A 57,671-nucleotide genomic window follows, 5' to 3' on the forward strand; every position below is an offset into this window, starting at 1 on the left:
AAACAAGGTACGCGTTTGGATATGGCCAACGAACTAATGGAAGATATCAAGAACTTCCAGGAGCAGAACGGCCTTGACCGCGTGGTGGTATTATGGTGCGGATCTACTGAAGTTTACTTTGAGGAGTCGCAAGTACACCAAAGCATTGAAGCCTTTGAGAACGGCCTGGCCGCTGATGACAAACTTATAGCTCCAAGTATGCTATATGCTTACGCAGCGCTTAAACTAGGTGTCCCTTTCGTGAATGGCGCTCCAAACCTTACCGTTGACATCCCGGCCTTGGTAGAGTTAGCCAGAGAGACCGAGACACCTATCGCTGGTAAAGACTTTAAGACCGGACAGACCTTGATGAAAACTATAGTTGCACCTGGATTAGCTGCTCGTGCTCTGGGTGTTAACGGATGGTTCTCTACCAACATCTTAGGTAATCGTGATGGTTATGTGCTGGATGATCCGGATAACTTTAAGACCAAGGAGGTATCTAAATTGAGCGTACTGGAAGAGATATTCAAACCAGAAGTGAACCCAGATCTTTATGGCGACATGTACCACAAAGTACGTATCAACTACTACCCTCCTCACGGCGACAGCAAAGAGAGCTGGGACAACATCGACATCTTTGGCTGGTTAGGCTACAAGATGCAGATCAAGATCAACTTCCTTTGCCGCGACTCGATCTTGGCGGCTCCGGTAGCGCTGGATCTGGCCCTGTTCATTGACCTGGCCAAACGTGCCGGCATGAGCGGCATACAAGAGTGGTTATCATTTTATCTTAAATCACCTCAAACAGCACCTGGTCTTGCGCCAGAGCACGATATCTTTAAACAGCTGACCAAGCTGCAGAACACCTTACGCCACATGATGGGTGAGGATCTGATCACACACCTGGGACTTGATTACTATCAGGACCTGGTAGATGTGATGTAAGCGGTTGCATCATATATCTCTAAAGGGGCGTTCTTTAACGCCCCTTTTTTGTTATGTACCTTCTTTACGTACTGATCTAATGTGATCTTAATTATTAAGGATACTTAACAATATCACCCTGATCATGTATTTTTACGAATGATAAGCTGACTATTTTATGAAATAGTTACGTAACATAAACGTTCAATAAGCGTTGTTATGTAACTATCTGGCGTTTTGATCATCAAGAATGTTCATTATGCTATTAGCTCTTACGTAATAATTTGATCATTAAATCGTATCTATCTTCTGTTTGATCTGAATGTGCTTTAAAAAATATATCAAGTTCTTATACATATCGCTTGCCTGTCTTTGGAGTATATCGGTACAGGCACAAAGTACAGTGATCACCGGTACGGTGACGGATGCAGCCACCCGGCAGCCCCTATCGTTCGTTACAGTAAGTTTCCAGGGCACCACTACCGGCGCCAGCACCAATGATAATGGAAAGTACAGTTTAAGCACCACCAACACGTCATTTACCAAATTGCAGGTATCTTTTGTAGGTTATCGTACTGCCGTATATACGATCACCCCTGGTAAGACCCAGCAACTGGACATCAAACTTGTGGCCGACAGTAAGCAGCTAAGCGAGGTGGTGGTGAAACGCGGAAAGAAACAACGTTACACAAATAAGGACAATCCCGCCGTTGAACTGATCCGCAAGGTGATCGCTAACAAAGAAAAGAACCGCCCGGAAGCGTATAACTATGTGGAGTACAAGGGTTACGAACGTTTAAATCTGTCATTCATTAACGTATCGCCTCAGTTCAGCGATCGTAAGTTCTTCCGTAAGTATAAGTTCCTGATCGATAACCGTGACACTACCAGTGTACCCGGCAAGAACCTGCTCCCAATCTTCCTGAACGAGAAGGTATACAATTACTACTATAGCAAGAACCCCGAGCGACGCAAGACCAAGGTACTGGGCGAAAAGGGTGTTGAATACAGTGCCGCGATCAGCAGCGATGGTATAGCAGTATATTTTAAACACTTGTACCAGGATATTGACATTTACGCCAACAGCAGCGTGATCGTCACCAACGATTTCCTGAACCCGATAGCCGACGGTGCTCCTGGTGCATACAAGTTCTTTATCACCGACACTGTGGAGGTGAATGGTGCTAAGTTGGTCGAACTGAGCTTTACCCCGCGCAACGTGCAGGATATGCTCTTTGAGGGGAACATTTACATTACCCTCGATGGCAACTATGCGGTACAAAAGGCACAACTGACGCTTAACCGCAAGATCAACCTCAACTGGGTAAAGGAGATGACCATCAACCTGGAGTTCGAGCAGAACCCCGATGGTCGTTATCATCTGAGCAAGAGCACGACCCTTGCCGATTTTGGTTTATCGAAAAAGAAAGAAGGCGGTGTATTCGGACAGCGAACGATGGTGTTCAAGGAATACAAGGTTAACGTACCTCGGCCCGACACCACTTACCAGGGCACCAGCGAGATAACCTCTGATGAAGTAAAACACCGTAGTGCCGATTTTTGGGCGAAGAACCGTTTAGATACCCTGAGCACCGCCGAAGCCAAGACCTACGACAACATCGACAGCGTTGGCCGTATGAAATCATTCAGGCGTACGGTAGATATCGCGTCGCTCCTGTTGTTCGGCTACAAATCGGTTGGTCCGTGGGATATCGGTCCGGCAAATACATTTTACAGCTTCAACCCTGTGGAAGGGTTCAGGCTAAGGGTAGGTGGACGTACCAATGTGGAGTTCAGCAAGCGAGCGTTGATAGAGACGTATGTGGCTTACGGATTCAAGGATGAGCGCTTCAAATACTTTCTGGCAGGCGCATGGTCGTTCAACAAGAATAGGCTCTATCAGTTTCCGGCACATTACATCAGGGCAAGCTTCCAGCGTGATACCCGAATCCCAGGGCAAGACCTGCAATTCGTTCGGGAGGATAACTTCCTTTTATCTTTCAAACGAGGCAACAACGATAAATATCTGTATAACGACTTTTACCGGTTCGATTGGGTGAAAGAGTTCCCTAACCGTTTCTCATACACCGTCAGCCTGCGCAGGTGGACCCAAAGCCCTGCCGGCTCGCTGTATTTCACCAACCGTGTGAACGGCATCCCTAATACGATAGAGCGCCTCACCACCAGCCAGGCTATGCTGCAGTTGCGGTACGCGCCTCATGAGGAATTCTATCAAGGTAAGATCTATCGCAAATCGTTCTGGAACAAGTATCCGGTGATCACGCTTGACTACACCGCGGGTTTAAAGAACGTACTGGGCGGCGAGAACAGCTACCATGAGTTGACGCTGAATTTCTACAAGCACTTCTTTTACAAACAGCTTGGCTTTGCCGACCTGACCGTAGAAGGAAGCAAGATATTTGGGCAGGTACCTTACCCGTTATTGGCTATCCACCGGGCTAACCAAAGCTTCTCGTTAGGGATCAACTCATACAACTTAATGAACTTCCTGGAGTTCGTGAGCGACCACTATGCTTCCGTAAATTACGACCATCACTTCAATGGCTTATTGTTTAACCGTGTACCTCTGCTGAGTAAGCTGAAGTGGCGCGAGGTGATGCAGTTCAAGACCATCTTTGGTGGCGTGACCGACCGTAACAACCCCGCTTTGCATCCATCGTTGTACGAGTTCCCTCGCTATGCCGATGGCACGCCGATCACTTATACCTTGAACGGCAAGCCTTACCTTGAGGGTAGTGTGGGTATCGAGAACATCTTCAAACTGCTCCGGGTCGACCTCGTTCGTCGCTTCACATACCTGAACAATCCTGATGTGCCTAAATGGGGGATCAGAACGCGCGTACAATTCGTTTTTTAGTTAACTTAGCGCCCTATTTCTTTTTCTATCAACATGGCACAGCAAACGTTGCGTACAAGCCTTCAATTGGGCATATATAAGGTCATTGATCCCTTTGTTAAGTTACTGATCAAAATGGGGCTTACCCCTAACGCAGTTACGCTCATTGGTTTCATCCTTAATATTGGTGTAGCAGCGATATTTATTTGGGGTGCCGAAGAAGGTGTACGTGATGATCTTTCAGAAGTGGGCTGGGCCGGTGCGCTGATCCTTTTTGCCGGATTATTTGATATGCTTGACGGCCAGGTGGCCCGCTTAGGCAACATGAAGTCGGTCTTTGGTGCGCTGTTCGATTCGGTGCTTGACCGTTACAGCGAATTGATCATGTTCTTGGGTATTTGCTATTACCTGGTGGCCAACCACTACTTCCTAAGCTCTATATTCGCTTTTGTGGCTCTCATCGGCTCCATGATGGTGAGTTATGTGCGCGCCCGTGCCGAAGGCTTAGGCGTGGAGATCAAAGGCGGACTGATGCAACGCCCTGAGCGCGTAGTGACCATCGGTGTTTGCGCGTTAGCATGCGGCATCGCTTCCAATTATATTGGTGGCGATTACAAATACTTTGTGACCGGTATCAAGTACCACGTGTTCGAGACCATGTCCATCTTTACCTTCCCTATCGCCATACTGGCGGTGCTGACCAACCTTACCGCTTTCCGCCGCTTAATGGATGCCCAAAAAGCATTGACAGCGTTAGAGAACAAAGCCTGATAATAAACATCATGACCAAAAATATTCGAACCGCTTTAGTGGCGGGCTTTGCCCTATTGACCTTTTGCGCACATGCTCAAAAGATAACTACCGACTCTTTGTATAAGCTGCCCGGTAACCCGTACCGTGTACTGCCCGAGCATGTGAGCCGGTTGTTCTACGTGCAGCGTACGCCCAACGATAACACCATCGTTTACGAATTGAAGATGGGCGATAACGGACTTCCAGATGAGGATGAGCCAGTGCATCCGTATTGGATCCGTTATCATGACAAAGGCGAAAAAGCCGAGCTGAACTTCATACAACGCAAATTTGCTTATGGCATCACCTCAAAACCACTGGGTAATGGCCGCTTTGATATCAGATTTGTGTCATACAAAAAATTCCCGCTACTCCTGATGAAGGGTACTGACGGAAAATATCATATCTTCGCAACGATATCTCAACGCCAGTTCATAGTTAACCGTATCTTTGTGAAAATTGAAGGCGGCTCGTTCTGGGTCCCCAATGTGCGTTATGTAGAGTTCAAAGGAACCGACCCGGCGACCGGCAAAGAGGTCACCGAGCGTTTCAAACCCTGATGAGTGATGAAAAAGAACTATGTTTCAAATTCGAGCGATAGTGTGCGGATGTTCAAGAGCGACCTTCTGGAAGCTTTGAGCAAAGTTCATTGGACCGTTCCGCTATACGTTTATATCCCGATCATTGGTTACCTGTGCTATCTGGCACTTACGCATAGCACGGTCAGCGTAATGGGCTTTTTTGGCTTGTTCCTGGGAGGCCTGGCATTTTGGACCTTTGCCGAGTATGTACTGCACCGCTTTGTGTTCCATTATGTACCTAAGGCTCCCTGGGCACTACGTATCCACTTTATCTTCCATGGGGTGCATCACGATTACCCAAGTGATGCTTTGCGCCTGGTGATGCCACCATCGGCCAGTATACCTATGGCCACTATCTTGTTCCTGCTCTTTAACTGGATCTTACCTCCTACTTATATCTACTCGTTCTTTCCGGGCTTTTTGGTAGGTTACCTGATCTATGATATATCGCACTATGCGATCCACCATTTCAACTTCAAAGGTGGCATGTGGAAACGCATCAAACAGCATCATATGCTGCACCACTACCAAGACCCGACCAAGGGTTATGGTGTAAGCTCACCAGTGTGGGACAAAGTGTTCGGTTCTGATTTCATTAAGAAAGCCAAATAAGTTAATGAGCGTTGCTCGCATCAAGGCTCCGGGTTTGAATTTTAAGGACCTTATCATGGTAGTACTCATCGCTGCAGCCTATGTTGCAGTGTCGTACTTTGTGGTGGGCTTCAAAAGCGATCAGCTGGTCCTGGCGGGCATCTTCATCTCTCTGTACACCATATCGAGCATTACGCGTAAGTTCGTTCTAGGATTTAGTATCTTCATCGTTTACTGGATCATCTTCGATTATATGAAGGCGTTCCCCAATTACAACTACGGGCACGTACACATTGCCGAACTATACAACCTCGAAAAGCATTTCTTTGGTATACACGAGGCCGGCCATATCCTTACCCCTAACGAATATTGGCGCATACACAGTGTTACGTTCCTTGACGTGCTGACGGGGCTCTTTTACCTTTGCTGGATCCCGGTGCCACTTGGCTTCGCTACCTATTTATTCTTCACTCGTAAAAGGGAGTTCCTGTACTTCTCGCTTACTTTTGTGGTAGTAAATCTTTTGGGGTTCGTTATATACTACACTTATCCGGCAGCACCGCCCTGGTATGTCCAGTATCATGGCTTCCAGTTCTTCAAGGCTACTCCTGGCAATACTGCAGGATTGAATAAATTTGATCAGTATTTCCACATCGACCTCTTTAGATCTATATATTCAAAAGGCTCTAATGTGTTCGCCGCCATGCCGTCGCTGCACTCCAGCTACCCACTTATCGTGGTATATTATGGTATCAAGAACCGTTTGGGATGGGCAAATCTTTTCTTTATCACTGTGACCATAGGTATTTGGTTCTCAGCAGTGTATACCAGTCACCACTACCTGCTTGATGTGCTGGCAGGTATCCTTACCGCGGCGGCCGGGATAGCGCTGTTCAATGCGCTAAGCAAGACCCGATCACTCTCTTTGGCTCTTGACAGATATCAAGCTATCATTCAATAAGTTATCAACATAGCACAACCTCTTTGTGAATAACTCATAAGTAGGCATGCGATTTGCAATTACGATATTGCACATACATTCTGCATGTTACATGAGAACGACCAAACTACTTTTATTATACTGTATAGTTTTTAGTATAGGCGCTACCGCATCTCCCCTTGACAGCTTACGTCAGCGCTTACAAGTGGTGACGGACGACGCCGAGAAAGCATCACTTTATACCCAGATCGCTGGGTGCTACCTGAACGCCGTAAGCGCACCTAACCCATATACTAAGCGCATCAACCAGGAGAATGCCATCAACTATTCAATGCTGGCAATGAAGCTATACTCTAAGCGTGATGATACTACCGGCATGGTACGTAGCTATCGTGACCTATCTATGGCTTACCGTAATCAAAACAAAAGGGCACAGTCGAAGTGGTTTATCTTACAAGCTAATACGCTGGCACGTAAACAACGTTCACCAGAGAACATGGCTGCGACCTTGAACGACCTGGCGAACGTGAAGATGGATTACAAAGATCACAACCTGGCCAAAAGAGACCTTAGAGAAGCACATCGCCTCGCATTAAAGTATAACCTTGCCGCACAAGATTCATTGATCAGATCAAGCTATTCGAGGCTGTACACCTTCATCAGGGTGGCACCAGAGGAAAATGTTTTTCAGGGTTTAGATGAGACCTTAAAAAAGGAGGAGTTAGCCAACTTGGAGAAACAGAAAAAGATGGCTGCCTTAGCCAAGATACAGGGCAAAAAGAAAGTGTTAGCTGTGGTGAATAAGAAACGCGGCGATGAGATCAGGATCAAAGCCCCTACCATTTATTGGGAGACCCCGTCGAACCGTTTGACCAACGACAGCATTAAAACAGTGACCTTGTAAGTATATTCTTAGCTGTCGAATTTGGTCAGCAACTTAAGCAACGTATCAAAGTCTTTTGGATAAGGCGCATGGATGGTCAGTTCCTGATCGTTATGCGCCTTAAATGTTACCTCAAAGGCGTGCAGCGCAAAACGTTTCATGATCGGCAATTCCTCCTGATCTTTACCTAACACATATTTACGCTTTAAGGCAGACAGGAACACCGCCTTACCTTTATACGTCTCATCCCCTGCTATCGATGCACGCTGAGTGGCTAAATGTATACGGATCTGGTGCATACGGCCGGTAACAGGCCTGCATTCCACTAACGTATAGTGTTTGAAGTACTGTATCGACTTGAACCACGTCTCGGCACGTTTACCATCTTGGCGGCTAATAGATACAGTGCCTTTACCAGTGTTCAGGATAGGCAGGTCTACGAGGAGGTCCTCGAACACATGGGTGCCTTCTATAACCGCGTGATAGACCTTTTTCACCTTACGGTGCTCGAACTGCATAGACACCGACCGGTAAGCTTCAGGCGTCTTAGCGAATATAAGCGCTCCTGAGGTCTCTTTATCCAACCGATGACATATCTGTACATCGTCCCAATAATTACGCGCCAGGCGTAGCATACTTACCTCGCTGCTGCCGTCGCCACGCTCGTCCAATGAGCTGATGAACGGTGGTTTGTTCACCACGATCACACTATCATCTTCATAAATTATCAGGTCGGCGAACTTTGGTATCTTCATAATTAATATCAGGGTACAAATATACGATCTATATAGCAAATAGCCGTGCCCGACCATATCCAATGCCTTGCAAAAGGCACTAAGCCGAACATTGTGCCGTTTAATATTGTTAAGAAGCTATAATTAGCCAAAAAGGGAGTACTATGAGCACAAGATCGACAGGACCGGTAAATTCATCAAAAAAGAAACTGATCAACAAGATCAAGGGAACCATAGACGATATATGGGGAAGCGCCGACGAAGCACTAAAGCAACTTAAAATACCCAGTGTGAAGACTGCGGCATCGGCTGATCAACCGACAGCGAACACCGAACCAGCCACTATACATAATATGGCGGTAAACAACGAGCAGAATACGACCACAAAGGGCAAAGGCCGTACGGTGGTGAAAGCCGTACAAACGGCCACCAAACGTACAGTTGCGAAGAAGGCTGCCGTTAAGGCCAAAACGTTGCGTAACGAAGGAAAACGTGGTTAACAAATAACGCCTACCTTGTGGGTAAGCGTTGTTTTATTTTTTAGAAGGCTTGGGCTATACATATTCAAATTTATAGCCTACCCCTTTAACGGTAGATACGTAGTTCTCACCCAGTTTCTCACGTAATTTACGGATGTGGACGTCAATAGTACGGTTGGTCACTACCACTGAGTCTTCCCAAATATTTTTGAGAATGACCTCACGTGTGTAAACTTTTCCCGGTTTTGACGCTAACAGGTAAAGCAGCTCGAATTCCTTTTTAGCCAGTACTACTTTGTTGCCATTTTGGTACACCAGGTAACTCTCGCGATCGATCACCAGGTCGCCTACCTCCAGTTTGTTGTCCGATATCTCTTCAGTGCCAGTATTACGACGAAGGATGGCATTGATGCGGCTCACTAACGCCCGTGGTTTGATCGGTTTGGCTATATAGTCGTCAGCCCCAACATTGAAGCCGGCTATCTCCGAATATTCTTCACTGCGTGCGGTCAGGAACACCATAAAGGTATTTTTGAACTCAGGCATGGTGCGCATAATGCGGCAGGCTTCGATCCCGTCCATCTTAGGCATCATGATATCGAGCACGATCAGGTCAGGCGATACTTTTTTGGCCTCAGCAACAGCCTCTTGTCCGTTGTGTGCCAAGTGTACTTGGTAACCTTCCTTCTTCAGGTTGTATTCTATTAACTCTAAAATATCCGGCTCGTCATCAACAATAAGGATCTTTTGTTTAGCGGGTGTGCTCATTCGGTCGAATTTTGCGATAAAGGTAATACCAAAACAAAAGCAAATAGTTAATCCCGTGTTAATAAATTGTTAAAGCTTAATATTCAATTAAAGTTTAGAAAAGGTTGTATTTAAGAATTGAGCCAGGTCATTACCCGAAACATTTTTGGCAATGATGTTACCTTGCGGATCGATGATAAAGTTAGATGGGATAGCTTCGATATGATAAAGCTTCTCCGTTGGGCCATCGAACTTTTTTAGGTCAGAGGCATGTGTCCAGGTCAGCTTATCAGTGGCTATAGCGGCTTGCCAATCTGCTTTATTATCATCCAAAGAGATACCTAATATATTCAAACCCTTGCCTTTATATTGGTTATATAACTTCACAACATTCGGGTTCTCTGCGCGGCACGGAGGGCACCATGAAGCCCAAAAATCGACCATCACATACTTACCTTTATAATCTGAAAGCTTGATCGGCTTGCCATCCAGGCTGTTGATGGTAAAGTCAGGTGCTTTGTGACCGATAGACAACGGCTTGGCCGCTTCCATTTGTTTAATGAATTGCTGAACGGCCGGGTTGGTATCAAATTTACCTTTGATCTCATCAGCGTAGGCTACCAGTTCCTTCTCATATTTTAATGGGTCTAATGACATAGCCGCGTAGAAAGCTGCTAAGGAGTTCTTGTTGGCGTTCATGAATTTGATCACTTCCTGGCTCAGGCCGCCCATCACCTCTTCAAATTTAGGACGATAGATGCTCAACAATGAATCACGACCTTTGTCGGTGGTCACCGCTTGCGACTTAGCCTGATACTCGGTCACCAATGCCGTGCTTTTAACGCCGTATTTGTTATTGAAAGTGTTGTACTCCTTGATCTTTTCCGATTCATCCGAGCCCGATATCTCGTAACTGTGCATCGGGTCTTTCAGGTCGGCCTCGAACTTGATCGTTTCACCATTCTGGGCGATCACATCAAATATGGCTCCTTCTGTGCCTTTGCCCATTTGCAGTTTGAACAGATCGGCATCAGGTGAACTGTGCTTAAACTGAAATTTGCCGTCTTGTATCTTGGCCGAATCAAGCTTGTTGATCTGCACCGTATTGTCGGCCGGGTTAGCTACACTACCTAACAGGTATACTATGTTGGTGCTACCTGCGTTCTTCACCTCCCCCTCTATGGTGAAGGCCTTATTATCTTTACATGAGTATAGGCCAAGCATTGCGCCGGCCAGGCCAACGGCCATGATCTGTTTTTTCATATTAGTTCTGTAATGCTTTGATCAGTAATTCATTGGTCTTTTGCGGATCGATCTTGCCTTTGGAGCGTTTCATGATCTCGCCCATGAACAGACCTAAAACGCCTTTTTTCCCTTTTCGGTATTCGGTCACCTTATCAGGGAACTTGGCCAGCGCCTCTTGTATGAATACATCCAACTCATTGCCATCATTACTGATCAATAAATTCTGTTCGGTAGCTACCTGTTCGGCAGTGGCGTTAACATCCTGCAGCAAAGCCGGAAATATCTTTTGCGACGCCACTGTGTTGTTCACCTTACCTTCATCGATCAGCTTGATCAACCCTGCCAATTGAGGAGGTGTAAGTGGCAAGGTATCAATGGTCAAATGGTGCTCGTTCATATATGAGCGCACGGTGCCCATCAACCAGTGAACCGCCGCTTTGTAATTGCTCGTCTGCGCGATCAGCTGTTCAAAATAGTTCACCACATCATGATCGGCAGTGATCACTGAGGCGTCATAATCTGACAGGCCCAATTTAGCCGTGTATCGTTTATGCAATTCCTCAGGCATGGCCGGCATTGAGCGGCGCACCTCGTCCAAATATTCTTTGGTAAGATGCAAAGGCTGAAGGTCAGGCTCAGGGAAGTAACGGTAATCATTAGCCATTTCCTTAGAGCGTAGTACCGATGTTTCGCCGGTATCAGCATCAAAGTTGAGCGTGTTCTGGTCGATGTGACCACCCGCCTCAATAATATTGACCTGCCTCAGGAATTCATGCTCTATAGCCCGCTGTACGTTGCGGATGGAGTTCAGGTTCTTCACCTCGCAGCGGTTGCCCAATGTGGTAGAGCCTTTAAGTCTTACTGATATGTTGGCGTCGCAGCGCATGCTGCCTTCTTCCATGTTACCATCGCAAATGCCCAAATAGCGGAGCATCTTGCGCATCTCGGTAAGGTAGGCACCTGCCTCCTCGGCGCTGTGCAGATCAGGCTCCGATACGATCTCGAGCAACGGCACACCGGCACGGTTCAGATCGATCAGCGAATGGGTGTCGTGCTGGTCGTGGATACTTTTACCGGCATCCTCTTCCATATGAATATGATGGATCGCCACCGACCGGGTAGTGCCATCTTGTAATTTGATGTTCACCTGACCGCCAATGATAATGGGCTGCTGATCTTGACTGATCTGATAGCCCTTGGGCAGATCGGCATAAAAGTAATTTTTGCGGGCAAAGCTATTATGCTGATTGATCATACCTTTACAGGCAAATCCTAATTTAACGGCATACTCTACCACTTTTTCGTTCAGATAAGGTAAAGTGCCCGGATGCCCTAACGATACCGTACTGATGTGTTCATTAGGCGCTGCGCCGAACGCGGCACTGTCTGATGCAAAGATCTTGCTTTGGGTAGCTAATTGGGCATGTACCTCTAATCCGACTACCAGCTCATACTTTTGGCTTACTTCGATATTCTGGTCTATCATCACTTTGTAAAAGATAGCTGTGCTACCCTAACTTGGCAAATATAGAGATATAGCCGACTTAACCACCTAAAAACGCTATAAAGTTTGATAGACAGCAAAATATGCCATCTGACATAGCTGCATAACTTTCAACTTGGCGTTACACCTATCTCTCAGACGTAAACCAAAATAAAATATCGTTGTTCCATAGGCATATTTTACGATACCCGCTCTGGTCTGCCCGAGTGTATCTCATCGCTACTACTAAAATGAGAACTGATACTTTGCCCAAACCCGCTTTCAAAAAAGCAGGTGCTGATGATTTTTTCAAAGAACTGAATCAAGAAGTACATCAACGTGTACTTAACAACCGCCGCATACAAGAGGTGATCAAGTTCAAGTCGGTATTCCTCGTGATCCTCTTTTTTGGCCTCTATGCCTGTATACTCAAGTTCGGCAACTATAGGCCTTACCTGTTCACGTTCTATATACTTACCGGACTGACCATGATCATGGTGTTTCTGAATGGCTTTCACGATGCCGCTCACGGTGCGGTTTTCAGTAACCGCCGCTCTAACGAGCTTTACACCTACGTATTGGAACTATTTGGCAGCAATAGCTATATATGGAAAAAACGCCACCTGCTGCTACACCATCCTTATCCCAATCTACAGCACTGGGATATCGATGTAAAGCAGAGCGACATTGTCCGCATCTTTCCGGAGAGCCCAAGGTTCAGCTACCATCGGTACCAGCATTTTTATATGTGGTTCCTTTACCTGTTCTATACCTTAAATTGGCTGCTGGTAAGGGACTTCAAGGATTTCTTCGGTACGAAGGACAACTACCTGAAACGAGTGACCAACATCCCTACCATTGAGTATATAAAACTATTTGCGGCCAAGCTCATGAATTTGACCATGATGCTTGTGTTGCCCATGATCGTGCTGCAACAACCGTGGTACATGGTACTGTTGGCATTCCTGACCATGCACTTCATGTCGAGCGGGTTTGGCGTGATGGCCTTACTAAGCACACATGCCGATGAGGATGCGGAGTTTCCCCTTCCACCGGAAAATGGCTCGATGGATATGACCTGGGCCATGTACCAGATCAGCGAGACAAAAGATTTTAGTCCGAACAGTAAATTGGCCAACTTCCTTTTCGGAGGTTTTAACCATCATGTGGCCCATCACTTGTTTCCTACGGTGGCTCACACTTACTACCCCGCCATTACCCCGATCATTCGCGAATATGCTGAAAAGTACAAGCTACCTTACCGGTCATATCCATTAAGTGAAGCGGTAAGATCACACTTCATGCTATTAAAGAAGAGCGGCAGCAATGAAAATCTGTTTACCAGCGGTGAACTGTGATCAAAGCAAAATAAACAGAAAAGGCCCCGGTACTGCGGGGCCTTTTTTATAGCTGATCGTTCGGTCAGAACTTTAAGTGCTTTACGGTAAGTCCGTTGTTGATAAGCTGCTTTAACGATTCGATACCCACTTTCAGGTGGGTCTCTACGTATTGCTCGGTCACTTTCGAATCACTTTCTGCGGTCTTCACCCCTTCCGGTATCATTGGCTGGTCAGATACCAGTAACAAAGCGCCGGTCGGGATCTTATTGGCGAAACCAGTTGTAAAGATCGTAGCCGTTTCCATATCTATTGCCATGGCCCGCAGGCTCTTTAAATATTTTTTAAACTCCTTGTCGTGCTCCCACACGCGGCGGTTTGTGGTGTAACAAGTGCCTGTCCAGTAATCGCGTGAAAAATCACGGATGGTGGTGGATATCGCTTTCTGCAAGGCGAATGATGGCAGTGCAGGCACTTCGGCGGGCATATAGTCTGTAGAGGTACCTTCGCCTCTGATGGCAGCGATAGGCAGAATCAGGTCACCCACGGCGTTCTTCTTTTTCAATCCCCCACATTTACCTAAAAATATAACGGCTTTTGGTTTGATGGCGGTAAGCAGGTCCATTACCGTAGCGGCTACCGAGCTGCCCATACCAAAATTGATGATGGTCATACCATTGGCGGTAACGCTTTGCATCGGCTTATCCAAACCCATGATCGGCTCGTTGCCGTTCCATTCTGAAAATAATTGCAGGTATTTAGAGAAGTTGGTCAGGATGATATATTCACCAAAATCTTTCAACTGACGGCCGGTATAGCGTGGCAGCCAGTTGGCTACGATCGATTCTTTGGTCTTCAATCCACTTTTAACGGGTGAGCTTACTTCTTTAACGGTCTTGGCTTGTTCTACGATGTTCGGATCTTTCTTAATTTCTATTTCTTCATTCATATCTTCCTCCTTTTTCAAGTGGTATTTAAAATCTTAGATGTGCGCAAAAGCCCCGGCTGTGCCGTTACTTTTTTAAAGCAACCTGTTTATTTTGTTGTTAACGTTAAGACCGCATTAATGTTAGGTATTGGCAAGCCTGACCCCTATGCGATAATGGTCCTGTGCTCCTGTCGGCACGAAACCTGTAGATACAACAAACCCCGGCGTTTCACCAGGGTTCGTTCTTATAAGATGTGCAAATATACAAATATTTGCTTAAATATCACTAGGCTACCTTGAGTTTCTTTAGGTCCGACTTCTCGAATTTCTCACGGGCATAGTCTAAGGTCACGTTCAAACGCTTGGCATCCTTCTTAGACGGAAACTCGAACATCGCATCGATCATGATCGCTTCACAAATGGAGCGCAGACCACGAGCACCCAGTTTGAACTCCATAGCTTTATCAACGATGAAGTCCAGCACCTCGTCATCGAACTCAAGCTTCACACCTTCGTATTCAAAAAGCTTTTTGTACTGCTTTAACAACGAATTTTTAGGCTCGGTCAAAATGTTGTGAAGTGCCTCACGGTCTAACGGATTCAGGTAGGTAAGTACCGGTAAACGACCGATCAGCTCTGGTATCAATCCAAACGATTTAAGATCCTGCGGGGTAATATACTTATATAGATTTTTAATGTCTACCTCATTATCATCACGCTTCATCTTGTAACCCACTGTTTGCGTGCGCAAACGACTTGCGATCTTTTTATCGATACCATCAAAAGCACCACCGCAAATGAACAGAATGTTGCTGGTGTTCACCGTGATCATTTTCTGATCAGGGTGCTTACGACCGCCTTGTGGTGGTACGTTCACCATGGTACCTTCCAGGATCTTTAACAATGCCTGTTGCACACCCTCGCCCGACACATCGCGTGTGATGGAAGCGTTATCGCTCTTACGCGCGATCTTATCCACCTCATCAATGTAAACGATGCCTTTTTCGGCAGCGGCCACATCATAGTCAGCGGCCTGCAATAAGCGGGTCAATATACTTTCCACATCCTCACCTACGTAACCCGCTTCGGTCAGTACGGTAGCATCAGATATACAGAATGGAACGTTAAGGATCTTGGCGATGGTCTTGGCCAGTAAGGTCTTACCGGTACCGGTCTCACCCACCATCATGATATTCGATTTCTCGATCTCTACCTCGTCCTTATCCACACGCTGGTTAAGGCGCTTGTAATGGTTGTACACCGCTACGGCCAATACCTTTTTGGCATCGTCCTGACCGATCACATACTGATCCAGATGAGATTTGATCTCGGCTGGTTTTAGCACAGTGTGCCCAGAGGAGGTGGACCTTACTTTGCGTACTTTGAGTTCTTCGGCAAGTATCTCATTGGCCTGATTGACACACTTGTCGCAAATGTGTGCATCAAGGCCGGCTATCAGCATCAGAGAGTCCTGCTTTCCGGCTCCACAAAACGAACACCTGATCTCTTTGCTGTTCTTGGTCATCTGATCGGGATTTAGTTAATATCAAAAATACTAAATACTGGTCTATTTAAAGTGTAAACCTCAAAAAGACCAGTACAGTATACAATTACCGTTTATTTATCTGTATTACGGCTCAATACTTCATCAACCATGCCAAATTCTTTGGCTTCTTCGGCGATCATCCAGTGGTCACGGTCAGATGCTTCCCAAACTTTTTCATAAGGGGTACCGCTATGCTTAGAGATGATCTCGTAAAGCTCTTTTTTAAGCTTTTGGATCTCGCGGGCAGTGATCTCGATGTCAGAGGCCTGACCTTGTGCACCACCCAGTGGCTGGTGGATCATAACACGTGAGTGTGGTAAGGCAGCACGCTTGCCATCAGCACCGGCGCAAAGTAACACAGCAGCCATTGACGCGGCCATACCTGTACAGATCGTAGCCACATCATTGGTCACAAATTGCATAGTATCATAGATACCTAAACCGGCATATACCGAACCACCTGGCGAGTTGATGTAGATCTGAATGTCACGCTTGGCATCGGCCGACTGCAAGAACAGCAGCTGCGCCTGAATGATGTTAGCGATGTTCTCATAAATGGCATCGCCTAAAAAGATGATACGATCCATCATCAAACGTGAGAACACGTCCATAGCCTGAACGTTCAACTGACGTTCTTCCAAGATATATGGGGTCATGCCAACCGGATTAGCTATGGCGGTAGGCATCATTTTGTGCTCAACGCTCGAGATAAATTTATCAACGAACAGGCTGTTGATGCGGTGGTGTTTTACCGCGTATTTGCGGAACTCGTTCTTATCGATATTCATGTTGTGTAAGATGTTTTATTAAATGTTCACTACGCATCCGGCGTAGGGCGGGTAAATATAGTTTTTAGTTGTTCATTACCAACAAGTGTGAAAAATTATTGGATCATCACCTCTCATGGCAATAAAGAGCTCACGTTTTTAACCGCGTCGTTTACAAAACCCCATCATGCTTAACTTGTTTCAGCATCCTTTTCTTAGTGTTAAAACCAGCTATAAAACAAAAGCAGCCAACTTTTGAGGAGGCTGCTTTTGTTGAAAGGGTCGTATATGGATCAGCTATTTACGCTGGCAATTTGCTGAACTCGTCAAAAGTCATCTCTTTGTTGTCAAGTGTCACCACACTCTTCAGGTGATCGAACACTTTCAGTGATTTGGCTTCTTCAAAAATGCGGTTAGCATTCTCTTTATCTTGCAGGAACTGTACCGCGTACTGACCCAATTGCTCCTCGCTGATAGGCTGTGGGCTGTACATACGGAACTGAGCATCGATACGGGCTTTAGCAAGATCCAACACATCGGTGTATTCGATCTTGATGTCGTTATCTTTAACGATCTTGTTGCCGATCAGCGTCCATTTCAGGTTCTTAGCAAAATCATCATAACCACCTGCTAATTCCTCGTCGCTCAACTTTTCGTTGGTGGCTTTTAACCAGCGCTTCAAGAACTCGTCAGGCAATTCAAAGTTCACTTTGCTCAATACATAATTGTACATTTCGCCTTGCAGTTTATTGTCGGCGTCTTGTACCATCATGTTCTCCAGTTCTTCGGTGATCTTAGCACGGAACTCCTCTTCAGTGGTCACCGTACCTTCACCTAATATCTTATCAAAGAACGCCTGATCCAGGTCAGCTTCCTCTAAACGGTTAACGTTCTTAACGGTCAGTTGGAAGTTAGACTTCAGATCAACTGCTTCAGCTTCGTCGATCTTTAACAAGCCAGCTACTTTAGCAGCGTCATTGTTAAATGCTTTCTGAATATCAAGGGTCACTACATCGCCTTTTTTAAGCCCGATCAATGAAGCTTTGATATCCGCGTCAGTGATCTGGTCTAAACGTACAGAAGCTGTATTGCTGATACCACCTTCAAAAACAGAACCATCAGGTGAAAGTTGCACTAACTCGCCATAAAGCACGTCACCATCTGCCGATACGTCAGGGTTTGTCATTTTACCATAGCTTTTGCGCAGGTTTTGAATGCGTGATGCTAACGTTTCGTCATCAACCTTGATCTTGTAGCTGGTCAGCTTATCTTGAGAGTTGATGTCAACAGTAAATTCAGGAGCGAGGCCCACTTCATAGTTGAACTCGAAGTTATCGGCAAAGTCCCAGTTGTAGATCTTGCTATCGTCAACTTGTGGCAATGGCTGACCTAACACTTCAAGCTGCTGCTCGTTAAGGTAGTTATTAAGGGTATCTGATAACAGGTTATTGATCTCATCAACCAAAATGCTTTTACCATACATGCGTTTGATGTGCGATGACGGCACCATGCCTTTACGAAAACCAGGGATCTGCGCTTTCTTGGCTTGTTCTTTAATGGCTTTATCTACTCGTGCCTGGTAATCCTCGGCGTTGATGTTGATCTTGATGACCGCGTTAAGGTTATCTTTCTTTTCCTGTGATATATTCATAATTGTATACCTTATAATAGTATTGTGCGTACCGCAAGGGCTAATGACCCGGCGGTTTTGGAGCGCAAAGGTACGTAAATATTTTTTTATTTCGTTTAGTTGATCATCAGTTGTTTATACCCCGGTCAAAGTCAGATCCCGGCTCATGCAGCAGCAATGCTGCGCAAAGGTCGGCCATTAAAAAACGCTCATCGGGTTCCATATCGTCGGCCAGGTAAACGCTCGTTTTACCCAGCAACGAAACCGCCGCCACGGCATGACCTGATGCATTGGTGACCTCGTACCCTACATGACCCACAGGAAACGATGATGGCCCGTTCTTACCCATGAGTTTGTTCACCGGCCTGATGGTGTAGTAATGGTCGGGATCAAGGGCAAAGTAACCGGCATAGTTCTTTGGGTTAAGTTCGATGGCATCATTATCAAGTAACAATTCCCACGGGCGCTCGCCACCGGGCCCAAATACCTGCACGTAATAGCTGTTCTCGGTTTGGCGGCGGTCAAGGCCCAGCGTGCGGAGGAGGTAGTCAAGGTTGATTTCCACTTTATTGCCTAACAGATAGTTCGAGGCCCGCACCTTATCAAAGGTGAGCACTTTGGCTTCCTGACCTTTGTTATTGGTCAAAATGAACCTTCGTGATGAGTTGCTTTGCTCATATAGCACTGCAGCCAACTTGTTATACTGCCCCGTAACGAACCCGCCAATATCCTCATATTGCCTTGTGGTCTTGCGCCATGAGGTTTTGACCATGGTGGTTTGAAATTCGGCAAAGCGAAGCGGCTTTTTTTGAATGACGGTTTGCATGCGGCCTTCTACCGCATAAGGCACGTTGTCGTTCCAAACAGGGTCATTAAGCGCGATCTTGTACGAACCGCAGCTGCCCATAATCAGCAGCACAGCCACCAACAAGGTAAAAGAGAGGATCTTCATAATAGTGATAAGTATGTAGTGTTGAACAAAAAGTTACGCACCGCAGCATATTTTTTGCGGTGAGTAGGCTATTGACCGCTAAACCAAAACAAGGTTTAAGTGTTAGGCTAACTAAATGATACAAATGAAAAGATTGGTAAGGGGCGCTGTTATTGCATCAGCACTGGGTTTAGTGGTCATGTGCGGATGTAAAGCACGTAAGGCTGGCAATGTGGCGGCCAACACACCGGTACCGGCCGCCAAAACAAGTACCGACTCCACCTCCACTACTCCTACCGCTAAGCTGGCTCCCTCTCCGGTACCTAACAACCGGCCTCAACCCAAACCGAACCCAATGCCGCCAGACCCTGAACGTTGATCGACCTCCGGGAACGATGAGATAGCCATCAAGCTATTCATGACCGGTCCATAATAATAACAAAGCCCCATCTTCTTTGGATGGGGCTTTGTCGTATCAATTAACATTAAAGGCTGACCGCTGATCAGTCGATGTGCTTGATGGATGATGCGCCTGATTTGTGGCTGTTGATCTCAGACGGGGCACCGCGATACTGGATCTCAGATGCACCGCTGGTATTGGTGGTTAGGCTTTGCAATACGTTGATCTTGCAATTCACGGCACCGGAGGTCTCAATTTTATAGCTTCCTACTACCAGATCGGTAGCGAATAATTTACCCGCCCCAGAAACCTTGACCTCGTGTGAAGCGGCCTGACCTTTAAGGTTCAACTCAGTAGCGCCGCTGGCTTTGGTCTTCAGCTTGGCTGCGTTGATGTCCATATCTACTTTACTTGCTCCAGAAAATTCGAGCGTAAGGTCTTTCACGTTGATCTTGCTGTTGGAATTCAATTCAACAGCGCCCGAACTTTTGACCTCCTTTAGGTTACGTACGCTTAGATCTATCACTACCGGGGCACGGTTGCATAGGTCCTTGCGGGTAAAGATGCGCAACTTGCTTCCGCTCACTTCGGTGCGGATGTATTTCATGAGGTTATCATCGGCAGTGACATTGAGGTTGCCAGTGCTGTCCTGTTTCAGGTTAACTGTGAACCCGCCTGAGATGTCTATTTTTTCGAAATTGCCGATCTGGCGTTTCTCGATGGTCTTATTACCTGAACCTTTAACACAACCGATATGGCATGATGATAAAGTGGTTGTTGCTAAGCTTGCGGCTATGACGAATGAGAGTATGATGCGAGTTTTCATGATTATAAATGCTATATGTAACTGTGACCACAGATCAGGTGATGAAGTTACACTAAAAATAGAAAAAGGTGTATCGACCTTACACCTTTTTGTGATCGCCTAAATTACAGGTGCTTGGACGATGGAAACGCAACGGAAAAGGCTTTTATTAATTACCGCTTGCATATTTAGTTGAGGCGGCGCCCATCAACATTTTGTGCCGTGTTAAGTAGTTAAAGCATCTTTTTAGTATTTTGCCCTTCCATACTACCACGGCGCATATGACCACCACTTACAGGCCATTTGGCTCATCTATATTCTTTGCATTTTTGATCGTTATTCTGAGCACCTCTTGCGGCAATTCGCCGCAAAGCAGCACCAAAGCCAGCGCTCCGCCTAAAAAGAAAGTATCGTTCAAGAACATTGAAGGCATCGCTTATACAGAGGTGCGCCGTCAGTACGACGATAGCCTCGGCTTTAATCAATATGGTTACCGTTTAGAACCAGAATGGCAGATCACGTTCTTGCCTAAAGACTCGATCCGAATATTTAGCCTGGTACTGCAAAAGTTCATTACCGAATCGGTCAAGATCGACCATGATTCGGTAGCTAACATTGCCCACTCGTGGATCAGGGTGAAGCAAATGTCGCGCGATAGCTTGTTGTTCCAGGTGCTGTATGTGAAGGACATGAAGATAGATGATGGTAAGGGTCAGATCTTTATGAAACTCTACAGCAATGACCTGATCAAGAACAAGCTGCATACCACTGCGGCCGAACTGCAAAAAGCACCACGGCGGGATAGCCTCTTCATCAAAAGGAAGGCCGACTCGAGCAGGATCGACCCGACCAAGGCGTTCGCCGCTTATCACCCTGCGGTGCTTTCACCCAAAACACCACAGGTACAGGTGACCAAAAAAACGGTCGAGAAAGCGGACGCATTGACCGACGTCACACTGGCCGATAACTACCTATCGCCAACCTATAAAGTGACCATCCAAAATGCCTATGCCGATTTCAATTACTACATGCAGGTGATAGTTGGTGCTGATGGTAAACTGCATTTTGTTAAACCCTTGATCGGGATGATGGAAGATGTAGAGCATCGCACCAAGATCATGAAGGGAATAGTTGACGGTTATTTGTCCACTTACCTTAACATCACTCCGGGTTCAACGCTCGGATATCCGCACGCCAGCATGGTGCTGATCAGGGTGATCGGTACTACCAAAAAATAAGCATACAAAACAGATCAACATTTTAGCCTACAGCCCATCAAAATTCGTATTAGCCATGGAAGAATACAAGACCGTTACCGATTCGCAAACCACACTTACCGAACTCATGATCCCCTCCTACTCGAACTTTGGAGGCAAGGTGCATGGTGGTATCATATTAGGACTAATGGACAAAGTGGCCTATGCGTGTGCGGCTAAGCATGCCGGCAACTATTGCGTGACGGTCTCCATTGATACGGTGAACTTTATGGCCCCGGTAGAGGTAGGCGAATTAGTATCACTATTGGCCTCGGTCAACTATGTGGGCCGTTCGTCTATGGTGATCGGTATCAGGGTACAAACCGAGAATGTGCGTACAAAAGAGGTCAAACATACCAATTCGAGCTATTTTACCATGGTCGCCATGGGTGATGACCATTCACCCGCACAGGTGCCAGGACTTATTTTACGTACGCAAGCCGAGGTACGCCGCTTTTTTGAGGCCTACCATCGTAAAGCATTGACCAAATATTATAACGAAGAACAGAAGCGCATCCACTCTTCATCCGAAGTGGAAGAAGCTATGAAGCTGATCAGCAAGGAACGCTGTAAGATAGAGCTCACTGAAAGTGAGAGTTGATCAAATAGACATTAAATCAAAAAAAGCGGCTTTAGGCCGCTTTTTTGATTTTGGTATAATATGTCAGGTATTATACTGCAGAAGACGTGGTTCCTCTGAACAAGCCCAATACTAATGATATGATGGCAAGTACGATCAGGATGTGGATCAATCCGCCAACTGAATAAGCAAATACACTAATAGCCCATCCGATTACGAGGATGACAGCTACGATATAAAGTAATGATCTCATGGTGATAGATGTTTGTTTGTTTACTTATCCATATGCAAAACCGTGCCAATAATTAAATTATAAAGAAATAAAAGTTATCAGCCAATTAAAACCTTTATAACCTGAAATTGTACGCGCATCGGCTCCCTCCGAGTAATACGCCTCTTGTATTTTGCTAACGGCAAACCATTTATATGGGCCGATGTTCTTTTCCGGGAAATGGCGCATCATCGCTGAGATGTCGATAAGTGGAGCATCGGCCGATGAAAGACCTTGAGGATAATTGTATGAAGATATTACTTACCGGTGCAACAGGCTACATTGGCCGCAGGCTATTACCTGTATTAGTAGAGAACGGGCATGAGGTATTATGCGTGGTACGTGACGAACAACGGTTCGATACCAGTCAATACCCGGCAGGACAAGTGACCACCGTAAAAGCCGACCTGATGGACACGGGTACGCTTGGTGCGCTGCCAAAAGATATCGACGCAGCTTATTACCTCGTTCACTCGATGAGTATGAGTACGGGTGACTTTAGCGAGACAGAAAAGACCTCAGCTCAAAACTTCATACAATACATGGATACCACATCGGCCAGGCAGCTGATCTACTTGGGCGGTATCACCAATGAGCAGCAGCTATCCAAGCATCTTTCGTCGCGCAAGGCCGTTGAAGACGAGTTACGTAAAGGAAAGGTCCCTGTGACCGCCCTGCGAGCGGGCATCATTGTGGGCTCAGGAAGTGCATCGTTCGAAATCATACGCGATCTGGTAGAAAAGTTGCCTGTAATGATCGCCCCGCGTTGGCTTAACACCCGATGCCAGCCGATATCCATTCGCAACGTGATCGAGTTCTTGTCGGGTGTTTTGGGACTGGAGGTCACCTATGGCCGGCACTTCGACATTTACGGGCCCGACACACTAACTTACAAGCAAATGCTGTTGCAATTTGCCGAAGTACGTAAGTTAAAGCGCCGGATATGGACGGTGCCTGTTATGACCCCACGCCTCTCCTCCTACTGGTTATACTTTGTTACGTCCACCTCCTACCCATTGGCCAAGAACCTGGTGGAGAGCATGAAGGTGGACGTGATCGGTAAAAAGAACGAACTGCCCGACAAGCTGAACATCTCGTTGATACCTTACAAAGAGGCGATCAAGATCGCTTTTGATAAGATCGAGCAGAACTTGGTATTGTCGAGCTGGAAGGATTCGGCCAATACAGACATATTTGCTAAAGGCCTGTCTGAACATATACAGATACCGCAATTCGGTGTGTTTACTGATAAGCAGAGCCAGCGCACCAGCGATCCAGGGAAGGCGTTGGAGCGCATATTTGCCATAGGAGGACGGAACGGCTGGTACTACGCCAATTGGCTTTGGGATTTCCGCGGCTTTTTTGATCGTGTGTTCGGTGGCGTAGGCCTAAGGCGTGGTCGGCGCAATGCGTCCGATGTATCACCTGGTGATGCTCTTGATTTTTGGCGTGTGATCTATGCAGACAAAAAAGAGAAACGGTTGCTGTTATATGCCGAGATGAAATTACCTGGTGAAGCATGGCTGGAATTCAAGATCGATAAGAACTCCTGCGTGCAGCAAACCGCCACCTTTAGGCCATTGGGTTTGTTAGGCCGATTGTACTGGTATGCGATGCTGCCCTTCCACTTTTTCATATTTAAGGGAATGCTCAACAAGATCGCGTCATAGGTTCGGCCGGATCGAACACTATCACTATATTTACTCAGGTGCTGTGGCCTATGGTAGCGCCACATCATCCTTTGTAAAATACGATCATTATGCTCGATATTGTGATAGAAGCCCGCAAGGCAGCCCTGAATGAAGCCGTTGCGGTAAAACGTATACTCCCCTTCAGATTACACCGCATGGTGGGCCCCTTCATTTTCATGGATCATGCAGGTCCGTTGGCGCCCGTTACGGCTCCGCCTTCATCGTTAGATGTGTTGCCCCATCCGCATATCGGACTTTCGACAGTAAGTTACCTGTTCGGCGGACAAGTGACGCACCGCGACAGCTTGGGCGTGGAGCAGATCATACGACCGGGTGAGGTGAACTGGATGACGGCTGGCAAGGGCATTGCCCATTCGGAGCGTTTTGAAGACCCATCAGTACTGGCCGGCGGATTGGAAATGATACAGACCTGGGTGGCACTGCCCGAAAAGGACGAAGAATCGGACCCTACCTTTAACAACTATACCGTTGACCAGCTACCCGTGTTCACCGATACAGGCGTTTGGATGCGACTGATCGCTGGCGATGCTTATGGCCTACGCAACGATGTCAAAACGCATTCGCCGCTCTTCTACCTCCATGTAGCGCTTCATCCTGGTGCGCGCTTCGGTTTACCGCACGGCCACACCGAAAGGGCACTATATATCGTGAAAGGCAGCATAGAGGTTTCAGGAGTGACCTATTCAGCCGGTCAGATGCTGGTTTTTACCAAAGGAGTAGACCCGCTTATTATAGCCAAAAAACACACCACGCTCATGTTATTAGGTGGCGAACCTTTAGGCGAACGTTACATTTGGTGGAACTTTGTATCATCCCGCAAGGAACGTATCGAGCAGGCGAAGGAGGATTGGAAACAAGGCCGCATTGAACTGCCCCCCAACGATGATCAGGAATTTATCCCGTTGCCTGAGGACCGATTCAAGTCGTCATCCTCACAACCACCAAGACCAGAGCCGCTGTCGTAAGTAAATAAAGCATCTAATTCTGATCTAAATTCATGCGATGGCCGATGGGTCGTGTATGATGGTGGATTTTGCTCATGATAGAAAAGGTTATATAACAGTAAAGCCTCCTGATGGGCAGGAGGCCTTTACTAACCAATTATAAACCTAAATTATGAGAAGAGCTGTAGGAGAAGGAGTCGAACCTTCACGGAGTGGTTATGTTTTGCAACGTTTCCCATTATTCTCCGCCACCGCGACGAGGAGGTGTGTCTGCCTGTTTCACCATCCTACAGGATATTTGTTTTTCTCTTGTTGATACAAATATAGATCAAGCAAGCATTCCTTGCAAATATTTTATCAAAATAATTTAAAATTTATTGATCCTTCATTATAAAGCCATTTAGATCACCATTACTTAAATATTACACCTCATGATCAGCCGCTGATCAGCGATCTATTGATCAAAGGTTTTTTGAGCTTCGGTATAGTAGGTCTTTCGCCCTCCTGATTCACCCACAAGTATAGTTTCACCCTTTGGAGTGGTCTTTTGCTTAGGTCGGTGCACACACAAAAAGTCCCTTACCTCGCCGGTAATGATATCGGGGTCTTTATCAAGGATCTGCTTGATCGCGTTATTTAGGACATTTTTTATGGAGGCATCAAGTTCTTTGATGTATCGATCTGGTATCGTATTCGCCGCCGCGAATGGAGAGATACCAGCATCGTATAAGATCTCGTCAGCATAGGCATTGCCGATACCCCTGATCACTTTTTGATCCATCAAGATCACCTTGACCTGCTTCTTACTTTTTTGAAGGGTCTTTTGCCAAAAGGCAACGTCGACCGCATCATCTAAGGCGTCAGGCACTTCAGCTTCATCAGGGTCGAGCGTAGGCGTGGCTGCTTTTTGAAAGTCGGTAACGGCCAATCCTTTGTCACCCTCGAAGAGTAGTTCCAAAATGGTGTGCTTGTGGTCGTTCTGCTTTTCGAACCAGTGCAGCTCACCATGCAACATCAGGTGGAGACCCAAGGAGTGTCCATTGTTAAGGTCGAACCGCAATTGCTTACCGGTACGCACCACACGGTTTAGCTTACTTCCTTCCAGCGCGTTGGCCAATTCCGTTGAACTTATGTTCAGCTTTTTGGAAACTGATACGCTCACTTTCACCAATTCCTTGTTCTTTAAAACCTTGGTGAGGTTACGGCTGAATACTTCGAGGTCGGGTAGTTCGGGCATAAAGGTACAACCCGGTGGGTCATTCTTTGTTGCGGATGCGATTGAAAGATCTTTTGAGCAGGTGGCGTATGCGGTGACGCATCTCGATCGGGCAGTCATCCTCAAATACCAATTTAGGCATGATGCTGCGTGTGGCGCTTACCACCGGAAATGATGGGTGCTGTACCTTAAAGTACTCTGCATAGTTGTGCCGCTCTTTCGTGCTCGCATCTTTTATTAGCTCTGCAAAATGCGACAGCCTTTCATAAAATGCATTCATATCTTACTCACATTATATACCTGAATATCAGCAATATCCAAGCCATTAAACTATAATGAAAAAAGATCTTACACACAAGTTATCAACGAATTTTGAGACGTTATCCACATAACGTACTGTATCATAACATGCTATAGCCTACGTGATATAGTGCTTTAGCAGGTAGGGAACTCAGATGTGATGGTTATGAGCGTTAAGAATGAGTTAGGTTATCCACATTTAGTATAGCTTAATTAGTATGCATGTTGGTGGATTCGCAGTAAATAGAATCACCATATTTTGAGTATCACAACTTACCTTTCATAGAGACTAGCCTGTTAAAAGCTTACTTACATGATACTTCAGCAATATTCCCGGAAACTTCTTTATTGTAAAAGCCATCAACATGACTCGGTGACCGCAATCGTTGCCATTTTCATAATATACCAGCCCGATCGATAAAAAACTTTAACCACAGTGCAAACATTTATCGTGATAACAGGTTAGGCAAAAAGAAACAAAAACCAATATCATTATGGCTAAGGCTAAAGACACTAAAGCAGACTCAGGTTCGATCACCGCTTACTCGGTGAAGACCAAGACCAAGAACGTTCCGATGGTAGATCCGGTGATCGACGTTAAATCGGGCCGCTACATAGCTACCGGTAAAGATAGCGACGGCAACAAGATGGCAGCGATCATGAGCAAAGCCACAGCTGAAGAACATATCAAAAAAGGCAACGCTAAAAAAGGTTCAGGCTGGAGTTAAAACATACAAACCCCGAGGATGAGTTCCCGGGGTTTGTTGTTTATAGATTCTTTTACATCTTTTGATCAGCTCTTGATCAGGCGCTGTATCTCGTCCAGCTTCATTAACGCTTCCACCGGGGTCAGCGTATTCACATCAAGGTTATTCAGCATATCCCTTATCTTCACTAATACTGGATCATCTATCGAGAACATTTGCAGCTGCATAGCCTGCTTTTGAACCTTTTTGATACTCTCCTTGATATCCTCCCCACCCGTCCGTTCGGCTTCCAGCTTCTTCAATATCTCGTTGGCGCGCGCCAGCACCTTTGGTGGCATACCGGCCAGTTTAGCTACGTGTATACCAAAGCTATGCTCGCTTCCACCTGGCACCAGCTTGCGTAAAAAGATGATCTGGTTACCGATCTCTTTCACCGTCACGTTGAAGTTCTTGACCCGCGGGAACATGTTGGTCAGCTCGTTCAACTCGTGGTAGTGTGTAGCAAAAAGTGTTTTAGCGCGCGATGATTGATGGTTGTGCAGGAACTCCGCGATAGCCCAGGCGATAGATATACCATCATACGTACTGGTACCGCGGCCGATCTCGTCCAGTAGGATCAGGCTTCGGTTGCTTAGATTGTTCAAGATGCTAGCCGTCTCGTTCATCTCCACCATAAAGGTCGACTCTCCTGATGAGAGATTGTCTGACGCGCCCACACGTGTGAATATCTTATCTACCAAACCGATCTGCGCGTGTTTGGCTGGTACGAAGCAGCCCATCTGTGCCATGAGCACGATCAGTCCAGTCTGTCTTAACAAGGCCGATTTACCCGCCATGTTGGGACCGGTGATGATGATCACTTGCTGGCTTTCGGGGTCTAGGTGCACGTCGTTGGTGATGTACTCCTCTCCCACCGGCAGGTTCTTCTCGATCACCGGGTGACGGCCACCCTTGATGTCTATGACCAGGCCATCGTTCATCTGTGGCTTGACATAGTAGTTCTTGATGGCTATCGTGGCAAAGTTCAGCAGCACATCCAAACGGGCCACCAATTGCGCATTGAGCTGTATCGGTTTAATGTATTCGGCCAGTGAGTATAGCAGGTCGTTATATAGCTGGGTCTCCAGCGCCAGGATCTTTTCCTCAGCGCCTAATATCTGCTCTTCGTATTCTTTAAGTTCAGGGGTGATGTATCGCTCGGCGTTCACCAGCGTTTGCTTGCGTATCCAATCGGTAGGCACCTTATCCCGGTGAGCATGAGTAACTTCCAGGTAATAACCAAAAACGTTGTTAAAGGCCACTTTGAGTGACGGTATGCCTGTCTGTTCGGCCTCGCGCTTTTGTATCTCCAGTAAGTAACCTTTTCCCCCGAAAGCGATCTTGCGCAGGCGGTCAAGTTCCTCGTGTATACCATCGGCCATCACGCCGCCTTTTACCAATTGGACGGGCGGCTCGGGGTTAAGCTCCTGCCCTATCTTATCGCAAATATGGTCGCAAGGATTCAACTGATTCCCTATGGCCAGTAAAGCTTCGTTGCCTGATGCCGAACAGAAGTTGCGGATGCTGGCGATAGCTACCAAGGCCTTGCGCAGCTGGCATACCTCGCGCGGGTTGGCCTTTTGCAAACCGATCTTGCTGATCAATCGCTCCAGATCGCCCACCTGGCGTATGCAGGCCTGCATCTCATTGCGCAGGTCTTCATGCTCGATCAGGTGCTCAACCACGTTCAGGCGATCATTGATGGGCTTTAACCCCTTCAACGGCATTACGATCCAGCGCCTGAGCAAACGGGCACCCATAGGCGAGCAAGTATGGTCCAGCACGTCTACAAGTGTAAGCGCGTTCTCATTAGATGAGCCGATCAGCTCCAGATTACGTACGCTGAAGCGGTCGAGCCACAGGTAGCGGTCCTCCTCTATACGACTGATAGCGCTGATATGCTGGAGGTTGCGGTGCTCGGTCTCGTTCAGGTAGTGGATGGCCACCCCTGCTGCGGTGATGCCAAGGTTTAGCTTCTCGATACCAAATCCTTTGAGCGACTTAACACCAAAGTGCTTGGTCAGCGTCTCGTAGGCGTAATCGCCGCTGTACGGCCACTCATCCAAAGCATAAGTGTAATAGCGGTCGCCAAAACGTTCGTGTATATCCTTACGGCAGCTTTTAGGGTAAATGACCTCACTCGGGCTAAAGGCCTGCAACAGCTTGTCAATATGATCGGCATTGCCCTGAGCGGTGAGGAATTCCCCCGTGGAGATATCGATAAAGGCCACGCCGATACTGTTCTTTTCGAGGTACAGCGAGGCCAGATAGTTATTACTTTTTTGCTGGAGGATATTATCGCTAACGGCCACGCCAGGGGTCACCAGTTCGGTAACGCCACGTTTAACGATGGTCTTGGTCATTTTGGGATCTTCCAGCTGATCACAAATGGCCACCCGCTGACCGGCACGCACCAGTTTAGGCAGGTAGGTCTCGAGGGAATGATGCGGGAAACCGGCCAACTCGATGTGCGTGGCAGCACCATTGGCCCTTTTGGTGAGTACGATACCCAATATACCGGCGGCCTTTACGGCATCTTCGCCAAAGGTCTCGTAAAAATCGCCCACCCTGAACAGTAATAAAGCGCCCGGATATTTGGCCTTTATCTGGTTGTACTGCTGCATCAGCGGCGTTTCTTTGGTTGCGGTCTTGCCCAAGCGTTCTCCGTTTCTTAAATAAAAGGTAAAAATACTGCTTTGCAATAGATGTACAGGCCGGTGTGGAAAATTTAGTAAGCGTTGTGGAGAGTGGCCCATAGCCGGCCTTCGTTTCGCCTACCTGACCATTACGATATTCGTAATGGAGCGCCGCTTGCTAACCTTAGTGGGCGCAATGCGACAGCTGAGCACACCATGCCGGTGTTACATTTGGATGTTACAGCGTTACATATGGTGTTACATTTCGCTTTTTGTATGCTTTTTCTGGAAAAAGTTGAGTTTTTACGAGTTTCGCAATGATCAAAAGTGGGGAAAGTTGGGGAATTTTGTTACAGCGATGTAACAGATCTCAGTACACGAAGTAGCTCCGCTCACCATGTTATCTCCCCCGTCATGGCGAGGCACGAAGCCATCTCTGCGGAGGACAAGTAACTAACCGACCCGTCACGCCGAGGTATCTCGGCATCTCATCAGAAAGGTAGCAAGCCACACAAGCAATACCAGATCGCTGGTGCTCATTCGTTGATATTCCTATAGCTACAAAAGAACTAACAAAGCCAAGTCAGGACTACGCCGTTGTTAACAATATTCGGTTCGTATGGTCAACTTTTCGCTTCAAGAAACACACCCCTGCCCCTCTCAAGAGGGGAATTAAGACGCCCGACTTAAGCTTTTGCTACTTTTATTCAAGACAAAAAAAATAAAAGGGCCTCCGTGATCCAGAAGCGGCAACAAAGTGATCAGTTCTTCAACCCGATCTTATGGTTTGTATAATCCGTCAAGAACTCATTATCGGTAAAGAAATTTAGGCTCATGATGGTGCGGTAGTCACCGGTGATGTTGGGGTTTTGGATCTGGGTCAAATTACCGGCACTGGTGGTGGTGTAGGTGTACGTGAAGCCCTGGTTGGTGGTGATCTTTACGGTAGAGCCTGCCGGTAGTTTACCTAAGGCATTGGTCTCTTTGGGATTCTCGATCACGTGGACCGATGGCGTACCGGTATCGAACAAGATATTGCCGGTCGTGCTGGTATTGTTATAAGTGATGGTAGCCGGTATGTTGGGCGAGTAACCGCCTATCGTATAACGGGTAAGCGGGTGCATCACAAATCCTGCGGAGTTCAGGTCATTCTGCAATAAGCCCACCGTAAGCAGACCTGATACAAATGCACCATTAGTGGTAAAGCTGGTGGTGTTCAGCTTGGCCAGTTTGAAGCCGCTGGTCACGCCCGAAGGCATGGTCAGTCCATTGAGCGGACTTTGGATCTGGGCATAAGTGTAACCAGTGCTCGGGCCAACACCAAAAACATCGGCCGAGTGGGCGGCGAACTGTTTACCGTTACCATCTACTACCTTGTAGTATAAAAAGAACGCGATCCGCTTGGTGGTCAGGCTACCGGTCGAGTTGCCCATGGTAACGGTGGCGTACGCCAGGTTGCCGTATTCTTTGGTGCTGCTGGTGGCATCGCCATAACTCATCACCGCTGTTTTATTGGTCACCGTGATGCCGTTCACCACTACCGAGTCGGTGGGCACGGTGATGCCGTTGGCAGTGATCATGCTGGCCGGCAGTATGCCGTTCGCATCGATCGTCATGCCCGACGAGCCGGTATCAAATATACCGAAGTAGCTCACCGTTTGGTCGCCCAGTTTAGTGATCGGGATAAAGATGCGTTTATTAGTGCCATCGGTATACTGATAAAGCCCCAAAGTAGCCAACGGAGTGGGCGCCGGTGTCGACGGCGTGGTATTGTTGTCCTTTTTACATGAGGTGAAAGCCATGGCGGTCACGATCACTAATCCTACCCAACTGATGCTTTTTACGTAACGGTCTATAATGTTCATGTATGGTGTGTATGGTACCTTGATGTGCTATACGTAAGGCGGTTATCTTAAGATGTTACCGCTGCCGTTTTTTACGAACTGTTGATAATTGTTGGAACAGCTTTCGAACCTTAAAGTTAGCGAACGGATACTAAATTATAAGTAAGAATAGATGAACGCCGGAAAAGTGTCGCTTAAACAACTGTTAAGTGCCAAGTTACAAAACAAAAAAGCGCTCCGTGAAGGTCATGGAGCGCTTTAATATGATACTGGAGATGTTACAGTACGTGCTGCGCCAAGATCCTTTGCAGATCGTAAACGTTCACTTGTTTGTTGAACTTTTTGCGAATGCTGGGCACGGTCTCGCTCGATATCCAGATCTTGAGTTCGGCATCCAGTTCGAAGTGGCCGGCGGTCTCCACGCTGAAACGGGTGATGCTTTTGTAGGCTACCGACAGGTATTCGACCTTGCTGCCGGTGATACCCTGCTTATCTACCAGGATCAAGCGTTTGTTGGTGAAGATAAATACGTCGCGGATCAGTTTAAAACCGATCTCGATGGTCTCGCCCTCCGCAAAAAGGTTACCATAGTCTTTGGTGATCTCGGCAGGGTCGGCAATGCCGGCGTTGCCCAATAGTTTAGAGAAGATACTCATAATAGTGGTTCGTGTTGATATAAGCGTCTAAGTTATATTATTCTAAGTACTGCGCCAATATCTTCGCGCATAATAATACTGAACACTAAGCCGTCCAAGGATCCACCACAAAGCCAGTGGCATAAGTCCTCCCGAACGATATTATGTATATCTTTAAGCCCATGGCCAAATACTTCCTGATCTCCCTCGCACTTTTAACCGCTACACTCCATACAGCTGTGGCACAAAAAGCGGTATTTGAAAAAAAGGTGATGATCAGCGCAAAGGACACGCTACTCTATCGCCTCGCCTACCCACAACAGTATAACCCTAAAAAGAAGTACCCATTAGTGATCTTTTTGCATGGTGCCGGCACGCGGGGTACCGATAATGAGGCGCAGCTGGTGGGCGTACCTGCTGCACTGACCGACTCATCAGGCCGATCCCAATATCCATGCTTCATCCTTGCGCCGCAATGCAAAAAGACCGACGTATGGGTCAAATTCCCTAACTTCCCTAAGAGCCTACACGCTACCGACGTTCCAACACCCAGCATGGATGCACTGATCGCGCTTACCGACTCATTCCTCCGATCGGGCATGATCGATATGCGGCGGGTGTACGTGACGGGCTATTCGATGGGTGGCGAAGGGGTGTTCGATCTGCTCACCCGTCGCCCTGAAATGTTCGCCGCCGCTGCGCCTATTTGTTCAGTAGCCGACACCTCGATGGCCGGTAAGATCAGCCATATTCCTTTGTGGGCCTTTCATGGTGACCAGGATGATGTGAACGATGTGAAGTACACGCGCATGTTGATCGCCGCCCTGCGCCAGGCAGGCGGACGACCAAGATATACCGAGTACCCAGGCGTTAAACATAACAGCTGGCTCAATGCCTATCGCGAGCCTGAGTTATTTGAATGGCTATTTGCGCAACGGCGTAAGCGGTGACAAGGGCATTGTCGATCAAAGGTCAAGACGCATGAGCTAAAGCGCGCCGAATGACCACTTTAATAGATTGACCAAGAGGCTCTTAAACCCCTATCTCTCCACATACTGATCCATCATATTGTTGCCAACACTTTAATATTTCAAATATTTTTGCTAACTTGCATCATTATTCGGACCGTCGTCGTTTAATACAGCACTTCACTCATTCTTGTCTCACTGACCCGGTACCTTTTTAAAAAGATCGCTCAAAGGTTACTGGATCGTTGCAACACGACGAGCCTTGTCATCACATTCTGCGAAAGTTATTGAGAGCATCAACTGGCTTAACGACCATGAGTGGAACGCGGCCATCATCAGCATTTGACCCGTCATTTGCGATGGCTCAAAGCTGAAGGATCAGGGTTTTGGGATAACCGGTGCCTGGCTGACCAGCAGTGATGAATAGAACAGCATTAGAAAAACAAAATATAGTTAATGGGAAGATCATCAGAAACATTTAGTAAAAAAGAAAAAGAGAAAAAACGCGCTAAAAAGCAACAAGAAAAACGCGAACGTGCCGAAGACCGTAAAGCAAATTCGGACAAGGGCAAATCGTTTGAGGAGATGTTCGCTTATGTGGACCATAACGGTAACATCACTGACACTCCACCAGACCCTACACAACGCCGTGCGGTATCAACTGACAGCATTATGATCAGTACTCCGACCAAGGCAGAGATCGATCCAGCCGACCTGATCAGGACCGGTACAGTGACCTTTTTCAATGATTCGAAAGGTTACGGATTTATCAAGGACATGCAGACCCAGGAGAACTTTTTTGTTCACGTTAATGGCCTGACCGAGCAGGTTGGCGAAAGAGACCGTGTAACATTCGAGATCGAGAAGGGTGCAAAAGGCATGAACGCCGTTAGGGTAAAAAAAGTAGCCAAATAACGGCTGCAAGTACCCTTTTGTGATCAAAGGGTACGCCTCTCCTATACCTTCTACATCAAGTATTACAGATAATATTTATTACCGGTGGTCTTGATCCGCCCGGCATCCAATAACTGCCTCAATACAGTAAGCCGGTCGGGTTGTTTGCCATGAGCAATGCCACTGATCAGTTGTTCCAGATCCAACGGTGAGGTACTGAGTAACTGCAGTATCTCATCGCGGATCCGGTCATGCAATAAAGGCGCGTCATTGCGCCTTTTTTCGCGTAAGCACACATCGCAAACGCCGCACTTTTCGGCATCGGGCTCGTTAAAGTAGGCCAGCAATTGCTGGCTGCGGCAGCGATCGGTCTCGCTGTAAGCCAGTATGGCCTCCATCTTTTTTTGATACACCAAACGCCGCGTGTCCAGGTACTGCCTATCGATCCAAAGGTTGGCCGCCGTGTGCCGTGGCTTGAGGTAGGTCACTTGTGGCTTATCGGTCTGCGGTAAGTAGCTCAGCACACCCAGATCATTCAATTGCTGTAAGGCTTCGGTCACCTGTTGTACGCTGAGGTTGGTACGCCTGGCCAGGTCGAACTCGCGGATGCGGGTATAGTGCTCGAACGCACCGCCGTATGAGCGCAGCATGGTCTTGATGAAGGGGTCCCATGCTGGGTTCTGTATCTGGAAATTGTATAGTTCCTCATGCTCCACCTCGAACCTGAATCTTGAAGGCAGGAACACACTCTCGTTAAAGTTCAAATATTCGCCGTGCTCCAGGAACTTGAGGGCATTGAGCGTTTTCAGTACATCGAGCTTGAAGCGGCTGCAAAGGTCGGCCAGGTCAAGGTCGAAACTGAGGCCCTCGCCCGCCCCATAGGCCAACTGGTAGTAATTGGCCAGGTAATGATATACCTGCTTGATCTCATCCACCGATGGGAAGCTCACCTCGAAACGGTACTCCTGCTTTTGCCGGTCGCTTTGGTTGTAGAGTAAAATGGCGTAGGCCTTTTGCCCGTCGCGCCCGGCGCGGCCCGCCTCCTGGTAGTAGGCCTCCAAACTCTCGGGCAGGTCTTTATGGATAACGAACCTCACATCAGGTTTATCGATACCCATGCCGAACGCATTGGTAGCCACAATGATACGAATGTGATTACTCTTCCACTGCTCTTGCTTGGCGCTGCGCCGATCGCCGCTCAGGCCGGCGTGGTAATGATCGGCCGCAATGCCATGGTCGTTAAAGAACTTGGCCAGCTCGGTGGTCTCCTTGCGGTTGCGCACGTACACGATACCGCTTCCATTCACACTGCGGGCAACCTCCAGCATGCGGCGGAGTTTATTCTCCTCGTGCTGCACACGGTAGCTCAAATTCTTGCGCTCGAAACTTTGCTGGATCACATGCCGGGCCCTGAACTGCAGCTTATCTTGAATATCATCGCGCACGTTGGCCGTGGCGGTGGCCGTAAGGGCCAGTACCGGCACTTTGGGGTGCAGCTGACGCAGATCGGCCACGTGCAGGTACGGCGGACGAAAATCATATCCCCACTGAGAGATACAATGTGCTTCGTCCACCGCGATCAGGTTCACCTTCATGTACTTGATGCGCTCGCGCACCAGATCGCTCAACAACCGCTCGGGTGATAGGTACAGGAACTTGACCGGCCCGTAAATACAATTATCCAGCGCGATGTCCACCTCCCGCTTTCCCATTCCCGACACGATGGCCACCGCCTCGATGCCCTTGCTTTGCAGGTTATCGACCTGATCCTTCATGAGCGCGATCAGCGGCGATACCACGATGCAGATCCCATCCATGGCCATAGCAGGCACCTGGTAGCACACCGACTTACCACCGCCCGTAGGCAGCAGCGCCAATGTATCCTGTCCCTGCATCACGGCCTCGATGATGTCCTTTTGCAAAGGCCTGAACGCGTTATGCTGCCAGTAATATTTTAAGATCTGCTCAATGGTCATGTATCAGCGGCAAGTATAAGGAGATATTGCGGTAAATCGTTTCACCCTACTTCTTACTCACCACCACGATCTTATCCGTAGCTCCGCCGTTGCTGGTGATGATGTAAACCTTGCCGTCGGGGCTTATAGCCACATCGCGCATACGGCCGTAGGTGCCTTTGTAAAAGGGGTTGACGGTCTCGACCTTATCACTTGATGCTGAGAGCTTTAATTGCAACAGCTGGCTGTCCTTGAGCACGGCCAGCAACAGGGAGTTCTTCCACTGCGGGATAGCGTCATTGTTGTAATAGTCGATGCCCGAAGGTGCGATGGTGGGCGACCAGGCCTGGATCGGTTCGGCTACGTTGTTGGTGCTGCAAAAAGCCGGTTCGTTGCCGGTGCTGCAATAACCCTCCACGTTAGGCCAGCCGTAGTTGCGACCTTTTTGAATAATGTTCACCTCGTCATCAGTGGTATTGCCATGTTCTGAGCTGTATAAACGGTCGTTAGCGAAAACCAATCCTTGTGGGTTGCGGTGTCCTAAGGTCCAAATCGGGTTGCCGGAGGTCGGGTTATCTGATGGTATGCTACCATCGAGGTTCAAGCGAAGGATCTTGCCCGACAGACTGCCCGCGTTCTGTGCTTGTGAGGCCGAGGTGGCATCGCCGGTGGTGATGAAGAGTTTACGGTCGGGCGATATGGCCAGGCGGCAGCCATTATGATTATTGGCCGCCGGGATGTTATCGAGCAATACCACCGGGCTATTCAATGTACCGCCGCTGTAGGTATAACGGACGATCTTTTCGGTGTAGGTACCGTTCTTATCATAATTGTACGCCACAAATACTTGCGGAGTGGAGCCGAAGTCGGGGTGCAGCACCATGCCCAATAGGCCGCCCTCGCCTTGGGCCTTTACATCAGGAACCGTGACTAAAGGACTCACCTGTCCGTTGGATGGGTCAACCCGGCTGATCTTGCCGCCGCGTTCGGTCATCCATAGCATGTTATCGGGTCCCCAAAGTATCTCCCATGGGAAGGTGAGCCGGTCGGTCAGTACTTTGGCGTCGAGGTCGGCGTTGCCGGCTTGGCTGCCGTTGTCAGACGAGTTCTTGCTGCAGGTGCTCAGTAGCAGCGCACTACTAAGCAGTGCGATCGTCAATACTTTAGGCATCATAATGGTCAATGGATTGGTTATGGTCATAACCAATTACGAAGCTATTTGTTGCATCACGTGCAATCGGCCCTTTTTTAAAAGTTTGTCGATCTTACGCATAGTGACAGCATCTTCCGGTCCAAGATAATTACCCATTTCAACTACCTGACCTTTATCATTGATCAGCAAGTGATAAGGAATGCCTTTGATCCCTAAGCCACGCATAAAGCTCTCACTTTGTTCATCATTGCAAAAATATTGCGAACCGCTAAGCTTCATCTGCTGCAAAGTAGACAACCACGCACCGTGTTTTGAACCTATGCACAGGTAAACGAAGTCAACCTTCTTGCCTTTATACTTTTGAGCCAGTTTTTCAGATGCGAACATCTGTGCTTTGCATGGGCCGCACCAGGTGGCCCATACATCAATATAGATCACTTTTCCAGAGTGTTCCGTTTTTATCGAATCTAAAATGCCTTGCGCAGGCGTATTTTTGATCTGTTCTTTGATGCTGTTGGATAGCTCTTCGGGCGTTGGGGTGTTGTATTTCACCGTTTCATAAAAGCGCAAGAGCGGCTGTTTTATGAACGGCGTTTTGATGTTTTGATCGAACGTCTTGCGGCGTCTATCGAACTCATCAGCGTCATTTTCAACTAGATCATAGTAAAAAGTTAGTCCAATGAGCAATTCGCGCAGTTCCTCATTCTTCACTTCTTTTTTGATCTTAACGAGATATAGTTGTTTTCTTTGTTCGGGCGATAGTCCTTTAATAAGCTTTTTATCCATAGCAGGAGCCAAAAAGGGCAACACGTTATAGGCATCGGCACAAAGCAATTTCTGGTTGAAGAGGTCTTTTATATCCTGCTCAAAACCTGATAAATTTTCAAGTTTCTCTAACGGTGATACTCCAGGTCGATAGGTTTTCGCGACCACTGTATACCATGCATATTTGTAGTAATACTGAGCGTTGATAAAGTTCTTTGTCCAGGCAAGCAATTCTTCATCAGGGTCAAACTTTTCTATAAATTCTTCTCTATTGTTCTGTAGTGCTGTACGCATGTTAAGGCAATAACTGCCTAATGCTGGAAGATCGCCATCTCGCACCTTAATGGTATCCATATCGGTATTGGAGGTGCTGTAATACTCATTAGCGTAGTGGAACAGATCGGCATTCAGTTTTTCGGCATCGCCACTGAATTTGGCGTTACCCATTTCTTTCAGGTCAAGGTCTATATGAATGCTATCGCCTGGGTGGGTGATCATTTTTTTCACGATGGGGGTCAGCGTAATATCCTGTGCAATGAACTGTTCAAATGCTATTTTGAACGTGCCATCGATCTGGATGTGGCCTGTGTAGGTAGTGGGATTGCCGCCAAGGTCGGCCACGGTAAGGGTGAATGCGGTTATGCTGGTATCATGGTCACGGTTGGCCACCGTACCTGTAATTACTGTTCGGTGCCTATTTTTATTTTTTTGCTTACAGGCGCAAAACAAAGTTGTAGCCAACAAAAAGCAGGCTAAACGTGATAGGTTCATGGTTTGGTGGTTTAATTTGATAGCAAGTTAACGCTTTTTGACCATTATATGCAATGTACTACCGAGCACATCATTGTGCTATTACTCTCCTACTTTCCCTCAATTCAAAAAACTTCAGATTTCCCTTGCTTTTTTGTGCTTTTACCTATTACATTTGCACCACAGGTGTATCAAACACCATTGATCAAATACCCCTCGAAAGGTTTTGATTTATAAAGAAGCGGCGAGAGATCAGGCTCCCTGACCCGCTGGCAACCCTCCGATAGGCGGAGAAGGTGCCAATTCCTGTCCCGATCAGGATATTACTGCCGGGGAATATAAGTTAATAGCCATGATACAAGTTAGCTTTACTACCACTGCAAAATTTTCAACTACCCAAACGGGTACGTTCATGACCTGCCTGCTGCAAGGTCAAATTTGCATGTGTTGCTGTTAAAGGCATCAGCACGTTAGCTACCCACTGCTCGTTTTTTATCGGCAATAACGCTACGTGCCCTTGCGCTTAAGGACAATGCTATACCCTTTCCGCACGCCTACCTCCGCTTATAGCAACAGCAACACCAAGTTTAACTTTTAACATCAGGACATATCATGTCAGCAGCACCTTTAAAATTCGAGACCTTACAATTACATGCCGGCCAGGAAGCCGACCCTACCACCGGTTCACGCGCGGTACCGTTATATCAAACCACCTCATACGTGTTCAAGAACGCCGAGCACGGCGCCAACCTTTTCGCACTAAAGGAGTTCGGTAACATCTACTCACGTATCATGAACCCCACGACCGATGTGTTCGAAAAACGCATCGCGGCGTTGGAGGGTGGTGTAGCAGCTTTGGCCACCTCATCGGGTCAGGCGGCACAGTTCCTGGCACTGAATAATATCCTGCAGGCGGGCGACAACTTCGTGACCTCCCCGTTCCTGTATGGCGGCACTTACAATCAGTTCAAAGTAGCGTTCAAACGCTTTGGTATCGAGGCCCGTTTTGCCAAGGATGATCGCCCGGAGAGCTTTGAGCCACTGATCGATGCCAAAACCAAGGCCATTTACCTGGAGACCATCGGCAACCCAGGGTTCAACGTGCCGGATTTCGACCAGATCGCTGCCTTGGCCCGCAAGCATGACCTGCCACTCATCGTGGATAATACCTTTGGCGCAGGTGGTTACCTGTTCCGCCCGTTGGAGCATGGAGCTCACGTGGTGGTGGAAAGCGCCACCAAATGGATAGGCGGCCACGGCACAAGCATTGGCGGCGTGATCGTTGATGGCGGCAATTACAATTGGGGCAACGGCAAGTTCCCGCAATTCACTGAGCCTGCCGAAGGCTATCACGGATTGGTGTTCAATGATGTGTTCGGCATTGGCGGGCCGTTCGGTAATATCCAGTTCATTATCAGGGCACGCGTAGAAGGATTGCGTGACCTCGGCGCCTCACAATCGCCATTCAATTCATTCCTGCTCATTCAAGGCCTCGAGACCTTATCATTACGGGTACAGCGGCATGTTGACAATGCCTTGGAGCTGGCTACCTGGCTCGAGCAACATCCGCAGGTGGCCCGTGTCAATTACCCGGGACTGACCTCTTCGCCATATCATACCCTTGCCAAAAAGTACCTAAAGAATGGCTTTGGCGCGGTGTTGAGCTTTGAGTTGAAAGGCAATAAAGAGAACGCCACCAAATTTATTGACAGCCTGCAACTGGTGAGCCATTTGGCCAACGTGGGCGATGCCAAAACGCTGATCATTCAGCCATCCGCCACTACACACCAGCAACTGAACGATGCCGAGCAATTGGCGGCAGGTGTTACCCCTGCCCTGCTGCGCCTGGCGGTAGGCATCGAGCATATCGACGACATCAAAGCCGACCTGCAACAGGCCTTTGATCAGGTACAGCAACAACACCCCGGCCTTGAGGCCGTGCAACAGATCGCGGATCACATCTCTGTTGAAAGATAGAGGTTCCTTTTATAGTGTTTAAATAGTTTTAACTGAGAAAGAGCGCTCCCCGCTAACCCGGGGACGCTTTTTAACCCAAAAAATGAGTACAAAAGTTTACAGGCACGATAGCCGGTTCGAATTGGAAAGCGGTGACGACTTACCCTGTTTGGAGATAGGCTATCATACCTATGGCCGCTTAAATGCGGCGAAAGATAATGTGGTGTGGGTATGCCATGCCCTCACTGCCAACTCTGACGTGTTGGATTGGTGGAAAGGCCTCATTGGCGAAGGTTACTTTTTTAACCCGGATGAGCATTTCATTATTTGTGCCAACGTGCTGAGTTCACCTTATGGCACCACCAACCCGTTAAGTATCGACCCATCCACCGGGCAACCTTATTACCTGAACTTCCCTACCGTTACCGTACGTGACATGGTGAAGGCTCATCAGCTACTGGCCGATGCCTTGGGTATCGACCGCATCGATGTATTGATAGGTGGCTCATTAGGTGGGCAGCAGGCACTGGAGTGGAGCATCACCCAGCCCGATCGTATCAAACAACTGATACTGATCGCCACTAACGCCAGGCACTCACCATGGGGCATTGCGTTCAATGAGTCGCAACGGTTGGCCTTACAGGCCGATGCTACCTTTAACAACGGCACGCCCGAAGGTGGCAGCGCTGGATTAAAGGCGGCGCGAAGCATGGCCCTGCTATCATACCGTGGCTACAAGGCCTACAACATTACCCAGCACGAGGACGATGACAGTAAGACCGACGACTACCGCGCATCGAGCTATCAAAGCTACCAGGGACAAAAACTGGTGAACCGCTTTAACGCTTACAGCTACTGGTATTTGAGCAAGGCTATGGATTCGCACCATGCCGGCCGTGGCCGTGGTGGTTTAGAAAAAGCGTTGAGCGGCATCAAGGCTCAAACGCTGGTGATCGGCATCAGGTCTGACATTTTGTTCCCGGTAGAGGAGCAACAATACCTTTTCCAGCACATTCCTAATGCGGCCTATTCGGAGTTCGATTCCTTTTACGCGCATGACGGCTTCCTGATCGAGACCGAGAAGCTCACCAAGATCATTGCCTCCTTCATCACTACCGACGTGCGGGGCAAGATCATCGAATTACAAAAGATCGCTTAATATATCAATGAGTAAAAAATTAACTATAGGCCTTTTTGGCTTTGGCGTGGTGGGTCAGGGTTTGCATGACATCATCAAGACCAAGAACCTGAACATCGAGATCAAAAAGATCGCGATCAAGAACCCCGACAAAGCTCGCAGCCTGCCTGCCGACCTGTTCACCACCGACCGCAACGAGATCCTGAACGACCCTGAGATCAATACCGTGGTGGAACTGATCAATGATACTGAGGCCGCCTTCCAGATCGTTTCTACCGCACTGAAAAGTGGCAAGAGCGTGGTATCGGCCAGTAAAAAGATGCTGGCCTTGCACCTGCAAGAGCTGATCGATCTGCAGCATGAACACAATGTATCATTACTGTACGAAGGTTCGGTTTGCGGTAGTATACCGATCATCCGTAACTTGGAAGAGTATTATGATAATGAGTTACTGCACTCCGTAAGCGGTATCTTCAACGGTTCATCTAACTACATACTAAGCAAAGGCTCTATCGAAGGGCTGGATTATGACACCGCCCTGAAGCAGGCCCAGGACCTCGGTTTTGCCGAGACCGACCCCACCTCTGACGTGGGCGGATATGATGCCAAATACAAATTGGTGATCGCCGCTGCCCATGCCTATGGCGTGGTGGTTAACCCCGATGAGGTATTTAACTTTGGCATACAGACCCTTGCCCCACAGGACCTGCAGTACGCCCGCGAGAAACGCTGGAAGATCAAGCTGGTACCGGTGGTGAAAGAGCTGGACGACGAGCATGTGACCTTATTTGTGCTGCCCAAATTTGTGACCGATACCGAATTTTTATACAACGTGGAGTACGAATATAACGGCGTTACCGTGCAGGCGGCCTTTGCCGATCAGCAATTCTTTTTTGGTAAAGGCGCTGGCGGCCACCCTACCGGTTCGGCCGTATTGAGCGACATTGCGGCCCTGCGTTATGATTATGCTTACGAGTACAAAAAGGCCCGTAACGCACAGGGACTGAACTTTACCAACGATGTGGAACTAAATATATACCTGCGTTATGATGACGAGGCGTTGGTAGAAGCACTGGGCTTTAAGCATATTCACGAACGCTTTTACTCCGACAACTTTAAATTCGTTTGCGGAAAGATCAACCTGCAAAAACTGATCGAACAAAAACAGCGTATATCAGACAGTAAGGCTTTTATAGCCTTTGCCGACCAGCTAACGGGGGTCAGTTTAGCATCGGCCAACTAACCAATAATAGACAGAATTATTCTGCTACTATTGTACTTTAAAGGGTTCCGGAAACGGGACCCTTTTTTTGTTGCAGCCCCACCCAAACCCTCCCCGGGAGGGAGGGCTTTAATATAACTTCTTACTTACGGCCTTTTGTTCTTAACTTCCGTCGACGTCTTTGGATGGAATAAATGAGATAGCTTTATATTAGACGACCGATAACCTATCATTTCACATTCCATCTAAATGGTCAAGAATATATACTGCACTACGGCCTTACTCATCATATTGGTAGCAGGTGGTCTACGTGCATCCAATTTTGGGTTGACCGATCTTGGACAAGCTGTCACTCCCGTCGAATCGTTCAATGAGTTCTTCCAACGATTTAATAAGGATAAGGCGTTTCAATACTCACGAATAACGTTTCCGTTGAAGAATATCTATGACGATGAGAACGGTCGATACACTACCAAGTACACCGCAAAAAAGAATCACAAGTATGCTGATCTGAGCAAGATAAAGCATGTGATCATTACACGGAAGCAAGTTTCAAAGGGACGTGTTGTGGTGAAGATACAGATCGGTGACGCCGGCATTTACGTCGAGTACGATTTTATGCTCAGAGCAAACAAATGGTACTTAGAACGGACAGTAGACCGTTCAACCTGATAATAGACCTGTCATGCTGATGCATCTTAGAATCTCTTCGGACAGACTCAATAGGTGTGAAGGTGACCAAGCAAATGGGATGCTGATAGCCATCAGCATGACTTAGCTTAATTACATGTGTCATATTTTAAACTCCCTCCCTCCCGGGGAGAGTTGGGGTGGGGCTTCCTTTCAAACATATTCCTATATTTGTAACGGATAATTGACAGACCCTATTTAATGTCTAAATACCTCAAGCTGTTCACTAACCAAGTGTTCGTTACCATCCTGTGGTTCGGTTTGAGTTTTTTTGCGGTGCTTAAGCAAGTGCTGCATCATCATTACAATAACTACCTCATTTACAAATACACGTTCGTTGACCTGGTGCGCCAGATCAACCTTTATGCGCCGCAGCCGCGTTACTTTGACGACAGCAATCATTATGGTCCGCTGTTCGGGCTGGTGATCGCTCCTTTTACCCTGCTGCCCGATCAGTTGGGCTGCGTAGCCTGGGTAATGGTGAATGCTTGGGTGCTGTACAAGGCCATCAGCATGCTGCCGATCACCACCTGGCAACGTAACGCCATTTTGCTGATCTGCGCACATGAGCTCATGACAGCTTCGTACAACGTGCAGTTCAACCCCATGATGACGGCCATCATCGTGCTCAGCTTTGTGTTCATCCGCTCCGGCCGCGAATTCTGGGCCGCAGCGCTCATCGTGGCGGGCACCTGCATCAAGCTTTACGGCGTGGTGGGGCTGGCGTTCTTTTTTTTCACCGATAACAAACTGCGCTTCCTGCTATCACTTGCTTTCTGGAGCGTGGTGCTGGTGTTGCTGCCCATGGTGTTCTCGGCCCCATCATTTGTGATGCAAAGCTATTACGATTGGTACGTGAGCCTGAGCGAAAAGAACGCCGTGAACACTACCTCGCACATGCAAGACATCAGCGTGATGGGTATGATCCGGCGCATATTCCATTATCCGCAATTGAGCAATTTGCTGGTGCTGTTACCTGGTCTGGCGCTGTTCGGCCTGCAATACCTCAATATCAAAAGTTATAAGGTGCTGCCTTACCAAATGCTTATACTGGCCTCAACCCTGCTGTTCACGGTCATTTTCAGCACCGGGTCAGAGTCGCCTACGTATATAATCGCATTTGTGGGTGTGGCGACCTGGTATATGAACTTGGAACGGCCTACCGTGAGCGGCTTTGACATAGCGCTGCTGGTGTTCGCACTGGTGATCACCAGTTTGTCGCCTTCGGACCTGTTCCCGCAACCCATTAACCGCGCCTACATTAAACCATACGCGTTAAAAGCCCTGCCCTGCCTGCTGATATGGCTTAAGATCGTGTATGAAACACTGACTCGTAAGTTTTACCGGCCACCTGTTCATGCTGTTGAATAAATGAGAAGAAAGATATCTGTTGTGGTGCCTTCATACAACGAGGAAGGCAATATCAAAGTGCTGGCCACCCGCCTGGTAGAAGTACTTAAAAAAGTACCTTACGATTATGAGGTGATTTTTGTTGACGATGGCAGCAAGGATGACACTTTAGGTCAGCTCAAGTTGTTATCAGGGATAGACGATAACCTTTACTACCTGGAATTGTCGCGCAATTTTGGTCACCAGAACGCACTGAAAGCTGGTTACGATACCGCCAATGGCGACGCCATCATTAGCATGGATGGCGACATGCAGCACCCGCCCGAGATGATCCCGCAGTTCCTGGAGAAATGGGAAGAGGGCTACGACGTAGTATACACCTGCCGCGAGTACCAGGACGAAGCTACCTTTTTAAAGACCAGATCGTCGGACCTGTTCTACGGCGTGTTGAACTCCCTGTCAGACACCAAGCTGGAAAAAGGCACGGCCGATTTCCGCCTCATCGACCGCAAGGTGGCCAACGTGCTCACCAGCTTACATGAAGATGGCCTCTTCATCCGCGGACTGATCAAGTGGCTGGGCTTTAAACAATACGGCATCCATTACATTTGCGATGCGCGCTTTTCGGGCCAAAGTAAGTACAACCTGAAAAAGATGATCCGCTTTGCGGTTCAGGGTATCACCGCGTTCAGCGTGAGGCCATTGTACCTGGCCACTGGTCTGGGTCTGTTCTTTTCGGCCGTAGCCTTGCTGTATATCCCGTACATTTTGTACAGTTATTATTTAGGCCATGCCGTTTCGGGCTGGGCATCATTGCTGGCCACCGTCGTGTTCTTTGGTGGCATGCAACTGCTGGTGCTGGGCATCATAGGCATGTACCTGGGCAAATTGTTCATGCAAAGCAAGCAACGCCCTAACTACATCATCCGTTCATCTAACCTGCAACGCGTTACCAATGATCTTACTAAGCTTTGATATAGAAGAATTTGACATGCCTTTTGAATATGGCAAAACGATCAGCTTCGATGATCAGCTTTCCATATCTACCCAAGGCACGCTGAGTATACTCCGGATCCTAAAGGATGCCGGGGTTAAGGCCACCTTTTATACCACGGCCAACTATGCCATGCACCGCCCCGAAGTGGTGATGCAGATCATTAACGAAGGGCACGAACTGGCCTCGCACGGTTTTTACCACTCTGAGTTTAAGCCCGAGCATTTGGCGCAAAGCAAGCAAAAGCTGGAAGAGATCGGCGGCGTGACCGTAAAAGGTTACCGCATGGCCCGCATGATGCCGGTAGATGAGCGCGAGATTGAGAAGGCGGGCTATGTATACAACTCGTCCATTAACCCTACCTGGCTGCCCGGCCGTTATAACAACTTCAGTAAGCCGCGCACGTGGTTCTATCACCATAACGTGTTACAGTTGCCGTCGTCGGTATCACCGCTGATCAGGTTCCCCCTTTTCTGGCTGAGCTTTCATAACTTGCCCATGGGAATCTTGAAAATGCTGAGTGCTTCCACCCACCGTAAAGATGGCTACCTCAACCTGTACTTTCACCCATGGGAATTTACCGACCTTGACCAACCCGAACGCTTCGGTTTCCCCGGTTACGTGGTCCGCAACACCGGCAACGCCTTCATCCAACGCCTCACCGACTTCATCGCTTGGGGCAAACGCAAAGGATACGAGTTCAGTAGAACGGATCAGTATGTAGAGAAGATCTTCAAAACAGGCAAAAGTTAAAGGAGCGAAGGCAACAACATATGTCATTGCGAGCGCAGCAAATGCACACGTTATGACCCAGCTTTAGTTTTCCTATAACCCGTCATGGCGAGGCACGAAGCCATCGCTGCGGAGGACCGGGTTGTGCTTTTACTTCAACCTGTGCCCTGTTATGACAAGTAAAGTGAGTAGACCATGCTTATTGGGGAGACGCTTCTAGAGATCACCAAGTTAAATCATTTGAATTTGAGAGCAAAAAGTAATATTTTATCTTTTTGTCCCGTTTCACAAAAGAACACCTTATAATCCTTGGTCTTATCATTGACCAAAGCATAAGGTCGAAATGATATCGGTGTAAATGTTCCCTTACTTTCTGCTATTTGTATCTTGCGATGTGCAGCGTCTTCAATAATAATAGCTGTCAAACAAGTGCCACAAGGAGCATCTCTAAAATAATTGACCGTTACTTGATCGGAAGATTTTACAAAGTTCGATCTTAGGACTATAATTCCTCCTTTAGATTCGATACCAAATTTACGAATAGGCTTATCATTATATTTAACATGCCAATTGTCAGTCGTGTCGCGCATCGTATTAGGATTATTATGACATGATGCGTATGCTTTGCATGATAATACAACAATAAATATCGGGAACGACAATCTCATAAAAGGCAATTATTTACATTTTGATAAGCACAGGCACGCGTATGCCAGCAAAAATAAGCTAATTATAGAATTTGCGCAGCGACGCCGCTGTTAAAAAGAAGCGGTGACCTGCCATGGTGCTCGTCAGGGAGCTGGTTCGTCCTTTGGCAGGGATCAGCGAGGCTTGAATTTTTGCTACTTTGGTCTCAAGACAAAAATAGTAGCCTTAGCGGCAATGAGCGACACCAGGCGACCATTGAACGACCTGCCTTCGCAGAGATGACTTCGTTCCTCGCCATGACGCGTCGGGACATGGTCGGTCAAAGAACCTCCTTCACCTCATACTCCTTCCCATTCATACTAAAACTGTCGCCTGCTTTGCAGCCACGCATTTTGGCGCCAATGGGCGATGCCGGTGAGATGGCGAAGTAACCAACATTGTTCAACATTAATGAACCTGCGCTGATGCTCAAGTAAAAGTTACCGTTGTTGGTGATCACAACGCTGCCTGCATCTGCAGTGGTGGAATGGCCTGAGGTGCTCAGCTGGTTGAGGGCTACCATGAGTTTGTTGGCCTCATTGAGTTGGGTAAGATTGCGGTTGGTCTCTTGCTGGGCCATTTCGCGGCCGGTCTCGTATTTATCGCCTGCGCTGCTTTTGGTATCATCGTTAGATGCTTGCTGGGCTTCGTTGATAGCGTGTTGTGCGGCTTCCATTCGTTGCTGCACATACTTTACACATAATTGGTGCAGCTGTTCTTTCAATTCAGACATCGGTATACAAATAAAAGCCCCGTACAGTATCAACTATACAGGGCTGAGCCGTAAAAGTAACGGATATTTAGTTCAATTCCAACGCCACTACCGACTTTGCTGGCAGGTTCACCACCAACTTATTACCATCGCGCTTGGCGCCGTTGAAGGCTTTTGGTGTGATAGTGTAAGGCTTGGTAAAGGTGTTAATATCATCCACCTTCGCCGAAGTGAGTACTTGTCCGCTTACGGCCTTCCAGACAATGTCCTTTAATTCCGCACTTACCTCGATGTTGTTCCGGGCATCCAAATTCACCAAGGTCACGTGTACCTTGCCAGCCTTATCACGTGAGGCTGATACGTTGACGGCCGGTATCTTCTCGCCATCCATCTCGTAGTCGGGCGTGTTCAGTTTGAACGACAAATATTTGGCATCCTGATGCACCTTGTACATATCGAAGATGTAATAGGTCGGGGTCAGCAGCATCTTTTCTTTATCGGTCAGGATCAGAGCCTGGAGTACGTTAACGGTCTGCGCCAATTCGGCCATACGTACACGATCACAATGATTATTGAATATGTTGAGCGTAGTGCCGGCGATCAGTGCATCGCGCAAGCTGTTCTGCTGGTACAGGAAGCCCGGGTTAGTGCCTGGCTCTACGTTGGTCCAAATACCCCATTCATCTACCACCAGTGCCACACGCTTTTTAGGATCGTACTTGTCCATAATGGCCGAATGCTTTTGCACCAGTTCTTCCATAAAGAGGCAGTTCTTCATGGTGTTGAAATATTCCTTTTCGCCAAAGCCGGTAGCTGGGCCTTTGTTGTTCCAGTTGTTGGTGGGCAGGGTATAATAGTGTAAAGATAATCCCCACATGCGGCCCGGGCCTACGTCACGCATCAGCACCTCGGTCCAGTTGTAATCCTTGGCATTGGCACCACTGGCTATGCGGCGCAGCTTTGCGGTAGGATAATCACGTGCATAGGTGGCGTAGCGTTTGTACTCATTAGCGTAATATTCAGGCGTCATGTTACCGCCACAGCCCCAACTCTCGTTACCTACGCCCCAAAATTTTACGTTATAAGGCTTGGTGTGCCCGTTGGCAGCGCGCTCACGGGTAAGCGGACTTGCACCATCAAAATTCAGGTATTCCACCCATTTGGACATCTCCGAAACGGTACCGCTACCCACATTGGCCGATACATAGGGCTCAGTACCTAACAGACCGCAAAGCTCCAGGAACTCGTGGGTACCAAAGCTGTTATCCTCCACTACCCCACCCCAGTTGGTATTCACCATTTTTGGGCGCTTCAGGCTTGGACCGATACCATCACGCCAGTGGTATTCGTCAGCGAAGCAGCCGCCCGGCCAGCGCAGGTTAGGGATCTTGATCTTTTTAAGCGCCTCGACGATGTCAAGCCTGATGCGGTTCTGCTTGGGCACGGGCAGGCTTTTATCCACCCAAAAGCCGCCGTATATACAGTGACCCAAATGCTCGGCAAATTGACCATATATGTGGCGGCTGATACTGTCCTTCGTATCATTGCTCAGCGTTACGCTGGCGGTTTTTTGAGCATAAGCGTTCAGGCTCAGCCCCGCTAAAAGGAGTAAGGATATCTTTTTCAAGGTACAGGAATTGGTTTTAATTGTCAGTTTTACAATTATACACTTTCCGCTCTATCAACTCCAAATAAATTGAACAATATTAGCGCAGCATTATAGCATCTTAGCATCTACCGGGCTGGTCATTTGATCAAAAATATTCCTGTCAGACGAATTTCGCTGTAACAAAAGATCGGCCGCTCACTCTAAAGATCAGGTGTGATCTTTCACTGCTAACCTTCAACTCCTGATCTTATGAAACTGAAACTTTTTTCGACGACCGAAAGCAATGGTCAAAAGCCTAAAAAAAGCAAGCTGCGTGAATGGGTAGATGCAGCGGTCTTCGCGCTGGTGGTGTCCACGGTGGTTCGCGGACTGATCTTCTCGGCCTTTGCCATACCCTCGGGTTCTATGGAAGGCTCGTTACTAACCGGCGACCATCTTTTCGTAAGCAAACTGAATTACGGCGCCCGCATGCCGATCACGCCAATATCGATCCCGTTTTTAGAAGCCAAGATATTTGATGGCAGCGTAAGCACTTATTGGGATGGTATCAAACTGCCCTACTATCGGTTACCTGGTTTTTCGTCTATCAAAAGGCAGGATGTAGTGGTGTTCAACTATCCGCCTGAAATTGACAGACCAGTTGATATGCGCTCGCATTACATCAAACGCTGCCAGGCACTACCGGGTGATGTATTGAAGATCGTTGACGGGCAGGTGTTCGTGAACGGCAAGGCCGCACCTAACGCGCCAAAAGCACAAACCTCATACATGGTGAATACTGATGGCCGCGAGATCAACCCCCAACTCATTCATGATTTGAAGATCGAGCTGTTGGGACAGATCGCCGATAACCAATTCGTGATGATCATCCCTCCTGACGGCTTGGCTGCGTTCAAGGCCTGCACCAATGTGGTTTCGGTAAAGCCGATCATTGAGCCAAAGGGACAATATGACGAGACCGTTTACCCGCACGACCCTCGTTTTAAATGGAACAATGACAATTTTGGTCCGCTGATGATCCCTAAACAAGGTCACACCATTCCGCTTAATGATTCAACGCTGACCCTTTACGGTTCGGCCATCAACAATTATGAGCACCAGACCATTACCCGAAACGGCGATCATACCCTGATCAATGGCCAGAAAGCCGACCATTATACCTTTAAACAGAATTACTTCTGGATGATGGGCGACAACCGCCACAACTCGGCCGATTCGCGCTCATGGGGCTTTGTACCGGAAGACCATATCGTAGGTAAGGCCATGCTGACCTGGCTGAGCATTGATAGCACTGAGACCACCCTGAAAAAGATCAGGTGGAACCGAATGTTAAGACCTATCCACTAACATTTTCACAGTAAGTAGAGTAAAGCACTTGGTGTGTTGAAACCGTTGGCTCTTTTGAAATGTTGACCATGAAAGCGACCAGCGATCATCATGACTAAAAAAAGTGCAGGCATATTACTTTACCGTATAAATGACAAAACTTTAGAGGTTCTCCTGGTGCATCCGGGCGGACCTTTTTTTGTTAGGAAAGATGCCGGAGCCTGGACCATACCTAAAGGAGAATACCCGGATGAAGAAGAACCATTGGCTGCTGCGCTACGGGAATTTGAAGAAGAGACCGGAACACGCCCCGAAGGAGAAACGATAGCGCTGACACCCGTCAAACAAAAAGGCGGTAAGGTAGTGCAGGCTTGGGCTGTACAGGGCGAGATAGATGCCGACACCATCAAAAGCAATACCTTTCAATTGGAATACCCTTACCGATCGGGCAAGTGGATAGAAGTGCCGGAGATCGACAAGGCTAAATGGTTAGGTGTAGAAGAAGCTCGAATAAAGATGAACCCTGCTCAAGTAGCGCTGGTGGATGAGTTGCAGCAATTACTCCTCACCTACCAGCGTTAACTTACCGATCAGTTACCGGCCGGAGGTGTAGCAGGTGGAGTACCGGCTGGCTGAGCACCTGCAGGTGGCGGACCTTGCGGGCGTGGACCACGACGATGCTCGGGCTGTTTAGGTTCAGGATGAGCATTGCCTTGGTGACACATATTACAGTTCACACCCATTTCCATCACCATACCCAACGAGTCTTTACCCGCGTTAAAGTATTTTTTGTTGATGGCAGCGGTCATCTTGTACATGCTGCGGGCCATATCCTTTTCAGGTTTACCATCAGCGGCCCAATCCATTTTTTTGGTCTCCTCGTTACGTACATGGCAAAAGCTGCAACGCACCCCTAACGAGTGTTCCCAATTCTCCATTACGGCATCTAATTGTTTTTCAGATATATCCTTAGGAAGTACCTTCAGATTCTTGAATTTCTTTTCTTCTTGGGGTTTTTGTTTCATGGCTGTGGTCGAGATCAGCACCACAGCGGCCAACGACATGATCGTGACCACGAATTTTTTACCTGGCAGCATAGTTCGTTTTCTTGTTTAGTGTTTGGCTAAATATACGAACATGCCGTGACATTGATATGACATTGCCACTTGCGGTAATAATGTTACAAAGCAGGCAAGAACGGAGCCGCCATTTGCTCACTGATCTGCCACAATTTGTTGCGTGCCGATGCGTTCTGAGCGGCCAGGGTGGTCTTGGTGACCTCCCCTTTTTTGAAGTATTGTCCGTTGAGTTTAGGGCTCAGCTTAACAGCTCCAGCCAAGAAGATGGAAGTTTGAGCCCCCTTTTCGGCGCTGATCATAAACGGCCTGGCCAACCACGACAGGATATTACCCCAAAAACCGGCGTCCTTCCAAAAAGCTGTACTTACCACGCCTGGATGCAATGCGTAGGCCGTGATCCCTAAATTACCATAACGCTCGGCCAGGGCAAGAGTGAAGTAGATGTTGCAAAGTTTGGCAAGTCCGTAGGCTTTGATGGGCGAATAATCGTTGCTGAACTGAATATCATTCAGATACTGTGGCCGTGCCGCCTTGTGTGCTTCGGATGATACATTGATCACACGGGCCTGCCCTTTTTGTAGTAAAGGCATCAGGTTCATGGTCAGCACGAAGTGCCCCAGGTGGTTCATGGCAAAGGTTAGTTCCACTCCGTCGGCACTCTCCTGGCGTTTAGCGTTAATGCCGCCTGCGTTATTAATGAGCACGTTGATGGCGAACAGCTTTCCCTTTAATTCATTAGCGGCATTCACTACGCTCTGCATATCGGCCAGATCGCAATGCACCACAAAGATGCTGCGGTTACCCGAGGCGGCGATCAGCTCCTTTTTTAACGCTTCACCTTTTTGCACATCACGCACCAGCAGATACAACGCATGATCGATCTTGGCCAATGCCAAGGCGGTCTCTTTACCTATACCTGAAGTAGCTCCGGTGATGACCGTGGTCCTGAATGGCATATATGAATGATAAAATGAGGTAAATACTTAACTATCGCTATTGACGTGCAAAGTTAAGAGGTGAACGATCACAATTGTTTGTGGAGTGTAAAGATGGAGGCCATGATCACCACGGTGACTAAATAAGAATGCGCCGTTGCGAGGAGTTAGAACGGAACGATCAAAAGTGCAAGGGCCCAACCATACACGGATCCCTGATCGTTCCGCTCCCCGCAGCGGCGCATCTTAATGGGTTAGCTATCTTGCCCGGGCGATCACCTGCGCCCGGTGATTCCAGGTAAACGCGCCAGGCTAAGCTAACTTTTGAAATTCTTACTCAAATCTAAATCATTTTACTCAATATTTTACGCACATATTAATGATACCTCTAAATATTTTCCATTTATTGATAGAAATTTGAATTATTTATCTTAAAACACCTAAATATTAGTATTAAATCCTCATTATCTTAACGTTTATAACCACCAAACAGACAAAATTTATCTATGATACGATTCTGTCGCAACAAGATCTTACAAGAATACTAAAACCGACATCATCTACCTCAAAGCACATAGAACATCAGAACAAGAGATAAGTTCCACTACGAAAAATATTTTAATTTAAAATTTGCATATCTACGAATAGTTCGTAGATTTACGAAAACATCGTAGACATGGAAAGATTGACGCAACAAGAAGAAGAGGCCATGCAGGGCGTGTGGCAAGTGGGTCCCTGTTTTATCAAGGAACTGTTAGATGCCATGCCAGAACCTAAGCCGCCTTATACCACCCTCGCCTCCACGGTAAAGAACCTGGAGCGCAAAGGCTATGTGATGGGCGACAAACAAGGCAACAGTTACCGTTACCAGGCCCTGGTAAAAGAGGAGGACCACAAGAAAAGATTTATGAACGGTGTAGTGAACAACTACTTCCAGAACTCCTATAAAGAGTTGGTCACCTTTTTTGCACAAGACAAAAAGATAACCGCCAAAGACCTGCAAGACATCATTGACCTGATCGAGAAACCCAAAAAATGACCGTTATGCCAGCGCTGCTATTATATCTGTTAAAAGTGAACGTGGCCCTGCTGCTTTTTTGCCTGGGCTACTATGCCATACTGCGTAAGTTAACTTTCTATACGCTCAACCGCGTATACCTGGTACTGGCCATCGTGTTCAGTACCATATACCCACTGGTTGACCTGAGCGCATTTGTTGAACGCCACGAAAAACTGGCCACCCCAATAAGCTATATGGTGATCAATATGAACGTGCGGGCCGCTCAACTGATACGACCTGTGACAGAGACCAACTACTGGGACTGGGTGCTTATGTTGTTTTGGACCGGCGTAACGGTAATGAGTGTCAGGCTTGTTCTACAATTTTGGTCGTTGATGCGATTGCACCAGCGATCAAGACCGGCCAATGTTGCCGGCCACAAAGTAAGGCTGATCAGTCACGAAGTAGACCCCTTCTCCTTTTGGCAAAGCATTTATATTCATCTACAACAACATACGCCTGAAGAGTTAGGGCCGATCATTGCACACGAGCAGGTGCATGTGAAGCAATGGCACAGCCTGGACGTTTTGCTGGCCGAACTAAGCCTGGTGTTCTACTGGTTCAACCCCGGGGTATGGCTCATTAAAAAAGCCATTAGCGAGAACCTTGAATTCATTACCGACCAACAGATCCTGCAGCAAGGCGTTGATGCCCGGGAGTATCAATACAGCCTGCTTTATGCCAGCCTGAACACATCTCCTAATGCCATGGTAAACCATTTTAATGTATCTACTATCAAAAAACGTATCATGATGATGAACTCCAAAAGATCTTCGGCGTACAGCCTAACCCGGTATAGCTTTGTGTTACCTGCTATATTGGTGCTACTATTCACCTTTGGCACAACCAAAGCTGCCTACATCAAAAAAAGCCTTACCTCTGCCGGTAAAGCGACCGATCATCTTATCTCAGGACTTTCGGCCGGTATCAGTTTCCCTGAAAACGAAAAACTTGACCTCAGCAAAGAGGCCGCCCTACGCCAACGGACACTTAAAGCCGCTGTTGACCTGGCCAATGATGCGGGCATAAGTACTGACACCCCTAAGACAGGCGGCAAAAAAGCCAGCTCTGCTCAGTATATGGTGGATGGAAAATTTATAAAGCGATCGGCCCTTCCCAAGATCGAACCCAACGATGTCGACAAAGTGTTCGTGTTCAAGGGCAATGAAGCGAAGGACTTTTTTGGTGACAAAGCGAAAGACGGGATCGTGCTGATCATGACCAAACATGGCGCCAACTCGCCGGAGGCTATCGCCATTAAAGAACGGATACCGATGATCATGAAGGAATACCGTTCACAACAGCAGACAGCCTACCGTCCAACGCAACGTCCCGGGGTAGGTGCTAACATTGACAGTCAAATAACGGTGAACCTCATGAAAGTGCTCATGACCAAAGCGGATACCAACCGATATGGCCTCGGTTCTATTACCAAGGCGACCTCTGGAACTAAAGCCGACACGATCGCCAAAATGAGAAGAAGTGGCGTCGCTTTTACTGTTCCGGCGAACAGCCATCTGATGACGATAAAGACATCAATGCTGAATGGAAAAGACCCTCTATACGTGGTTAACGGACAGACCTTAGAAGCGAATAGAATTATGACGGTCGATATGAATGCCATTGAGTCGATCAACGTTTTAAAAGATTCGGTCGCTACTGCACTCTATGGTAAAAAAGCAACCAACGGCGTCATCATCGTGACCACCAAAAGAGCGATACCTATCATCAAATAACCTTGACCTCACACGCGATCAGCTGGCTTCGGCCAGCTTTTCGTGTTCAAGGAGGTCGAGCAGCGCTTTTTCAGCGGCCCTTAATTCGCTAGCCTTTTCCTCTTTGTCCTCATCCAAGTGACCAATGTATTTAAACAAGTGACCTTCCTCATAAGCCTTGATAATGGTCGGGTGTACATAATATTTCTTACACACCGTGCGCGTGTTGCCTAAGGTAAGCGCCACATCATCAAGCACGCTGATGATGTTCTTTTTACATTGGGTCTGGTTCTCGTATTCGCCAGCCTCCTTGAACGCGAACAACGCGCTCACGCTCCCGGCCCAGGTCCTGAAATCTTTGGCGGTAAAGTCCTCGCCGGTGATATCCTTTAAGTATGTGTTCACATCGCCCGAGTCGATGGTGCAACGCTTGCCCTCATCGTCATAATATTGAAACAGCTCCTTACCCGGCACATCGCGGCATTGTTTCACCAATCGGGCCAAACGCTTACTTTGCAGGGCTATCTTGTGGTATACGCCCTTTTTACCCTTGAACTCGAAATTGATCTTGGTGCCATCGATCTTCACATGCTTATCCATCATGGTGGTAAGCCCATAAGAACCGTAAAGTTTTTTATACGATTCGTTACCGATACGGATACTGGTGAGCTCCATTAAGCGCACCACCAAGGCCAAAACTCGGTCATGGTCGAGGTTACGGCGCAGCAGGTCCTTGTCCACACGCTCGCGTATGGTAGGCAGGTGCGCAGCAAAGGTCTGTAAACGATGATATTTCGACTGATTTCGAAGTTTGTTCCAATCAGGGTGATAGCGGTATTGCTTACGCCCGGCTGCATCAGTTCCCGTGAACTGCAAATGCCCATTCTCGTGCGGCGATATCCAAACATTGGTGTAGGCCGGCGGGATCACCAGCTTACTAAAACGCTGTACCAGCTCCTTGTCCTTCACCAACTTGCCATCAGGGTCGTAAAAGCTGTAGCCTTTACCACTTTTTTTGCGTGTATAGCCAGGTGTGGTCGTGTCAGACACATAGCGCAGTCCAGCGGCTTTGGCGGTCACCTTGGGATCGCGGCCGATCTTTTCCAGTTTTTTAAGGAGGCGGTTCATGATGGTATATCCGTTACAACGTACTACCATATCATTAGTTTGCACTCAACGCTTCATGACCTGCCGTGGCGACCACTAAGATCACATGCTCACTCTGCAGACCGCGACAGAGCGGCTTGCACCAGTTCGGC

54 protein-coding genes and 1 riboswitch (2 of these 55 running past the window's edge) are annotated in these 57,671 nt (G+C 47.7%); of the genes, 28 read left to right on the forward strand and 26 right to left on the reverse strand.

Annotation, left to right across the window (positions count from 1 at the left end; genetic code table 11):
• The 7 genes from LLH06_RS12395 to LLH06_RS12425 form a co-directional block, all read left to right on the forward strand.
• Positions 1-927 carry the 3' portion of an inositol-3-phosphate synthase gene (locus tag LLH06_RS12395; RefSeq protein WP_228169603.1) on the forward strand. Its footprint begins 396 nt before the window's first position, so 927 of the gene's 1,323 nt are visible here — the last part of the coding sequence; the start codon falls outside the window, past its left edge; the stop codon is at positions 925-927.
• Positions 928-1,228: 301 nt separating this feature from the next.
• Positions 1,229-3,784 (forward strand): DUF5686 and carboxypeptidase-like regulatory domain-containing protein, encoded by a 2,556-nt coding sequence (locus LLH06_RS12400; protein WP_228169604.1) that lies wholly within the window; start codon positions 1,229-1,231, stop codon positions 3,782-3,784.
• Between the two features lie 33 nt (positions 3,785-3,817).
• On the forward strand, positions 3,818-4,534 hold the full coding sequence (locus LLH06_RS12405; RefSeq protein ID WP_228169605.1) for a CDP-alcohol phosphatidyltransferase family protein: 717 nt from the start codon (positions 3,818-3,820) through the stop codon (positions 4,532-4,534).
• A gap of 11 nt (positions 4,535-4,545) precedes the next feature.
• The gene (locus tag LLH06_RS12410) at positions 4,546-5,115 is read left to right on the forward strand and encodes a DUF4833 domain-containing protein (protein ID WP_228169606.1); all 570 of its coding nucleotides are present in this window, start codon (positions 4,546-4,548) and stop codon (positions 5,113-5,115) included.
• Positions 5,116-5,121: 6 nt separating this feature from the next.
• Complete coding sequence (locus LLH06_RS12415; RefSeq protein ID WP_228169607.1) at positions 5,122-5,748, forward strand: sterol desaturase family protein; 627 nt, start codon at positions 5,122-5,124, stop codon at positions 5,746-5,748.
• 4 nt (positions 5,749-5,752) lie between these two features.
• On the forward strand, positions 5,753-6,688 hold the full coding sequence (locus LLH06_RS12420) for a phosphatase PAP2 family protein (RefSeq protein ID WP_228169608.1): 936 nt from the start codon (positions 5,753-5,755) through the stop codon (positions 6,686-6,688).
• 91 nt (positions 6,689-6,779) lie between these two features.
• On the forward strand, positions 6,780-7,571 hold the full coding sequence (locus tag LLH06_RS12425) for a hypothetical protein (RefSeq protein ID WP_228169609.1): 792 nt from the start codon (positions 6,780-6,782) through the stop codon (positions 7,569-7,571).
• A gap of 8 nt (positions 7,572-7,579) precedes the next feature.
• On the opposite strand, the gene LLH06_RS12430 is transcribed toward LLH06_RS12425, so the two are convergent.
• Complete coding sequence (locus LLH06_RS12430; RefSeq protein WP_228169610.1) at positions 7,580-8,305, reverse strand: RluA family pseudouridine synthase; 726 nt, start codon at positions 8,303-8,305, stop codon at positions 7,580-7,582.
• Between the two features lie 143 nt (positions 8,306-8,448).
• Between LLH06_RS12430 and LLH06_RS12435 the strand changes: the two genes are divergently transcribed.
• On the forward strand, positions 8,449-8,784 hold the full coding sequence (locus tag LLH06_RS12435) for a hypothetical protein (protein WP_228169611.1): 336 nt from the start codon (positions 8,449-8,451) through the stop codon (positions 8,782-8,784).
• Between the two features lie 54 nt (positions 8,785-8,838).
• Here the strand turns inward: LLH06_RS12435 and LLH06_RS12440 are convergent, their stop codons facing one another.
• The 3 genes from LLH06_RS12440 to gatB form a co-directional block, all read right to left on the reverse strand.
• On the reverse strand, positions 8,839-9,531 hold the full coding sequence (locus tag LLH06_RS12440; RefSeq protein WP_228169612.1) for a response regulator transcription factor: 693 nt from the start codon (positions 9,529-9,531) through the stop codon (positions 8,839-8,841).
• A gap of 87 nt (positions 9,532-9,618) precedes the next feature.
• The gene (locus tag LLH06_RS12445) at positions 9,619-10,773 is read right to left on the reverse strand and encodes a TlpA disulfide reductase family protein (RefSeq protein WP_228169613.1); all 1,155 of its coding nucleotides are present in this window, start codon (positions 10,771-10,773) and stop codon (positions 9,619-9,621) included.
• Between the two features lies 1 nt (position 10,774).
• Entirely contained in the window at positions 10,775-12,241 is a 1,467-nt protein-coding gene (gene gatB / locus LLH06_RS12450) for an Asp-tRNA(Asn)/Glu-tRNA(Gln) amidotransferase subunit GatB (protein WP_228169614.1), read from the reverse strand.
• 248 nt (positions 12,242-12,489) lie between these two features.
• Between gatB and LLH06_RS12455 the strand changes: the two genes are divergently transcribed.
• Complete coding sequence (locus tag LLH06_RS12455) at positions 12,490-13,596, forward strand: fatty acid desaturase family protein (RefSeq protein WP_228169615.1); 1,107 nt, start codon at positions 12,490-12,492, stop codon at positions 13,594-13,596.
• A gap of 64 nt (positions 13,597-13,660) precedes the next feature.
• Here the strand turns inward: LLH06_RS12455 and LLH06_RS12460 are convergent, their stop codons facing one another.
• From LLH06_RS12460 to LLH06_RS12480, 5 genes are all read right to left on the reverse strand, one after another.
• On the reverse strand, positions 13,661-14,524 hold the full coding sequence (locus tag LLH06_RS12460; RefSeq protein ID WP_228169616.1) for an AMP nucleosidase: 864 nt from the start codon (positions 14,522-14,524) through the stop codon (positions 13,661-13,663).
• 265 nt (positions 14,525-14,789) lie between these two features.
• Positions 14,790-16,028: an ATP-dependent Clp protease ATP-binding subunit ClpX gene (gene clpX / locus LLH06_RS12465; RefSeq protein WP_228169617.1), complete on the reverse strand. Its 1,239-nt coding sequence runs from the start codon at positions 16,026-16,028 to the stop codon at positions 14,790-14,792.
• Positions 16,029-16,120: 92 nt separating this feature from the next.
• Positions 16,121-16,837, reverse strand: a complete 717-nt coding sequence (gene clpP / locus LLH06_RS12470) for an ATP-dependent Clp endopeptidase proteolytic subunit ClpP (RefSeq protein ID WP_228169618.1) — start codon at positions 16,835-16,837, stop codon at positions 16,121-16,123.
• Positions 16,838-17,117: 280 nt separating this feature from the next.
• Positions 17,118-18,467, reverse strand: a complete 1,350-nt coding sequence (tig, locus tag LLH06_RS12475) for a trigger factor (protein ID WP_228169619.1) — start codon at positions 18,465-18,467, stop codon at positions 17,118-17,120.
• A 106-nt stretch (positions 18,468-18,573) separates the two neighbouring features.
• Positions 18,574-19,398, reverse strand: coding sequence for a hypothetical protein (locus LLH06_RS12480; RefSeq protein WP_228169620.1), 825 nt, complete (start codon positions 19,396-19,398; stop codon positions 18,574-18,576).
• 124 nt (positions 19,399-19,522) lie between these two features.
• Between LLH06_RS12480 and LLH06_RS12485 the strand changes: the two genes are divergently transcribed.
• Positions 19,523-19,756 carry a hypothetical protein gene (locus LLH06_RS12485; protein ID WP_228169621.1) on the forward strand — a complete coding sequence of 78 codons (234 nt, stop codon included), beginning with the start codon at positions 19,523-19,525 and terminating at the stop codon, positions 19,754-19,756.
• A gap of 124 nt (positions 19,757-19,880) precedes the next feature.
• Here the strand turns inward: LLH06_RS12485 and LLH06_RS12490 are convergent, their stop codons facing one another.
• Positions 19,881-20,603 carry a head GIN domain-containing protein gene (locus LLH06_RS12490; protein WP_228169622.1) on the reverse strand — a complete coding sequence of 241 codons (723 nt, stop codon included), beginning with the start codon at positions 20,601-20,603 and terminating at the stop codon, positions 19,881-19,883.
• 260 nt (positions 20,604-20,863) lie between these two features.
• On the opposite strand from LLH06_RS12490, the gene LLH06_RS12495 reads away from it, so the two are divergent.
• Together LLH06_RS12495 and LLH06_RS12500 are read left to right on the forward strand one after the other, a co-directional pair.
• Positions 20,864-21,820 carry a hypothetical protein gene (locus LLH06_RS12495; RefSeq protein WP_228169623.1) on the forward strand — a complete coding sequence of 319 codons (957 nt, stop codon included), beginning with the start codon at positions 20,864-20,866 and terminating at the stop codon, positions 21,818-21,820.
• Between the two features lie 55 nt (positions 21,821-21,875).
• Positions 21,876-22,439: an acyl-CoA thioesterase gene (locus tag LLH06_RS12500; RefSeq protein WP_228169624.1), complete on the forward strand. Its 564-nt coding sequence runs from the start codon at positions 21,876-21,878 to the stop codon at positions 22,437-22,439.
• Between the two features lie 70 nt (positions 22,440-22,509).
• Here LLH06_RS12500 and LLH06_RS12505 read toward each other — a convergent pair whose 3' ends face one another.
• A complete protein-coding gene (locus LLH06_RS12505; protein WP_228169625.1) occupies positions 22,510-22,671 on the reverse strand; it encodes a lmo0937 family membrane protein in 162 nt (53 codons plus the stop codon).
• Between the two features lie 266 nt (positions 22,672-22,937).
• Here LLH06_RS12505 and LLH06_RS12510 point away from each other — a divergent pair, with 266 nt between their 5' ends.
• Positions 22,938-24,359, forward strand: coding sequence for an SDR family oxidoreductase (locus LLH06_RS12510; RefSeq protein ID WP_228169626.1), 1,422 nt, complete (start codon positions 22,938-22,940; stop codon positions 24,357-24,359).
• Positions 24,360-24,448: 89 nt separating this feature from the next.
• Complete coding sequence (locus tag LLH06_RS12515; RefSeq protein WP_228169627.1) at positions 24,449-25,366, forward strand: pirin family protein; 918 nt, start codon at positions 24,449-24,451, stop codon at positions 25,364-25,366.
• 433 nt (positions 25,367-25,799) lie between these two features.
• Here the strand turns inward: LLH06_RS12515 and LLH06_RS12520 are convergent, their stop codons facing one another.
• Complete coding sequence (locus LLH06_RS12520) at positions 25,800-26,582, reverse strand: DNA-formamidopyrimidine glycosylase family protein (protein ID WP_228169628.1); 783 nt, start codon at positions 26,580-26,582, stop codon at positions 25,800-25,802.
• Between the two features lie 19 nt (positions 26,583-26,601).
• Positions 26,602-26,841, reverse strand: a complete 240-nt coding sequence (locus LLH06_RS12525; protein ID WP_228169629.1) for a hypothetical protein — start codon at positions 26,839-26,841, stop codon at positions 26,602-26,604.
• A 514-nt stretch (positions 26,842-27,355) separates the two neighbouring features.
• Between LLH06_RS12525 and LLH06_RS12530 the strand changes: the two genes are divergently transcribed.
• A complete protein-coding gene (locus tag LLH06_RS12530; protein WP_228169630.1) occupies positions 27,356-27,589 on the forward strand; it encodes a hypothetical protein in 234 nt (77 codons plus the stop codon).
• Positions 27,590-27,654: 65 nt separating this feature from the next.
• Here the strand turns inward: LLH06_RS12530 and mutS are convergent, their stop codons facing one another.
• The 3 genes from mutS to LLH06_RS12545 form a co-directional block, all read right to left on the reverse strand.
• Complete coding sequence (mutS, locus tag LLH06_RS12535; protein ID WP_228169631.1) at positions 27,655-30,264, reverse strand: DNA mismatch repair protein MutS; 2,610 nt, start codon at positions 30,262-30,264, stop codon at positions 27,655-27,657.
• 740 nt (positions 30,265-31,004) lie between these two features.
• Positions 31,005-32,108 (reverse strand): hypothetical protein, encoded by a 1,104-nt coding sequence (locus tag LLH06_RS12540; protein WP_228169632.1) that lies wholly within the window; start codon positions 32,106-32,108, stop codon positions 31,005-31,007.
• 257 nt (positions 32,109-32,365) lie between these two features.
• The gene (locus LLH06_RS12545) at positions 32,366-32,743 is read right to left on the reverse strand and encodes a PH domain-containing protein (RefSeq protein ID WP_228169633.1); all 378 of its coding nucleotides are present in this window, start codon (positions 32,741-32,743) and stop codon (positions 32,366-32,368) included.
• A 143-nt stretch (positions 32,744-32,886) separates the two neighbouring features.
• Here LLH06_RS12545 and LLH06_RS12550 point away from each other — a divergent pair, with 143 nt between their 5' ends.
• Positions 32,887-33,672 carry a carboxylesterase family protein gene (locus LLH06_RS12550; protein WP_228169634.1) on the forward strand — a complete coding sequence of 262 codons (786 nt, stop codon included), beginning with the start codon at positions 32,887-32,889 and terminating at the stop codon, positions 33,670-33,672.
• 474 nt (positions 33,673-34,146) lie between these two features.
• Positions 34,147-34,605, forward strand: a complete 459-nt coding sequence (locus tag LLH06_RS12555) for a cold-shock protein (protein WP_228169635.1) — start codon at positions 34,147-34,149, stop codon at positions 34,603-34,605.
• A 62-nt stretch (positions 34,606-34,667) separates the two neighbouring features.
• On the opposite strand, the gene LLH06_RS12560 is transcribed toward LLH06_RS12555, so the two are convergent.
• From LLH06_RS12560 to LLH06_RS12570, 3 genes are read right to left on the reverse strand one after another with little or no spacing between them, the layout of a single operon-like run.
• Entirely contained in the window at positions 34,668-36,560 is a 1,893-nt protein-coding gene (locus LLH06_RS12560; RefSeq protein ID WP_228169636.1) for a RecQ family ATP-dependent DNA helicase, read from the reverse strand.
• Positions 36,561-36,606: 46 nt separating this feature from the next.
• A complete protein-coding gene (locus tag LLH06_RS12565; protein WP_228169637.1) occupies positions 36,607-37,740 on the reverse strand; it encodes a PQQ-dependent sugar dehydrogenase in 1,134 nt (377 codons plus the stop codon).
• A 6-nt stretch (positions 37,741-37,746) separates the two neighbouring features.
• Positions 37,747-39,126 (reverse strand): redoxin family protein, encoded by a 1,380-nt coding sequence (locus tag LLH06_RS12570; protein WP_228169638.1) that lies wholly within the window; start codon positions 39,124-39,126, stop codon positions 37,747-37,749.
• 309 nt (positions 39,127-39,435) lie between these two features.
• Positions 39,436-39,552: riboswitch (SAM riboswitch) on the forward strand.
• A 267-nt stretch (positions 39,553-39,819) separates the two neighbouring features.
• On the opposite strand from LLH06_RS12570, the gene LLH06_RS12575 reads away from it, so the two are divergent.
• The 7 genes from LLH06_RS12575 to LLH06_RS12605 all read left to right on the forward strand — a co-directional run bounded on the left by LLH06_RS12575 (position 39,820) and on the right by LLH06_RS12605 (position 47,310).
• A complete protein-coding gene (locus LLH06_RS12575; protein WP_228169639.1) occupies positions 39,820-41,184 on the forward strand; it encodes an O-acetylhomoserine aminocarboxypropyltransferase/cysteine synthase family protein in 1,365 nt (454 codons plus the stop codon).
• Between the two features lie 82 nt (positions 41,185-41,266).
• Positions 41,267-42,322 carry a homoserine O-acetyltransferase family protein gene (locus tag LLH06_RS12580; RefSeq protein WP_228169640.1) on the forward strand — a complete coding sequence of 352 codons (1,056 nt, stop codon included), beginning with the start codon at positions 41,267-41,269 and terminating at the stop codon, positions 42,320-42,322.
• 7 nt (positions 42,323-42,329) lie between these two features.
• Entirely contained in the window at positions 42,330-43,544 is a 1,215-nt protein-coding gene (locus tag LLH06_RS12585; RefSeq protein WP_228169641.1) for a homoserine dehydrogenase, read from the forward strand.
• 228 nt (positions 43,545-43,772) lie between these two features.
• The gene (locus LLH06_RS12590; protein WP_228169642.1) at positions 43,773-44,195 is read left to right on the forward strand and encodes a DUF4348 domain-containing protein; all 423 of its coding nucleotides are present in this window, start codon (positions 43,773-43,775) and stop codon (positions 44,193-44,195) included.
• Between the two features lie 219 nt (positions 44,196-44,414).
• The gene (locus tag LLH06_RS12595; RefSeq protein WP_228169643.1) at positions 44,415-45,584 is read left to right on the forward strand and encodes a glycosyltransferase family 87 protein; all 1,170 of its coding nucleotides are present in this window, start codon (positions 44,415-44,417) and stop codon (positions 45,582-45,584) included.
• Entirely contained in the window at positions 45,585-46,538 is a 954-nt protein-coding gene (locus LLH06_RS12600) for a glycosyltransferase family 2 protein (protein WP_228169644.1), read from the forward strand.
• The gene (locus LLH06_RS12605; protein ID WP_228169645.1) at positions 46,519-47,310 is read left to right on the forward strand and encodes a polysaccharide deacetylase family protein; all 792 of its coding nucleotides are present in this window, start codon (positions 46,519-46,521) and stop codon (positions 47,308-47,310) included. The genes LLH06_RS12600 and LLH06_RS12605 overlap by 20 nt, the downstream gene beginning before the upstream one ends.
• Positions 47,311-47,525: 215 nt before the next feature.
• On the opposite strand, the gene LLH06_RS12610 is transcribed toward LLH06_RS12605, so the two are convergent.
• The 3 genes from LLH06_RS12610 to LLH06_RS12620 form a co-directional block, all read right to left on the reverse strand.
• Positions 47,526-47,879, reverse strand: coding sequence for a hypothetical protein (locus LLH06_RS12610; protein ID WP_228169646.1), 354 nt, complete (start codon positions 47,877-47,879; stop codon positions 47,526-47,528).
• 377 nt (positions 47,880-48,256) lie between these two features.
• A complete protein-coding gene (locus LLH06_RS12615) occupies positions 48,257-48,709 on the reverse strand; it encodes a GreA/GreB family elongation factor (protein WP_228169647.1) in 453 nt (150 codons plus the stop codon).
• A 67-nt stretch (positions 48,710-48,776) separates the two neighbouring features.
• Positions 48,777-50,315 (reverse strand): alpha-N-arabinofuranosidase, encoded by a 1,539-nt coding sequence (locus LLH06_RS12620; protein WP_228169648.1) that lies wholly within the window; start codon positions 50,313-50,315, stop codon positions 48,777-48,779.
• Between the two features lie 231 nt (positions 50,316-50,546).
• Here LLH06_RS12620 and lepB point away from each other — a divergent pair, with 231 nt between their 5' ends.
• Positions 50,547-51,644, forward strand: coding sequence for a signal peptidase I (lepB, locus tag LLH06_RS12625; protein WP_228169649.1), 1,098 nt, complete (start codon positions 50,547-50,549; stop codon positions 51,642-51,644).
• A gap of 90 nt (positions 51,645-51,734) precedes the next feature.
• On the forward strand, positions 51,735-52,205 hold the full coding sequence (locus LLH06_RS12630; RefSeq protein ID WP_228169650.1) for an NUDIX domain-containing protein: 471 nt from the start codon (positions 51,735-51,737) through the stop codon (positions 52,203-52,205).
• Between the two features lie 8 nt (positions 52,206-52,213).
• Here LLH06_RS12630 and LLH06_RS12635 read toward each other — a convergent pair whose 3' ends face one another.
• Together LLH06_RS12635 and LLH06_RS12640 are read right to left on the reverse strand one after the other, a co-directional pair.
• Positions 52,214-52,720: a c-type cytochrome gene (locus tag LLH06_RS12635; protein ID WP_228169651.1), complete on the reverse strand. Its 507-nt coding sequence runs from the start codon at positions 52,718-52,720 to the stop codon at positions 52,214-52,216.
• Between the two features lie 83 nt (positions 52,721-52,803).
• Positions 52,804-53,658, reverse strand: a complete 855-nt coding sequence (locus LLH06_RS12640; RefSeq protein WP_228169652.1) for an SDR family oxidoreductase — start codon at positions 53,656-53,658, stop codon at positions 52,804-52,806.
• Positions 53,659-54,313: 655 nt separating this feature from the next.
• On the opposite strand from LLH06_RS12640, the gene LLH06_RS12645 reads away from it, so the two are divergent.
• A complete protein-coding gene (locus LLH06_RS12645) occupies positions 54,314-54,676 on the forward strand; it encodes a BlaI/MecI/CopY family transcriptional regulator (protein ID WP_228169653.1) in 363 nt (120 codons plus the stop codon).
• 5 nt (positions 54,677-54,681) lie between these two features.
• Positions 54,682-56,433: a M56 family metallopeptidase gene (locus tag LLH06_RS12650; RefSeq protein WP_228169654.1), complete on the forward strand. Its 1,752-nt coding sequence runs from the start codon at positions 54,682-54,684 to the stop codon at positions 56,431-56,433.
• A gap of 18 nt (positions 56,434-56,451) precedes the next feature.
• On the opposite strand, the gene LLH06_RS12655 is transcribed toward LLH06_RS12650, so the two are convergent.
• Both LLH06_RS12655 and LLH06_RS12660 read right to left on the reverse strand, forming a co-directional pair.
• Positions 56,452-57,540: a DNA topoisomerase IB gene (locus LLH06_RS12655; RefSeq protein ID WP_228169655.1), complete on the reverse strand. Its 1,089-nt coding sequence runs from the start codon at positions 57,538-57,540 to the stop codon at positions 56,452-56,454.
• Between the two features lie 89 nt (positions 57,541-57,629).
• Positions 57,630-57,671: the end of a DUF4202 domain-containing protein gene (locus tag LLH06_RS12660; RefSeq protein WP_228169656.1), read on the reverse strand. 555 nt of this gene lie beyond the right edge of the window; 42 of the gene's 597 nt are visible here — the last part of the coding sequence; its start codon lies beyond the right edge, outside the window; it ends in the stop codon at positions 57,630-57,632.

It is taken from the genome of Mucilaginibacter daejeonensis (genome assembly GCF_020783335.1).
GTDB lineage: Bacteria > Bacteroidota > Bacteroidia > Sphingobacteriales > Sphingobacteriaceae > Mucilaginibacter > Mucilaginibacter daejeonensis.

Excerpts from the sequence above, each read along its gene's own strand:
- LLH06_RS12540 (WP_228169632.1), bottom strand. The coding sequence starts at position 32,108 with ATGAACATTATAGACCGTTACGTAAAAAGCATCAGTTGGGTAGGATTA.
- LLH06_RS12520 (WP_228169628.1), bottom strand. The coding sequence starts at position 26,582 with ATGCCCGAACTACCCGACCTCGAAGTATTCAGCCGTAACCTCACCAAG.
- LLH06_RS12600 (WP_228169644.1), top strand. The coding sequence starts at position 45,585 with ATGAGAAGAAAGATATCTGTTGTGGTGCCTTCATACAACGAGGAAGGC.
- LLH06_RS12455 (WP_228169615.1), top strand. The coding sequence starts at position 12,490 with ATGAGAACTGATACTTTGCCCAAACCCGCTTTCAAAAAAGCAGGTGCT.
- LLH06_RS12405 (WP_228169605.1), top strand. The coding sequence starts at position 3,818 with ATGGCACAGCAAACGTTGCGTACAAGCCTTCAATTGGGCATATATAAG.
- gatB (WP_228169614.1), bottom strand. The coding sequence starts at position 12,241 with ATGATAGACCAGAATATCGAAGTAAGCCAAAAGTATGAGCTGGTAGTC.
- clpP (WP_228169618.1), bottom strand. The coding sequence starts at position 16,837 with ATGAATATCGATAAGAACGAGTTCCGCAAATACGCGGTAAAACACCAC.
- LLH06_RS12550 (WP_228169634.1), top strand. The coding sequence starts at position 32,887 with ATGTATATCTTTAAGCCCATGGCCAAATACTTCCTGATCTCCCTCGCA.
- LLH06_RS12445 (WP_228169613.1), bottom strand. The coding sequence starts at position 10,773 with ATGAAAAAACAGATCATGGCCGTTGGCCTGGCCGGCGCAATGCTTGGC.
- LLH06_RS12580 (WP_228169640.1), top strand. The coding sequence starts at position 41,267 with ATGAGTACAAAAGTTTACAGGCACGATAGCCGGTTCGAATTGGAAAGC.
- LLH06_RS12640 (WP_228169652.1), bottom strand. The coding sequence starts at position 53,658 with ATGCCATTCAGGACCACGGTCATCACCGGAGCTACTTCAGGTATAGGT.
- LLH06_RS12430 (WP_228169610.1), bottom strand. The coding sequence starts at position 8,305 with ATGAAGATACCAAAGTTCGCCGACCTGATAATTTATGAAGATGATAGT.
- LLH06_RS12435 (WP_228169611.1), top strand. The coding sequence starts at position 8,449 with ATGAGCACAAGATCGACAGGACCGGTAAATTCATCAAAAAAGAAACTG.
- LLH06_RS12630 (WP_228169650.1), top strand. The coding sequence starts at position 51,735 with ATGACTAAAAAAAGTGCAGGCATATTACTTTACCGTATAAATGACAAA.
- LLH06_RS12425 (WP_228169609.1), top strand. The coding sequence starts at position 6,780 with ATGAGAACGACCAAACTACTTTTATTATACTGTATAGTTTTTAGTATA.
- LLH06_RS12510 (WP_228169626.1), top strand. The coding sequence starts at position 22,938 with ATGAAGATATTACTTACCGGTGCAACAGGCTACATTGGCCGCAGGCTA.
- LLH06_RS12480 (WP_228169620.1), bottom strand. The coding sequence starts at position 19,398 with ATGAAGATCCTCTCTTTTACCTTGTTGGTGGCTGTGCTGCTGATTATG.
- lepB (WP_228169649.1), top strand. The coding sequence starts at position 50,547 with ATGAAACTGAAACTTTTTTCGACGACCGAAAGCAATGGTCAAAAGCCT.
- LLH06_RS12440 (WP_228169612.1), bottom strand. The coding sequence starts at position 9,531 with ATGAGCACACCCGCTAAACAAAAGATCCTTATTGTTGATGACGAGCCG.
- LLH06_RS12515 (WP_228169627.1), top strand. The coding sequence starts at position 24,449 with ATGCTCGATATTGTGATAGAAGCCCGCAAGGCAGCCCTGAATGAAGCC.
- LLH06_RS12415 (WP_228169607.1), top strand. The coding sequence starts at position 5,122 with ATGAAAAAGAACTATGTTTCAAATTCGAGCGATAGTGTGCGGATGTTC.
- LLH06_RS12460 (WP_228169616.1), bottom strand. The coding sequence starts at position 14,524 with ATGAATGAAGAAATAGAAATTAAGAAAGATCCGAACATCGTAGAACAA.
- LLH06_RS12655 (WP_228169655.1), bottom strand. The coding sequence starts at position 57,540 with ATGAACCGCCTCCTTAAAAAACTGGAAAAGATCGGCCGCGATCCCAAG.
- LLH06_RS12605 (WP_228169645.1), top strand. The coding sequence starts at position 46,519 with ATGATCTTACTAAGCTTTGATATAGAAGAATTTGACATGCCTTTTGAA.
- LLH06_RS12400 (WP_228169604.1), top strand. The coding sequence starts at position 1,229 with ATGTGCTTTAAAAAATATATCAAGTTCTTATACATATCGCTTGCCTGT.
- LLH06_RS12610 (WP_228169646.1), bottom strand. The coding sequence starts at position 47,879 with ATGCGCGACACGACTGACAATTGGCATGTTAAATATAATGATAAGCCT.
- LLH06_RS12645 (WP_228169653.1), top strand. The coding sequence starts at position 54,314 with ATGGAAAGATTGACGCAACAAGAAGAAGAGGCCATGCAGGGCGTGTGG.
- LLH06_RS12590 (WP_228169642.1), top strand. The coding sequence starts at position 43,773 with ATGGTCAAGAATATATACTGCACTACGGCCTTACTCATCATATTGGTA.
- LLH06_RS12500 (WP_228169624.1), top strand. The coding sequence starts at position 21,876 with ATGGAAGAATACAAGACCGTTACCGATTCGCAAACCACACTTACCGAA.
- LLH06_RS12485 (WP_228169621.1), top strand. The coding sequence starts at position 19,523 with ATGAAAAGATTGGTAAGGGGCGCTGTTATTGCATCAGCACTGGGTTTA.
- LLH06_RS12420 (WP_228169608.1), top strand. The coding sequence starts at position 5,753 with ATGAGCGTTGCTCGCATCAAGGCTCCGGGTTTGAATTTTAAGGACCTT.
- LLH06_RS12490 (WP_228169622.1), bottom strand. The coding sequence starts at position 20,603 with ATGAAAACTCGCATCATACTCTCATTCGTCATAGCCGCAAGCTTAGCA.
- LLH06_RS12545 (WP_228169633.1), bottom strand. The coding sequence starts at position 32,743 with ATGAGTATCTTCTCTAAACTATTGGGCAACGCCGGCATTGCCGACCCT.
- LLH06_RS12555 (WP_228169635.1), top strand. The coding sequence starts at position 34,147 with ATGGGAAGATCATCAGAAACATTTAGTAAAAAAGAAAAAGAGAAAAAA.
- LLH06_RS12410 (WP_228169606.1), top strand. The coding sequence starts at position 4,546 with ATGACCAAAAATATTCGAACCGCTTTAGTGGCGGGCTTTGCCCTATTG.
- LLH06_RS12505 (WP_228169625.1), bottom strand. The coding sequence starts at position 22,671 with ATGAGATCATTACTTTATATCGTAGCTGTCATCCTCGTAATCGGATGG.
- LLH06_RS12585 (WP_228169641.1), top strand. The coding sequence starts at position 42,330 with ATGAGTAAAAAATTAACTATAGGCCTTTTTGGCTTTGGCGTGGTGGGT.
- LLH06_RS12495 (WP_228169623.1), top strand. The coding sequence starts at position 20,864 with ATGACCACCACTTACAGGCCATTTGGCTCATCTATATTCTTTGCATTT.
- LLH06_RS12575 (WP_228169639.1), top strand. The coding sequence starts at position 39,820 with ATGTCAGCAGCACCTTTAAAATTCGAGACCTTACAATTACATGCCGGC.
- LLH06_RS12565 (WP_228169637.1), bottom strand. The coding sequence starts at position 37,740 with ATGACCATAACCAATCCATTGACCATTATGATGCCTAAAGTATTGACG.
- LLH06_RS12650 (WP_228169654.1), top strand. The coding sequence starts at position 54,682 with ATGCCAGCGCTGCTATTATATCTGTTAAAAGTGAACGTGGCCCTGCTG.
- LLH06_RS12615 (WP_228169647.1), bottom strand. The coding sequence starts at position 48,709 with ATGTCTGAATTGAAAGAACAGCTGCACCAATTATGTGTAAAGTATGTG.
- LLH06_RS12560 (WP_228169636.1), bottom strand. The coding sequence starts at position 36,560 with ATGACCATTGAGCAGATCTTAAAATATTACTGGCAGCATAACGCGTTC.
- tig (WP_228169619.1), bottom strand. The coding sequence starts at position 18,467 with ATGAATATATCACAGGAAAAGAAAGATAACCTTAACGCGGTCATCAAG.
- LLH06_RS12530 (WP_228169630.1), top strand. The coding sequence starts at position 27,356 with ATGGCTAAGGCTAAAGACACTAAAGCAGACTCAGGTTCGATCACCGCT.
- clpX (WP_228169617.1), bottom strand. The coding sequence starts at position 16,028 with ATGACCAAGAACAGCAAAGAGATCAGGTGTTCGTTTTGTGGAGCCGGA.
- LLH06_RS12595 (WP_228169643.1), top strand. The coding sequence starts at position 44,415 with ATGTCTAAATACCTCAAGCTGTTCACTAACCAAGTGTTCGTTACCATC.
- LLH06_RS12635 (WP_228169651.1), bottom strand. The coding sequence starts at position 52,720 with ATGCTGCCAGGTAAAAAATTCGTGGTCACGATCATGTCGTTGGCCGCT.
- LLH06_RS12525 (WP_228169629.1), bottom strand. The coding sequence starts at position 26,841 with ATGAATGCATTTTATGAAAGGCTGTCGCATTTTGCAGAGCTAATAAAA.